This is a genomic window from Pseudomonas lundensis, assembly GCF_002269125.1.
In the GTDB taxonomy this organism is placed as follows: Bacteria; Pseudomonadota; Gammaproteobacteria; order Pseudomonadales; family Pseudomonadaceae; genus Aquipseudomonas; species Aquipseudomonas lundensis_A.
The window spans coordinates 1-57671 of the sequence record NZ_NQKI01000002.1; the positions used below are offsets into that span (position 1 = coordinate 1).

Sequence of the window (57671 nt, forward strand, 5' to 3'; positions counted from 1 at the left end):
TCATCATCTCGTGATCAATGCGGCGGGCATTTTTTGCAGCACACCGATCCAGTTGGGGGGCGTGCCGATACCGGGCACGCCAGCCCTGCCGCTAGCGCCGGGCGAGGTAAAGGGCTTGCAAAGTGTTGAGCTGGACCCGGCGACTCAGTTGCAAGCGTTGTACCTCAAGGCACCTGCGTGCCCGCAATGCGAAATTTTTAAAAAACCCCTTTCAGTGGGAGGTGCGCATGCTGACGCCTGACACATTGCCTCGCGACCTGCCCTGGCAAGGCAATGCCTACTTGTTGCTGGATGGCATCAGTGTGCAAAACCTGCGAGTCCGCTTGCACGAGTGGTTTGGTGCCCCGGATTTCCAACTGCTGTATGCCAGCACACCGCTGGCGTCCTGCAACCTTGTGTCTCCTTGCCTGATCACGCTGGATGGGCCGCAAATGCCCGGTTTGCGTCCTTATTTTTCGCACATTGCTGAAGAGTGGGGCTATCTGATTTTCAGCCGTGCCAGCGCATTCGAGGTCATCTGTCATTTGCGTGCGCTGCTGAATGCGCAATACCCGCACGGGCCGAACGTCTGGTTGCGGGTGGCCGATCCCGCCGTCATGCATGCCTTGCTCACCCATGCTGCCGCTACGCAGTGCACGCACGTGTTCGGGCCTATGGAGCAGGTGGTGCTGCCGGATGCGATCAGTAATAAGTGGCACCACCACGTGCGCAGCGGTGACACACCGCAGCCCTTGACGGCGCAACCTTATGCCTTGTGTGAGCGCCAGGTGGCTTTGCTCGATGAGGTGCGTCTGCGGGCTACATGGAGAAGCCTGCATGAACATGTGCAGGAAGAATTCCCGAACCTGCCAATCGGCCAAGACGCGCAAACACGCTGGGAGTGGATTCGCCAGGTGACCGAGGACGCTTATGCATTGGGGTTCAACAGCGAACACGACATCTGCCTGTACGCCAATGTGCAGGTGTTATTGGGTGATGACGCGCTGGAGTCCCATCCCGACATCGCCGGGCTGCTGACCCGACCGTCCTCACTCACGCCGACCCAACGTATTACCCAGGCCGCCGAACAGGCGCTAGCCCGCAGCGGCTACGTTGAGGAGCCCAAGGCATGAGCGCACCGCGTCCAAATTCCACTCATAGGGATATGAGGCCTGAGTTCCCGTCACCGGGTTCGGACTCAACAGCCGAGTCCTCCTAATGAGTGGGATTTGTCCTGCATAAATTTCGGAGCGGGACGATTCTTCGGGGTTGCTGAACGGCGCAATGTCGCCGCTTTCCATTTGTCAGGATCCCCTCATGACTCACGACACAGCACTCGCTGGCACCAAACCCGCTGCGTTTTATGTGGTTTCGATCAAAAAGTTCCTCTTTATGTGCGTCATCACCATGGGTGGTATTTGGTGGCGTGGTCCTATCTGCAGTGGACGCACTACAAGCGTTCGACCGGGGCAAATATTTGGCCTGCCTTTAGAAGCATTGTGGGTCTGTTGTATGTTTTTTCACTCTTCAGCAACGTTCAACGCGCACTCGTTGAGTCCGGTCGCGATTATGAGTGGCATCCGATAAGCCGCTGCATCGTGCTCTATACCGCTTGGATCGTTTCGAGCTTCACCCTGCTGGTGGAGCCTGAACTTATCCTCGTTGCGCTCAACGCTGTGTTATTGGTGGCCAGTTGCTGGGCGCTGGTAGGGGCTCAAAAGGCCATCAACTTTCTCCACAACGACCTTCAGGGCAAAAAGAACCATGCACTGAGCTTTGTCGAGGGTCTCTGTGCAGTGGGCGGAGGCGTAGTCTGGGTGCTGTTGATCTTGATAGCGTCACTTGCGGTTTACATGCCCGTTGAATAGAAGCGTTCGTTGGCCTGACTGATTGTTCACGGGCAATAAAAAACCGGGCACCTTCACAGGTGCCCGGTTTTTCAAGTTTCGGTTAATGCATCAACCGATGGTCATCAAGCTTGCGTTACCCCCCGCCGCAGCGGTGTTGACGCTCAATGCACGCTCAATCACCAAGCGTTCCAGTGCGATGTTGGTTTCGCCCTGGGACAGACCTTGCACGCCGACGATAGCGCCCGCACGTTTGGCCACTTGCTGGCACACATCGCGCAGTTGGTCACAGTCGCCATGGTGCAGCACAGCGTCGAAGATCACATCGTCCTTGGTCCAGTCAGCGACCAGTTTGACGCGTGCCTGTACTTCTTTTGGCAAACGGGCCAACAAGGTTTTGGCCAATTCGCTTTGCGGGATAACCGCCGAACTACCCACCGCCAGAACGGCTGCCAGTTGAGTCAGCAGGTCGCTTTCAGTGTCGGCCAGGCACAGCACGTGTTCACGCGGCAGGATGGCGTAGCTGTTGCGTTCGCCCGTCGGGCCATTCAACAGGCGGGTAATACCGCTTTGCGAATGGGTGCCGAATTCGCTGCACAATTCGGCCAGTGTTGCCTGCTGATTGCTTTCTGCCCAGGCTTGCAGGGCTTTGAGCGGTTTGCTCAAGGCGTCGCGGGCCTGGGTGTCTGGCGCGCTGATGGCGTCGACTTTTGCGAACGATTGCTCAATGGCATTGCCCGGACGCGTCGACAGCAGGCGGAACAGGTACAGCGGACCACCGGCTTTCGGGCCAGTGCCTGACAAACCTTCACCGCCAAACGGTTGCACACCGACCACCGCGCCGACGATGTTGCGGTTCACGTAGACGTTCCCCGCATGGACACTGTTGACCACTTTGGCGATGGTCTCGTCGATACGTGTGTGCACGCCCAGCGTGAGGCCGTAGCCCGACGCGTTGATTTGCGCGATCAACTGGTCAAGGTCTTTGCGCTTGTAACGAACCACGTGCAGCACCGGGCCGAAAATTTCGCGTTCCAGCTCGTCAAAGCTTTCCAGCTCAATCAGGGTCGGCATGACGAAGGTGCCGCGCTTGCATTCTTCGATGTCGGCAATTGCCATCTGGTACACGTTGCGACCTTTGTCGCGCATGCCCTGAATGTGTTTTTCGATACCGGCTTTGGCTTCGGCGTCGATCACCGGGCCAATGTCCACGCACAGGCGCTCAGGGTTGCCCATGCGCGATTCGGCCATGGCACCTTTGAGCATTTCGATGACACGGTCAGCCGAATCTTCCTGCAAGCACAGGACACGCAGAGCCGAACAACGCTGACCGGCGCTGTCAAAGGCCGAGGACACCACGTCGATGACCACTTGTTCGGTCAGCGCTGAAGAGTCGACGATCATGGCATTTTGGCCACCGGTTTCGGCGATCAGCGGGATTGGACGGCCCTGAGCATCCAGGCGGCCCGCGATGTTGCGTTGCAGCAGACGGGCGACTTCGGTGGAACCGGTGAACATCACGCCTTTGACGCGATCGTCACCCACCAGGCGGGCACCGACGGTTTCGCCACGGCCCGGCAGCAGTTGCAATACGCCTTCAGGGATACCGGCTTCCAGCAGGATGCGCACAGCTTGTGCCGCCACCAGCGGAGTTTGCTCGGCAGGTTTGGCGAGTACCGGGTTACCGGCGGCCAGAGCGGCAGCCACCTGACCGCTGAAAATGGCCAGCGGGAAGTTCCACGGGCTGATGCACACCACTGGGCCCAGAGGGCGGTGGGCATCGTTGGTGAGGTCGTTGCGTGCCTGTACCGCGTAGTAGCGCAAGAAGTCGACGGCTTCTCGGACTTCAGCGATGGCGTTGGCGTAGGTCTTGCCCGCCTCACGCGCCAGCAGGCCCATGAGTGGCTGGATCTCGGCTTCCATCAAGTCGGCAGCACGCTCCAGAATGGCAGCGCGTTCGGCGGGCGGGGTAGCCTGCCAGATCGGCGCGACGTTCAGGGCGCACTGGATTGCGTTGTCGGCATCTTCAACGGTGGCTTCTTGCACGTGGCCAACCACGTCACGCAGATCGGACGGGTTGAGCACAGGGGCCGGGGTTTCAGTGCTGGACGCGCAGCCGAGCATCGGCGCGGCTTTCCAGTCGTTGTGGGCCGTGGCTAGCAAGGCGCAGGACAACGAGGCCAGGCGGTGTTCGTTGGCCATGTCGATGCCGCTGGAGTTGGCGCGCTCGCTGCCATAGAGATCACGCGGCAACGGGATGCGCGGGTGAGGCAAGCCGAAGCCGCCTTCTTGCGCAGCCATTTGCTCGATCTGCGCGATCGGGTCGGCCACCAGTTCCTGAATCGAAATGCTGTGGTCGGCAATGCGGTTAACGAACGACGTGTTGGCGCCGTTTTCCAGCAGACGACGTACCAGATACGCCAGCAATGTTTCGTGCGTACCGACCGGTGCGTACACGCGGCAAGGACGGTTCAGCTTGCCTTCGGACACTTTGCCGACCACTTGCTCGTACAGTGGCTCACCCATGCCGTGCAGGCATTGGAATTCGTACTGGCCAGGGTAATAGTTCTGACCGGCGATGTGGTAAATAGCCGAAAGTGTCTGGGCGTTGTGGGTCGCAAATTGGGGGTAGATGGCTTCTGGTACGGCCAGCAGTTTTTTCGCGCAGGCAAGGTAGGACACGTCGGTGTACACCTTGCGGGTGTAGACCGGATAGCCTTCCAGGCCTTCAACTTGGGCGCGTTTGATTTCGCTGTCCCAGTACGCGCCTTTTACCAGGCGGATCATCAAGCGGTGACGGCTGCGGCGTGCCAGATCGATCACATAGTCGATCACGTACGGGCAACGCTTCTGGTAAGCCTGAATCACAAAGCCAATGCCGTTCCAGCCAGCCAGCTGTGGTTCGAAGCACAGGCGCTCCAGCAGGTCGAGCGACAGCTCAAGGCGATCAGCCTCTTCGGCGTCGATGTTCAAGCCGATGTCATATTGCTTGGCCAACAAGGTCAGCGACAGCAGGCGCGGGTACAACTCGTCCATCACGCGCTCGTACTGGGCACGGCTGTAACGCGGGTGCAGGGCCGACAGCTTGATCGAGATGCCAGGGCCTTCATAAATGCCGCGACCGTTCGAAGCCTTGCCGATCGAATGGATCGCCTGCTCGTAGGACGCGAGGTATTTTTGCGCGTCAAGCTCGGTGAGTGCAGCTTCACCCAGCATGTCGTAGGAGTAACGGAAGCCTTTAGCTTCGAAACGCGTGGCGTTGGCCAGCGCTTCAGCGATGGTTTCGCCGGTTACAAACTGTTCGCCCATCAGGCGCATGGCCATGTCGACGCCCTTGCGGATCATCGGCTCGCCGCTTTTACCGATGATGCGGCTCAGGGAGGAGGTCAGGCCTGCTTCGTTGTGAGTCGATACCAGCTTGCCGGTCAGCAACAGGCCCCAGGTCGCGGCGTTGACGAACAGCGACGGGCTGTTGCCCAGGTGCGGGTGCCAGTTGCCCGTGCTGATCTTGTCGCGAATCAAGGCGTCACGGGTGCCTTTGTCCGGGATGCGCAGCAGTGCTTCGGCCAGGCACATCAGGGCCACGCCTTCCTGGGACGACAGGGAGAATTCTTGCAGCAGGCCCTGAACGATACCTGCACGGCCACCGGCGCTCTTCTGGTTGCGCAGTTTTTCGGCAATCGACGCAGCCAGGGTTTGCGTAGCCTCGGACATCGGCGCAGGCAGACGGGCCTGCTCGATCAGCATCGGAACCACTTCAGGTTCCGGGCGACGGTAGGCAGAAGTAATGGCGGCGCGCAGTACGGACTGCGGCAGGATGCTTTCTGCGAACTCCAGGAAGCACTGGTGCGCGTGATCGGCTTGCACGTCGTCGGCGTCATCGCTGGCCGCGCCAGGGATACCGCTCAACTCGGTCAGGGTTGCACCACCCTCGAGTTTTTCCAGGTAATTGAAGATTGCCTGCTTGATCAGCCAGTGTGGCGTGCGATCAATCGAAGTCGCGGCGGCCTTCAGGCGCTCGCGGGTCGGGTCATCAAGTTTGACCCCAAGGGTGGTGGTAGCCATATTTTTATCCTCATGGGTGCCGCATTTGCGCGGCAGCAGCTGGCGGCAAGATTAGCTCTGCGCACATCGAGGTGCAACCTAGTGCAACCCGTTTTTTTGAGGATTGTTCGACAGTTCGTCAGGTATTTTCATGCCCCGTATTTTTTTGCACAGGGTTGGTGCTTTTTCTTTGCTTAAGTGCGGTTCTTGCTCCGAAAAGGAGCAAAAAAACCGAATTGAGACGAAAAGGCGACAAGGTGCAACTTGTCAGACAAAAACTGGTTGCACCTGATTTGCTTTGTTGCATAGCATTCGCCGCTAAGGTGCAACCTCTTCACTGTTGGGTTCATCGGCTGATGATTTTCCTGGGGAAACGTCAGTTATAAATGCGCGGCTATGTTCTTCGTCTCAAACAGGACGTTTGTGAGCGTCCCACCAGACCGCTGCTAAACATAAAAACAATGCCAGGGCTTAATTCAATGAGTGTTAGTAACCCAACCCTGATCACGTTCGTGATCTATATCGTGGCAATGGTGCTGATTGGCTTCATGGCCTATCGCTCCACCAACAACCTGTCTGATTACATTCTCGGCGGCCGTAGCTTGGGCAGCGTTGTGACGGCTTTGTCCGCTGGCGCCTCGGACATGAGCGGCTGGTTGTTGATGGGTTTGCCGGGTGCGATTTATGTTTCCGGCCTGTCGGAAAGCTGGATTGCCATCGGTCTGGTGACCGGTGCCTACCTGAACTGGCTGTTTGTGGCGGGTCGCCTGCGGGTTCAGACCGAGCACAACGGCGATGCACTGACCCTTCCGGATTACTTCGCCAGCCGTTTTGAAGACAAAAGCGGCCTGCTGCGGATTATTTCTGCCATCGTGATTCTGGTGTTCTTCACCATCTACTGCGCTTCCGGCATTGTGGCCGGTGCCCGTCTGTTTGAAAGCACCTTCGGCATGCCGTACGAAACCGCACTGTGGGCAGGCGCAGCAGCGACTATCGCTTACACCTTCGTCGGCGGTTTCCTGGCTGTAAGCTGGACGGATACCGTTCAGGCCACCCTGATGATCTTCGCGTTGATCCTGACGCCAATCATCGTGCTGTTGGCGACCGGCGGCGTGGACACCACCTTTTTGGCAATCGAAGCCCAAGACCCAAGCAACTTCGACATGCTTAAAGGCACGACCTTCATCGGCATCATCTCGCTGATGGGCTGGGGGTTGGGTTACTTCGGCCAGCCGCACATTCTGGCGCGCTTCATGGCCGCAGACTCCGTGAAGTCGATCGCCAAAGCGCGTCGTATCTCCATGGCGTGGATGATCCTGTGCCTGGCCGGTACGGTTGCCGTGGGCTTCTTCGGTATCGCTTACTTTTCGGCGCACCCGGAAGTGGCCGGTCCCGTGACTGAAAACCCTGAGCGTGTGTTCATTGAACTGGCCAAGTTGCTGTTCAATCCGTGGATTGCCGGTGTGTTGCTGTCGGCTATTCTGGCTGCCGTGATGAGCACCTTGAGCTGCCAGTTGCTGGTGTGTTCCAGCGCCCTGACCGAAGACTTCTACAAAGCCTTCCTGCGCAAAAATGCGTCGCAGAAAGAACTGGTATGGGTCGGTCGCGCCATGGTCCTGGTGGTGGCATTGATCGCCATCGCGCTGGCTGCCAACCCTGATAACCGCGTTCTTGGCTTGGTGAGCTACGCATGGGCAGGCTTCGGCGCCGCGTTCGGCCCTGTGGTTCTGATCTCCGTGCTGTGGAAAGGCATGACCCGTAACGGTGCGCTGGCCGGTATCGTGGTGGGCGCCATTACGGTCATCGTGTGGAAGCACTTCGAGCTGCTGGGTCTGTACGAAATCATCCCGGGTTTCATCTTCGCCAGCATCGCTATTCTGGCGGTCAGCGTCATGGGCAAAGGCCCTAGCACGAAGATGGTCGAGCGCTTCGACGCTGCCGAGAAAGACTTCAAGCTAAACCGTTAAGTGCATTGAGCTTCGGCTCGCGGCACTGTTCCTGAAAACGGCCCGTCTCTTTTGGAGGCGGGCCGTTTTTTTATGCGAGTGATTCTTTGGCAGGAAATTGAAGAAGGCATTCTGTAAGAGGATTCCTGGTGGTGACGAGGAAACGTCTGAGCCTGTTTTAACGCTTCATTCCACGTCTAGCCTTGTCTCAACGCTCGCTTATGAGCGTCAACTCAAGGAGTGTGTTGATGGGCCGGAAAGTCATTCGCGGTGATATCTCGCTGCATAAAATACCGTTTCAGTTCCAGAGCCAGTATGTATGGACGATTCAGCTGTTTATCGTTTTACCCAACGGTATTCGCAAGCAACTCGGCATGATCAGTGAACCCACATCAATCAGAGAGCCCTGGAATTTTGCATTCAATTTCGATGATGAACATACCCCTGACGGTGTAGGGCACTATGGGATTCGGGTTGAGGTACTGGACGGAACCGTCGTGGTTGCGGATGCCGATCAAAGCTTTTCAATTGCCTGGCATAACGATGCGCCAAGCTTTCAGCAACTGGTGCTTGAACCCCAAGCCATTTGACCGGTAACACCGTCGGGCGCGGGGGGTGGCATAACGCCTGACGACATGGGCTGCACAGGGTAAACTTCGCCCCCTGCGCAGGAGCAACCATGAACTATCGTCACGCCTTCCACGCCGGCAACCATGCCGACGTCCTTAAACATATTGTTTTGACCCGTCTCATCGCCTTGATGTCGCGTAAAGAGCAGCCCTTTGCCTATCTGGACACCCATGCGGGCATTGGCTTGTACGATCTTCAAGGGGATCAGGCCAATCGCACCGGTGAGTATCTGGAGGGCATTGCACGTTTGTGGGGGCAAAAAGACTTGCCCGCCGTGACGGCGGACTACATGCAAGTGCTGCACGCGATGAACCCGGACGGTGAGTTGCGTTACTACCCTGGTTCACCTGAGTTGGCACGACGTTTGACCCGGTCCCAGGACCGCGTGTTGTTGAACGAGAAACACCCGGAAGATGGCGTGTTGCTCAAAGACAACATGAAGGGTGATCGTCGGGTCGCCGTGCATCTGGGGGAAGGATGGCACGTCCCGCGTGCGCTGCTGCCAGTGGCCGAAAAACGCGGGTTGATGCTGATTGACCCGCCGTTTGAAAAGCTTGATGAAATGAAACGCTGCGCCGAGTCGTTGAAAGATGCGATCAGCCGGATGCGTCAGACGGTTGTGGCCATCTGGTACCCGATCAAGGACAAACGCCAGCTGCGTCGTTTTTATCAGGATCTGGCAGGTTCAGGCGCGCCGAAACTTTTGCAGGTGGAGTTGTTTGTACATCCCCTCGACACGCCAAACAGCCTGAATGGTTCGGGTTTGGCGATTGCCAACCCGCCTTGGGGCCTGGAAGAGGAACTGCGTGAACTGTTGCCATGGTTGGCCAAAAAGCTGGGGCAAACCCAGGGTGGCTGGCAGATGGAATGGTTGATCGCAGAATAAGTCATCGCCCGCCCGCACTGACGGGGAGGGCGGTGCGTTGTGGCTGGAGCAGCCAGCGGCGGTGGAGCGAATCGCCGCTTCACGCAGCTCGGCAACGGCTACAGATCATGCGTTTCTGTAGCCGCTGACGAGCTGAGCCATGCGGCGTCGGGAGCGGGGCTTCAAATTGGGCAAGTCACGCCTGTGCCGCCAATCCCGCAATAGCCATCAGGGTTTTTGGCCAAGTATTGCTGGTGATAAGCCTCGGCAAAGTACACCGTCGGAGCCTCATCAATTTCAGTGGTGATGGTGCCTTTACCTGCTTTGTCCAGTTCGGCCTGATAGGCCTTTTTGCTGGCCTCGGCGGCTGCGAGTTGTTCAGGCGTGGTGCAATAGATCACCGAACGGTATTGGGTGCCGATGTCGTTGCCCTGGCGCATGCCCTGAGTCGGGTCGTGCAGTTCCCAGAACATTTTCAGCAGTGCGTCGTACTTGACCTTGTCCTGGTCGTAGACCACCAGCACGACTTCTGTGTGGCCAGTCAGGCCCGAGCACACTTCTTCGTATGTCGGGTTAGGGGTGGAGCCGCCCGCATAGCCCACGACGGTGCTGACCACGCCATCTTTCTGCCAGAACTTGCGTTCCGCGCCCCAGAAACAACCCAGGCCGAAAATGGCAAAGCCGACATTGCCAATAAAAAAAGGGCCCAGCAGCGGGGTGTCTTTGAACACGAAATGCTTTTCGGGCAGCACCATAGGCGTTTCACGGCCCGGCAGGGCTTGTTCAGGGGTAGGTAGCACGTTTTTATTCACCAGGATTTCCGAGCGCAAGACCATGTTTCAAGCCCTCTCAGTCAGTTTGTAAAAATGTAGACCGCCAGTGTGCCCGAGTGTTGCGGCGCTGTCAGTCCAGAGGGCCACGCGGGTAGCGTTTGAGTTTTTCCACGAGTTCGCTGCCAGGAATCGGCCGGTCAAACAGGTAGCCCTGGCCCACATCGCAGCGATGGCGGCGCAAGAAGGCCAGTTGCTCGGCGGTTTCAATGCCCTCGGCCACGACTTTGAGCTTGAGGTTGTGCGCCATGGCGATCACGGCGGAGGTGATTTCCATGTCGTCCTGGTTGTCGGGGATCTCATTAATGAAACTGCGATCGATTTTGATGATGTCGATCGGGAATTTCTTCAGGTAGCTGAGCGATGAGTAGCCCGTACCGAAATCGTCCATGGCCAGGGTCAGGCCCAGTTTTTTCAGTTGGTCGAGCTGCAGGTGAGTGTCTTCGGTGGCTTCGAGCAGCAGGCCTTCGGTCAGTTCCAGCTCCAGCAAATTGGCGGGCAGTTGTTCTTCCTTGAGGATGCTGGCAATCGAGGCAACCAGGTCGGGGTCGGAAAACTGCTTGGGCGACAGGTTAATGGCGACTTGCAGGTTGCCCAGGCCTTCGGCGCTCAACTGCTTGCTCATGCGGCAGGCCTGACGTGCAATCCATTTGCCGATAGGGATGATCAGGCCGGTTTCTTCGGCCACGCTGATGAACTGGTCCGGGCGGATCATGCCGCGCTCCGGGTGGTTCCAGCGAAGCAACGCTTCCATCCCCAGTAACCGGCCCGTGCGCAGGCACAGTTTGGGCTGGTAAAAGACGTCAAGCTCGTTTTGGGTCAGGGCGCGGCGCAGGTTGTTTTCGACGAACAGCTTGTAGCTGGCTTCGGCGTTCAGCGCTTCGGTAAACACCTGAACCTGATGTTTGCCATTGGCTTTGGCTTTGTGCAGGGCAAGGCCTGCGTTACGCATCAAGGTTTGCGGGTCGCGGCCGTGCAGCGGTGCGCTGGCCACGCCTACCGAGCCGGTCACGCTGATTAACTGGTTGTCGACGAACATGGGTTTGTCGAGTGTCATCAACAACTGGCTGGCAATCTGCTGGCCGGTTTCAAGGTCGGTGTCGTCGAGCAGCACCGCGAACTCATTACTGGCAAACCGCGCCAGGCTTCCGCTGGGGCTCAGGCTGTTACGCAGGCGGCGTGCGAGGCTGATTAGCAATTTATCGCCGGTCTGGTGACCGAGGCTGTCATTGATGCGTTTGAAATTGTCGATGTCCACCAACAGCAGGCAAAGGGGGGCATCGTGGTTGCGATTGAAGCGTTCATCCAGATTGCGAATGAAAGCGGGGCGATTGCCCAAATTCGTCAGGTTGTCGGTGTAAGCCAGTCGCTCGATGCGCTGTTGAGCGAGCTTGGACTCCGTAATGTCTTCGTAAATGCCGATGTAATGCGTCAACTCGCGGTTGTCGCTATAAACCTTGGAAATCGACAGTTGTCCCCAGTAGGGCTCCAGGTTTTTACGGCGGCTCTTGAATTCGCCTTGCCAGCTGTTGCTTTTGCTCAGGCTTGACCGCGCGTCGAACAACAGTTCGCTGAGGTTTTCCAGGGCGGGCAATTCGGAGAGTTTGTGCCCTTGAACTTCTTCAGTGCTGTACTGGGTGATGGCCGTAAAACTGGGGTTCACGTACTCCACTACGCCATCACAATTGACCAGTAAAAAAGCGTTGGCGCTTTGCTCCACGGCGCGCTGAAACAGATGCAGCGCATTGGTGGCTGCTCGCCGGTTATGGTTGTTGATCACTTGCGCAAACTGGTCGGCCAGCTCACCGGCAAAGGCAATTTCATCGGATTGCCACAGGCGGGTGTTGCCGATTTGTTCAAGGCACAGCACGCCAACCACCTGACCATCAATCCGGATGCTGGCGTCAAGCATGGCGCTAGCTTCGCCCCTGCTGAGGCTGGCAACCAATTCTCGCGTGCGCGGGTCGCGGTTAGCGTTTTGCGCATCAATCGAACGGCTGGTGTGCAGCGCCTCAAGGTAATCCGGGAAGTCGCTGGCGTCGAAAATCTCGTGAGCGACGTAGGCATTGCTGTTGCGCTCGTAAGCGGAGATAGGCAGCAGACGGTTGCCTTCGAGGTTCCACAGGCTGGCGCCGTCGATCTGATAGATGTCGCAGGCGCTGCGGGTGATCAGCTCTGCGGCTTCTTGCAGGGAATTGTTCTGGCTATAACGATGGCGGGCCAGGCGCAGGATCAAATCTTGCTGAGCGCGCACACGCTCCAGATGTTGAAGCTGTTCTTGCTGGGCGCGCTGGTTGAGCTCAAGGGCAATCTGCAAGCGGGAATTCTGGGTTTCGAGATCATCCAGCGGCACCGGCGCTGCGCTATTGATGGCCGACTCAACCACCAGCAGGTAACCCCGCAGCAAGTGGCGATTATGTTGTTTATAGGCCTCGCCCAGTTCCATCAGGCTCAGCGCGCCCAGAGAGGTGTGCAAGGTGTAATGCACCACGTAATACGGGTTGACCCCAAGCTGGAGCTGGATTGCATCGTGCAGCCGATAACGCGCTTGCGGTGCCATCAGGCTCGCATATGGCGACCCCAGCAGCGAACAAAGCTCGACGGCTGGCAAGCCGAATTGGCGCTCGCAATTAGGGTCCAGGTAAAGCAGTGCCCAACTGGCGTCATTAAGCCGCTCGAAACGCAGCATCCCGAGCCTGGAAGGCACAGGTAACTGGGTGACGACCTCGGCTGCCGCTCGCGGGACAGCATCGGGTTGGCTTTTCATTGGGAAACTCGCTTCACAAATGCTGTTTATGCACGGGCTGGCGCCTGTTACTGCGGTTCGGGCAAGGTTGCATCATGCTCACTGTGCTGACAAGTGAGTATGCAGGCTAAGTGCTATATAGGGTTATCGGCAGGCAGGCACATTTCTGCATGCCGACTGTCGTACGTTTCAGGCGTAGACGTGTCAGCGCAGGGCGATGGTCACGGACTCGATCTTTCTGCCTTTCTTATCGTGAAAGTCCACGTTTAACTGATCCGCTTGCAGTGTCAGGCAAGCAAAATTGTCTTCGCTGATCATGCGGCTAATCATCGAGGCTTTGTAGGTGCCCGCTGTGTTGGTGGCCAAAGGCTCGTCGAGAATGAGGTTGTCTGCCTTGGCGTAGGGCAGCATTTTCGAATTGCACAATGGCGATGACACGATGCTGTGCACGACGAAGTCAGGGTCTTGGCTATGCCGCAACTGGCTGGTCAACGAGCCATGAATATCCCCGGATACAAACATGACGTTCTTGATCTTGTTCGAACGAATGGTCTCAAGGATGCGTGTGCGCTGCGTCGAATAGGCCTTCCAGCCATCTTCGCCATGGTTCTTCAGGTCCGGGAACGCCAGCACACTGCTGACAATAAATTTCACTTTGGCCGGGCTCTGGATTAGCCATTTCAGCAGGGCGTTTTCTTGTTCAACACCCAGCATGCGTTTGTCGCTGCCCGACAAAATGCGTTGCGTGCGGCAGTCCGTGACAAACCAGTCGCTATCACCGTCGGCAAACGAGTACCAGTAGCGCGAGACCTTGCGGTTGATTTTTCCGTCGGGGAGCCGTTCAAGCGCCGGGCCATGGCTGCATTGATAGATTTCATAAGCGCGTAGAGCGTTTTGATAGAGCGCTTTGTCAGCGCTGCTTTGATTGGCGGGCCAGTTATCTTCGATTTCGTGGTCGTCGAGAATCATATAAGTCGGTGTGCCCGACATTAAGTTGCGAATGTGCGGCTGCGAAAATGCGCTGCGGTATTTATGGGCGATGGCCGGGTAATCCCGGTCGGGCGCCACGATGTTCAAATCGTCGACGTAGACCTGATCGCCAACCATCAGCAACCCGTCCAGGGGCTGGCGGGCAGCCAGGGACTGAATGGCGCTGAAAATGGCATCCCCGAGTTCTGGCGCAGAGGGCACACCCAAGGTGAGCCTCAGGTAGCGACAAGACCCCACGACATAGCGGCGTACCCGGTTGCGTTCAGTGCTCGCGGTCTTGAAGGTGTAAACGGTTTCTGGCCATTCCAGCGCGATCTTGGCGACGGTTTCGGGAGTGTGGTCGGGGTGCGTGGTGTTGAACCAGCCCGCTTGGTATTCGTAAGGGCTGTCGGCATCAAGGTTGTCCAGCACCAGGGTGTCGGACATGTCGTATTCGCCATTGAGCTTTGAGTAAACACCCGCAGACCACAGCTGCTCGCCGCGTTTGCGGTGCCGAATCCCTGCAAAAACCGGGTAATCCGTGCTGGTGGCGCCGCGCAGGAAAATACGTGCATGGTGGGGCGTGGTGTAGCCCAGAATCGGGCCGACGGTAGGTCGATTCACATCGAAATCCTTTCTGATGTTTAAAAAAATCCTTTTTTAAACATAGAAGTGGGCCCCATGGATGACCTGTCCGTGAGTTCGACATGGGCCGTAGGGCGAAGCGATTAGCGCCTGTGTGATCCGGCCGATGTGAATACCGCGAAACACAGCCTCCAGCCCGGTGACTGGCGCAACCGGGCTGCTGCCGAGGGATTACACAATGGAGTCGATGTCCAGGTAATACGGTTTCCCGGCTGAGGCGACCTCCATGTCATACGCAGTGGGCTGAGGGATCATCGCGATTTGCACCTGCACCTGGTTCTCGCGCTGGGCCATCCAGCGATCCAGCGTGGCTTGCAACTGCTCAGACTGCGCAGCGGTGCCGTAGACATCCTTGAGGGTCAGGTAACGGTTGTTCTGGGTCTTCAGGCGTTGCAGGGCCGTGCCGAGCTTGCCGTACTCGCCTGAGTAGTCATTGACGGTCTGGATGTAGTCGGGTTCGTTATTGGCATAACCCTTGGTGTCGGTGGCTTCTCTGCCCTTTTTCCAGACCTGTTCGCGCATGGTTTGCAGTGCTTTACCTACCAGCCTGTATTCACGGTTGGTCACCACCGTCTGACTGTCTTGCTGGGTTTGCTGCCAGCGCCGCAAAGTGGCCCATGAGAACGGGATATAAGCGCCCGACAAACTGTGATCACCGAAGCTCATGAATTGTTTGATCACCCCACCGCGCAAAGGAAGGTCTCCGTCCTTGGCCAGGGCGCGGGTGCAGGCGGCCTCTTCGATGGAGGCGCAACCGGGGTTCCAGAGAATTGAGGATTTTTCCTCGGTGCCGAAACGCACGGGCATGAAGTGGTGCAACGTGCCGTGATGCTCATACGGTTTGCCGCCGACCCGCACCAGGCCTCCGACAAAAATAAGAATGGCCATCACCGGGTTGATCACAAACAGCGAAGCCAGCCCCGGAAGCCAGATGGTACGCCGGGCATTCATCCAGGGCGCGGGCACGCTGGGCACCATGTCGTCGTTGTTGACCATACGATGGTGAACCAGCGGCTTGGCGGCCTCGACGAAAGCGGCATCACCTGCACGCGGTGCGCCGTAGGTGTAGAGAAGGATGTCGTACTGTTGCTCTTTATCGTTGCGCAAGGCCTCAGCGAGGATCAGTGCAATTGCCCCGCCCAAACTATGACCGGTAATAACGATTTTTTGACCTGTATAGAATTGGGAAAGATATTTTTTTATGAAGTCTTTCAGGGCTTTGTAGGCATCGTAAAAGCCATGGTGAACATGACCAGCGCCCTCTTCAAAAGGCACTTGTTCAGCATCGGCATCACGCCACCAGTCTGACTTTTCAAGCGTGCCACGTATGCCGATCAGGATGATTTCATCGTGGTGCGTGATATAGGCCTGGGTGCTTTTACCGCTCAACAAGTACTCATCGTGATCGGTAAAAAAATGAAGATTGGCCGGGTGCTCTTGCTCTTCTTCTTTCTCCGGCAAATTACTTTCATAAAGCGTAGGGTCGAAGGGCAGGATTTCGAAGCGTTTGGAGTAGGGCACCTCTTCATAAAGGGGGTAATAGCGGGTGACCGAAGACTGGTCTTTGTCGACCCTCCAGCTTTGGCGGAAGTTTGCCAGGGCATCCCCGAAAAAGTTGCCGACACTGGGGTCAAATTTGAATTCCACAGTCTGGGTAGGCCTGAGGGGAGGCTCTTGGCCGAAATCCGAATAACTCAACCCGGCCATGATGGAGAGCTGATACAAATTCAAGGCGCTGAAGTCATTACTGGTTGAAAGCAGAGGGCGGAATGCACGCAAAGGGCGAACTTCCAGCACGGTATGGCGATTAGGCATTAACCCGACGCCGTACAGGTCGGACGCGTCCTGCCCCGGCGATAACTTGGCCACTGCGTCAATCAGTGCTTTTTTGGGCGGGTAGTGACGGTCGACTACCGGCGGTAAATGCGCGCCGTTTTTAACCAGGTCGCGTACTTCCACCTGAATGAAATTGCCGTCGTTCTTATTGGCAGGGTTGTGTTCGGTGCGGAAGCCGTCTTCGTGGAAGAACTGGGTTTTTTCTGCTCGTACTTGGAGTTCGGTAATAGGGAGGGGGTAATGAGGTCGTACCATCAAAAAACAATAGGTGTCATCTGAACCTACGTACTGATTATTAAATTTCAAGATGGCTGGGCCGCGATAGCAATCATGGATCTTGGCGGATCCTTGCTCATCTAATACCCCCAGATAAAGCTGCTCTGCACTGTCTTGAAGGCTATACCCAAGACCCGCGTAAGGTTGGCCATTACCGTTTTCGTCCACTAACTGAAAGCTTATCCATTGCTCTTTTAATGGGCAGGAAAGTTTTCTTGAATTAAAAATACTTTTTTCTTGGTTCGCTATGGATTTGTATGAACTCATTGCACAACCTCCTTACTCAGTGCACTTGGAGTAAACAGTGCAATCGCGACCGTCTGGCATTTTGAAAGTTTTGAAATCTTTAGTGTTTCCTCGGCAAAAGCCATAGCGGTCATCCAGGCCTTTGCCCATGCAACGCTTCCAACCCGCCGGAAACTTAATCCAGTTATCTCCAATTGCTGGTTCTTCTTCCTTCGCCACAGACAACACCAGCTTGACCGTCGAGTCCGCCAACTGATCACGATGCAACAAGCTGCCACCGATCATGCGTTTTTCCATGTCGCCGTTTGCATTCAAGGCTCTGCACTTAGGGATTTTCACGATGTAGCGATACGGGCCCATAGTTCTGAACAACCACTGGCATTGCCCTTCAAACACTTGAGAAATGGAAGTTTGTTGCGAGGTGTCATCTGAAATTGAGAAGTAGGCAAATTCATGTGAAGTATGCTCTCTGCCTGGGCCCCAGCGACCCTCAATTGTCAGCCTCAGACTGTGCAGCACCGCCGAGCAACCGAGTTTGTTCTCGGTCAATGGCACTTTAAATTCAACTTGATGGGCCGTTTTAGGTTGTTCCGGCTTGAAGTGCAGACGACCGACGCGGAACGGTTTTCCGGATCGCCCAGTGCAGGTCTCACCGGGCGCGGGTTTATAGTTGGCGGTGCCCGTCACCGTGAAGTTTTCAGGCACGTCAGCCTGAAAGGTGAAGGTTTTGGGTGGGGTAACGGAGCAGCCCGACATCACCAAAGCAAAAGCGCCCAGGCACAAAGCCTGCCCCCAGTTGATGGTGGGTATAAGCGACTTATACTTTTCCGTGTTTACATATGTTTTCATTTTTTAATGTCCTTATTCAGTGCAGTTCGGATAAACGGTGCACTCTCGACCGCCCGGCATTTTGAAAGACTCAAGGAATTTATACGGCTTGGTGCAAGGCTCCTCATTTTGAGTGCCCCAAACACCTGTACAGGCTTTCCATCCTTTTGGAGTTTCAATCCACCAGCCTTTGTAGTAAGGCTTTTCACTGTTGGCCACACTCAGCACCAATCTGACTGTCGAATCCGCCATCTGATCGCGATGCAAGCTGCCACCGATCATGCGTTTCTCCATGTCGCCGTTTGCACCAAGGGCCCTGCATTGCAGTATTTTTTTGATAAATCGCTTAGGGCCGGCTGTTCGAAAAAACCACTGACATTGCCTCTTAAAGACTCGGACCGGTGGTGTCGAATTGGCGGGCAAATTTGCTGAGGGCTCATCACTGATAGAAAAACCGGTAGACGCCAAACTCATGTCCAGTTCACGCTTGCCCCACTGTCCTTCAATCTTCAGCTTCAGCCCTCGCAGTACCATCGAGCAGCCATGGTCGTTGTCGGTCAGTGGCACTTTGAACTCAACCTGATGGGCTGTTTTGGGTTGTTCCGGCTTGAAGAACAGGCTGCCTGTAGTGAACGCTTCGCCGGAGGGGGCGATGCAGGTCTCACCGGGGGCAGGTTTGTAGTTGGCAGTGCCGGTCACCGTGAAGTTTTCAGGCACGTCAGCCTGAAAAGTGAAGGTTTTGGGTGGCGTCAGCGAGCAGCCAGTAAGGAAGCACAGACTTGCACTCAAAAGCCATTCGCGCAGGTTGAGCTTCATACGGGGGTTGCTCCCGCCCAGAACTGCACTTCGCTCAACAGTCGCTCAAAGTGAGTCTGTGGCGTCTCGTGCTCGCGGGGTGACCAGTTTTTTATCACTGGTCGCTCCAGGGTTTCTAAACGATGCAGCACTAAAAAGTGCAGTTGTTCGGGCGTGTTCCAGTTCCAGTGCCGCGCTTGGGTCAGTTGCTCAGCCAGCCACTCGTCCGGGTCTCGTTGCTGGCTGAGTGCGAGCATGCCATCGCTGCGTTCGGCCCACAGGTAGCGGTAGATATTGGTGTGCAGGATGTCGATGGCCAGCAACGGCGGGGCCGGGACGTTGAGCCAGGCCGGTTGGTCGGGCACGGGGTGTTCACCGGGCACGGGGTTGTGGGTGACGTCCCAGCGCGATTCGGCCCAGTAACACACGCTGGTGACAGGCCCCAGGTAGCCGGGCAGCGCCTCCTCGGTCATGAACGCCAAGGCCCGGGCGAGCACCCGGTTGTCATGGAACCGATACAGCGCCTGATTCGGGCGGGTGCCGGTGATGATGCGTTCGCGCCAGTGCCGGGTCAGGGCGGGCAGTTGCTGTTGGGGCAAGCTTGCCAGCCAGCCCCAGTGGCGCTGCGGCTCGGCCAGTAGCGTGTCCAGAACTGCGTATTCCCGGGGCTCGATGATGAAGATATAGGGCCCGGCATCGGCCAGTTCGCTGACCGGGGTCTGGTGATAGACCCCGCAGTAGCGTTCGTAATCGCAGCTTCGCAACAACTGTTGACGGGGCTCGCGCTCGTCTTCGGAGTCCAGCACCAGGGCAATTGCCTGGCCGAGCTGGCGTTGTTCGCTCATCCATTGGACGACGGTGGTGAGGCTCATGAGGTGGCTCCTTGTGGCAGGCAGACGCCGTCTTTGCACGCCTCGCAGAGGGGGCAGAAGTCAGCTCCCTTGGCTTTACTGGCCTTCATCAGGGCCGCCAGTGTGGGCGCAATCAGAGGTTTGGCAGCGATGGCTTGTGCCTGGGCTGCCTGTAATGGTGCGACGCCGGGCACTGGCGCACCGCCGACCACAATCGGCACGCTGCTGAAAATGCCCCCGCCATTGATCACGATGTGTTGGCCGCCCGCGCTCAGGGTCAAGCTGGCGCCGGCGTTGATTACCACGTGGGTGGCGGTGACGTGGGTGTGGGTTCCTCCTTGCATCACCAACGTTCCGTCGACTTGGGTACTGCTGTTGCCGGTGACCGAGAGTTGTTCGTTGCCTTCGATGACGGTGTCGCGCAGCCCTTGGGTGGTGTGCTGTTCGTTGCCTTTAATGAGGCTGGTGCTGTTGCCGCCAACCTGCTCGAAACGGTTGTTTTCGATCAGGCTGCGGCTGTCGCGGGTGATTTGCTCGGCACGGTCGCGGCCGATTTTTGTGTCACTGTCGTTCAGCACGATGTGTTCGATATCGCGCTGTGCGCGCAGAAAGATTTTCTCCTGCCCGGCACGGTCTTCAATTGACAGTTCGCTGTAACCGCCGGTGTGCGGCGAGCTGTGGCTGCGCATCACCGTTTTGGTTTTATTGGCCGGCAGCGGGTAGGGCACAGGCGTTGATGTGTTAGGCACGCAGCCGGTGATCAGCGGCTTGTCGGGGTCACCTTCGACATAGGTGACCACCACTTCCATGCCGACGCGGGGGATGGTACTGGCACCGAAATGCTCGCCCGCCCAGCTTGATGACACGCGCACCCAGCAACTGCTTTTGTCGCTGTCCAGTTCGGCCCGGTCCCAGGGCAGCTCGATCCGTACGCGTCCCAGCTCGTCGCAAAAAATCTCTTGGCCCTCCGGGCCGGTCACGCGGGCTGTCTGGGTCACGAGCGGAGGGCGCGGGGGTGTCAGGGGGGGCGATAGAAAACGTCCCACGGGATGGCGCTGAACTGGTTGCGGTACCCCTGAGTGAAGCCGTCTGCGGGCTGCACATCGCTGCTGACAGACTCTTCCAGTGCCTGCGGCTGTTTGCCTTCGTGATGGACGCTGAGCAGCAGCCACAAGTCGTTACAGGCTTTGCGCGGGTGTTCGGTCAGGGTGAAGAAGTGGCCGCTGCGCAAGATTGGCTGATCGCTGTGGCCTTCAGCCAGGCGATAGTCGCTGCGATGGCGCTCCAGGGCTTGCTGGCCCAGTTGCCTGCCGCGCTTCTCGGTGTCGATCAGCGCCGGGTAGTGATAGTCCTCGAGCGCGGGGGCAAAGTCCGCCGTGAACGCGCTTTGCAGCAGCAGGCTGGGGCGCTTGAGGTCGTAGTCGCGACGCGTAACGGTGCTGGTCCGGGTGCTCAGGCGCTGGGAGAACTGCTGAATCACAGGGTGGTCGGCCACGGTGCCAGTGCCTGGTTGGTAAGGCGTTTCTCCCAAAAGAGGAAAGTAGGTCTGGGTGTCTGTGAATACCAGCAAGTGGCTGTCTTTACTGTGCTGGTGATGCCAGGCGATGCCCTCTTCGGCGCACAGGCGCTGCAGGAACTCAAAATCAGTCTCGGCGTATTGCGTGCAGTATTCACGCACTGGGCTGTGGAGGACGTTGAAGGCATACGCATCTGCCTGGATACCATGGCCCTCAAGCACCTTGGCCAGCACTTGCGGCACACTCAGGTGCTGGAAAATGCGCGGGTTCTGGCTGAACTGCAAATAGTGCAGGGCGGGTACAAGGCTGACGATATAACGCGTCAGGCGCTTGCCGGATTCCCCGACGTATACATCTTCGATATGGCCGTGGAGCCCTTCGCCTTTAAAGCCGAACTGTAGAAAAGCGGGCTGGCACAATAACGATTCAAGATCGATATTCGAATGTTCGCTGACTAGCTCGATGCGAATGGCGTACAGCTCGCTGATCGCTTCTTTGCCGTTAAATGCCAAGACTTTGAAGTCGTTGCGCACGTTCGGGATGAGCAAGGAAAAGTGAGCTGCATTGGCCTGCGCGAACATGTTTTTTACCCATGAAAAGAGTGAATTCAGCCCCGCAGGCCTGAATGGGAGCTAAGTGGGTAATCAACTTTCATGCCACTGTTTTTTAAAGCCTTGTTTACACGGGAATTATTTTTTTTGGATTTTTAGAGGGGGTATTTGCCCGTAAAAAGTTGGGGAAAGTTCGAAAAAGTGCGCAAGAAGTTGCGCAGTACTGTGCAACTTCTTGCGCACTTGCTTGTGCGTATTAAACAGTAAGGGTTTCAGCGATGTATCCACACACTTGTCCACAACGAGGTGTGCAAGAAGTTGCGCATAATGGCTTTGAGCTATTATGTTTTTGAGGGTGTTCTTAGAGCAAAAAAAGCCCCGCCAATTGGGCGGGGTTGAGGTACGAGCGTGGCGCTCGGAAAACAGTGCGCGGCCCCGGCCTTCGGTGAAGAAGACCGGGGTCTGGCTTACAGCAAGATGGTGCGGATATCGGCCAGCAACTGGCTCAGGCGCTGGGTGAAACGTGCAGCTGCAGCGCCGTTGATCACGCGGTGATCGTAGGACAGCGACAGGGGCAGCATCAGCTTGGGCTGGAAGGCTTTGCCGTCCCAGACAGGCTGAATGGTTGCCTTGGAGACACCCAGGATCGCCACTTCCGGCGCGTTGACGATCGGCGTGAAGCCTGTGCCGCCAATGTGGCCGAGGCTGGAAATGGTGAAGCAGGCGCCTTGCATGTCGTCAGCGGTAAGTTTCTTGTCGCGGGCTTTGGCAGCCAGCGCAGCGGCTTCGGCAGCCAATTGCAGCAGGCTCTTCTGATCAACGTTCTTGATCACAGGAACCAGCAAGCCGTCCGGTGTGTCCACGGCGAAACCGATGTGCACGTATTTCTTGCGGATGATGGCTTTGCCGCTTGGCGCCAGCGAGCTGTTGAAGTCGGGCATTTCCTTGAGCAGGTGGGCGCACGACTTGAGCAGCAGGGGCAGTACGGTCAGTTTCACGCCAGCCTTTTCAGCAACGGCTTTTTGCGCGACGCGGAAAGCTTCCAGCTCAGTGATGTCAGCCTGATCGAACTGCGTCACGTGCGGGATGTTCAGCCAGCTGCGGTGCAGGCTCGACGCGCCGATTTGCATCAGGCGGGTCATGGCCACTTCTTCGACTTCACCGAAACGGCTGAAATCGACAGCCGGAATCGGCGGAATGCCAGCACCACCGGTTGCACCGGCGGCCGGAGCGTCCTTGGCCTTCTGCATCATGGCCTTGACGTAGGCCTGCACGTCTTCTTTCAACACGCGACCGTGCGGGCCGCTCGGGCTCACTGCGTTCAGCTCGACGCCGAACTCGCGGGCCAGTTGACGGACAGCAGGGCCTGCGTGAACTTTCGCGCCTTTTGGCGCAGGCGCGGCGGCCGGGGCAGGGGCTGCCTCGGCTTTGGCGGCTGGCGCAGGGGCTGCAGCGGCAGGCGCTTCAGCTTTGGCCGGAGCCGGGGCTGCTGGCGCAGGTGCGGCAGGTGCCGCAGCGCCTTGAACCTTGAGCTTGAGGATGAAATCGCCAGTGCCGACTTCGTCATCGAGCTTGACCGAAATGCTTTCCACCACACCGGCAGCTGGCGATGGAATTTCCATGCTGGCCTTGTCGGATTCGAGGGTGATCAGCGATTGATCGGCCTCAACGGTGTCGCCTGCCTTGACCAGAATCTCGATGATTTTGGCTTTGCCCGACGAGCCGATGTCCGGGACGTGAATGTCCTGCACGGTGGCTTCTGCCGGGGCCGCAGCTGCGGGTGCCTGGGCGGCTGGCGCTTCTGCGGCAGGGGCTTTGGCGGGTTCTTCAGCAGCGGCCGGAGCAGCGGCTTCAGGCGCCGCGCTGGCGCCCTCGACTTCCAGCTCCAGCAGTTCGTCGCCTTCTTTGAGGCGGTCGCCCAGGTTTACTTTCAGGCTCTTGACGATACCGGCCTTGGGCGCAGGGATTTCCATGCTCGCCTTGTCCGATTCCAGCGTCAGGATGCTCTGGTCGGCTTCAATGCGGTCGCCGACCTTTACAAACAGTTCGATGACTTCACCTTCACCGCTGCCGATGTCAGGTACTCGAATGAGTTCGCTCACAAATATTCTCCTCAGCAGTCCAGTGGGTTGCGTTTTTCCGGGTTGATGCCGAACTTGACGATGGCTTCTGCTACCACCTTCGGTTCGATATCGCCACGGTCAGCCAGTGCTTCAAGGGCTGCCAACACCACGAAGTGACGGTCTACTTCAAAGAAGTGACGCAGTTTTTTGCGGCTGTCGCTGCGGCCGAAACCGTCAGTGCCCAGCACTTTGAATTCCTTGACCGGTACCCACTGGCGAATCTGTTCGGCGAACAGCTTCATGTAGTCAGTCGAAGCGATGACCGGACCTTTACGGCCGCTCAGGCACTCTTCAACGTAGCTGACCTGTGGCTTCTGACCAGGGTGCAAACGGTTGGCACGTTCAACGGCCAGGCCGTCGCGACGCAGTTCGTTGAAGCTGGTAACGCTCCACACGTCCGCACCGATGTTGAACTCGTCACGCAGGATCTTCGCAGCTTCACGCACTTCACGCAGGATGGTGCCGGAGCCCATCAGTTGAACGTGGTGAGCGGCTTCCCGGGTGTCTTCTTCCAGCAGGTACATACCTTTGACGATACCTTCCTCGACACCGGCCGGCATGGCTGGCTGCTGGTAGGACTCGTTCATCACGGTGATGTAGTAGAAGACGTCCTGTTGCTCTTCGGTCATCTTCTTCATGCCGTCCTGAATGATCACCGCCAGCTCATAGCCGTAGGTCGGATCGTAGGTGCGGCAGTTCGGGATGGTGGCAGCCAGGATGTGGCTGTGACCGTCTTCGTGTTGCAGGCCTTCACCGTTGAGCGTGGTGCGCCCGGCGGTGCCGCCGATCAGGAAGCCACGGGTGCGGCTGTCGCCAGCGGCCCAGGCCAGGTCGCCAATACGCTGGAAGCCGAACATCGAGTAGAAGATGTAGAACGGCAGCATTGGCTGGTTGTGGTTGGAGTACGAAGTACCGGCGGCGATGAAGGAGCTCATGGCGCCTGCTTCGTTGATGCCTTCTTCGAGGATCTGACCTTTCTTGTCTTCGCGGTAGAACATCACCTGGTCTTTATCGACGGGCTCGTAGAGCTGGCCGGCGGACGAGTAGATGCCCAACTGACGGAACATGCCTTCCATACCGAAGGTACGGGCTTCGTCCGGGATGATCGGCACGATGCGCTGGCCGATGTCCTTGTCCTTGACCAGCTGCGCCAAGATACGCACGAAGGCCATGGTGGTGGAGATTTCGCGGTCGCCGGAGCCGTCAAGGATGGCCTTGAGGGTGTCCAGTGGCGGGGTCGGAATGCTCATGCTCTTGGCGCGACGCTGTGGCACGAAACCGCCCAGTGCCGTGCGACGCTCGCTCAGGTAGCGGGCTTCAGCGCTGCCTTCTTCTGGTTTGAAGAACGGCAGGTTTTCGATTTCTTCGTCTTTGACCGGGATGTCGAAACGGTCGCGGAACAACTTCAGGCTGTCGACGTCGACTTTCTTGGTGTTGTGCGCCGTGTTTTTCGCTTCGCCCGCACCGGTGCCATAACCCTTGATGGTCTTGGCCAGGATGACGGTTGGCTGGTCTTTGTGGTTGACCGCTTCGTGGTACGCCGCGTAGACCTTGTACGGGTCGTGGCCGCCACGGTTGAGCTTCCAGATTTCGTCGTCGGACAGGTCTGCAACCATCGCCTTGAGTTCAGGCGTGTTGAAGAAGTGTTCACGCACGAATGCGCCGTCTTTGGCTTTGTAGTTCTGGTACTCGCCGTCGATGACTTCGTCCATGCGGCGTTGCAGGATGCCGTCGACGTCTTTGGCCAGCAGCGGGTCCCAGAAACGGCCCCAGATGACTTTGGTTACGTTCCACTGAGCACCGCGGAACACGCCTTCGAGTTCCTGAATGATTTTGCCGTTGCCGCGAACCGGGCCGTCGAGGCGCTGCAGGTTGCAGTTGATAACAAAAATCAGGTTGTCGAGGTTTTCACGGCCTGCCAGCGAGATGGCGCCCAGGGATTCCGGCTCGTCACACTCGCCATCGCCCAGGAAACACCAGACTTTCTGCTTGCCGGCCGGGATGTACCCGCGCGCTTCCAGGTACTTCATGAAGCGCGCCTGGTAGATCGCCTGAATCGGACCCAGACCCATGGAAACGGTCGGGAACTGCCAGAAGTCAGGCATCAGCCATGGGTGCGGGTAGGACGAGAGGCCCTGACCGTCGACTTCCTGGCGGAAGTTGTTCATCTGGTCTTCAGTGATGCGGCCTTCCATGAAGGCACGCGCGTAAACGCCCGGGGAGGTATGGCCCTGGAAGTAGATCAGGTCGCCGCCGTGTTCTTCGGTCGGGGCCTGGAAGAAGTAGTTGAAGCCGATGTCATACAGGGTTGCGCTGGAGGCGAAGCTGGAGATGTGACCGCCCAGGTCAGAATCTTTCAAGTTCGTGCGCATTACCATTGCCATGGCGTTCCAGCGAACCAACGAGCGAATGCGGCGTTCCATGAACAGGTCGCCAGGCATGCGTGCTTCGTGGGTAACGGGAATGGTGTTGCGGTATGGCGTTGTGATGGCGTACGGCAGCTGCGAACCGGTGCGAGTAGCGAGCTCACCCATACGGGTCATCAGATAGTGAGCACGGTCTTCGCCTTCTTTGTCGAGAACCGATTCCAGGGCGTCCAGCCATTCCTGGGTTTCGACGGGATCGAGGTCTTGCATGGCTTGCTCCAGGGCGGAAAGGCTTCCAGAATCGGTTGCCTGAGTTTGCGACTGGCCTTGTGGGCAGACGACATAAATTCTTGGATAGCCGGAAGTAGATTCCGGGGTTGTGTAGTTTTACTACAAATCGTTGGCCATTTCAGCCTTTCAAATGGGTGAGTCAGTAGTAAAACTACAGGATAGGCTTCAACGGCCACCTGTTTGGTTGTGCGAAAAATCGATACTGTTGGTGCGAAATTTAGATTTTTGCCTTCTGTGTGAAGGTTCTGTGCCAAGAAAAAAGAATTGTCAGCTATTTATAACCTTTGTTCGACAGTCGGATTAAACCGCTGTTTCTTCCTGTCACCGTACCCGGCAATCCCTTAGCCGATCAAGGATAGACCATGAGCCTTCCGTCGCTTGCCCCCATTCCCCCTCTTTTATTGCCCGTTGCTAAGCGTGCTGAACAGTCGTGGCGCGCTGCAGTGGCCGGGCTTGACAGTGGGCCAGGGCTGGAAGATTGGTCTGACGCGCGATGGGCAGCATTCAGTCGCGTCAGTGCGGCCAGCGACTTCTTTATTGAGCAGGCATTGCGTGACCCTGTGATGTTGCTGGAATTGGCGAGCTTCGGCGAACTGGACCGCAACTTCGCTCCCGGTGAGCTGTGCGGGCAAATTGCTGCTGCCGTGCAGCAGGCGCAAACCGATGAGGAGTTGGGCCGCGTATTGCGTCGCCAGCGCACGCGTCACCAAGTCCGCATCATCTGGCGCGACCTGACTCGCCAGGCGGATTTGATCGAAACCTGCCGCGACCTGTCGGACATGGCCGATGCTTGCATCGATCAGGCCTACCGCTGGCTGTACGAGCGTCACTGCCAGCAGTTCGGCACGCCGATCGGGCAGCGCAGCGGCGAGCCGCAGCCGATGGTAATTCTGGGCATGGGCAAGCTCGGGGCTGTGGAGCTGAACCTCTCATCGGACATCGACCTGATCTTCGCCTATCCCGAAGGCGGTGAAACGGTCGGGGCCAAGCGCCCGCTGGATAATCAGGAGTTCTTCATTCGTTTGGGGCAGCGGCTGATCAAAGCGCTGGACCCGATGACCGTCGACGGCTTCGTGTTCCGCGTCGACATGCGCTTGCGCCCGTATGGGTCGTCGGGGGCGTTGGTGCTGAGCTTCAATGCGCTGGAGCAGTATTACCAGGATCAGGGCCGCGACTGGGAGCGTTACGCAATGATCAAGGCCCGCGTGGTGGCGGGCGATCAAGTCATGGGCGCGCAATTGCTCGATCTGTTGCGCCCGTTCGTGTACCGGCGCTACCTCGATTTTTCTGCGATTGAAGCGCTGCGCACCATGAAACAGCTGATTCAGCAGGAAGTACGACGCAAAGGCATGGCCGACAACATCAAGCTGGGGGCGGGCGGGATTCGCGAAGTTGAATTCATTGCCCAAGCCTTCCAGTTGATTCACGGGGGGCGCGACCTGAGTTTGCAACAACGCCCGCTGCTGAAAGTGTTGAGCATTCTGGAGGGGCAGGGCTATTTGCCACCTGCGGTGGTCAGTGAACTGCGCGAGGGCTATGAATTTCTGCGCTACACCGAACACGCGATTCAGGCGATTGCCGATCGTCAGACCCAGATGCTGCCCGACAGCGAGCTGGATCAGGCGCGCATTGCTTTCATGATGGGGTTTACCAATTGGGCCGCCTTCCACACGCAACTCATGGCGTGGCGAGGGCGAATTGACTGGCATTTCCGTCAGGTGATTGCCGACCCGGACGATGAAGAAGACATCGATGAGGGTGAGTTGATTGTCGGCGGGGAGTGGTTGCCGCTGTGGGAAGAAGTTCAGGACGACGCAGCGGCGTGCGTTCAACTGGAAGAGGCCGGGTTTGTCGATGCGCCGAAAGCGCTGAAACAACTGGCCAGCCTGCGTTCAAGCCCGCAACTGCGCGCGATGCAGCGCTTGGGGCGTGAGCGTCTCGACGCGTTTATCCCGCGCTTGCTGGCCCAGGCGGTTGAGCATGCCAACCCGGACTTGGTCCTGGAGCGGGTGTTGCCGCTGGTGGAAGCCGTGGCCCGACGCTCGGCGTATCTGGTGCTGTTGACCGAAAACCCCGACGCCCTGCGCCGTCTGTTGACCTTGTGCGCGGCGAGCCCGTGGATTGCCGAGCAAATCACGCGTTTCCCGCTGCTGCTTGATGAATTGCTCAATGAAGGCCGTCTGTTCAAGCCGCCCCTGGCGCCGGAGCTGGCAGCGGAGTTGCGTGAGCGCCTGACGCGCATTCCCGAGGACGACCTTGAACAACAGATGGAAGCACTGCGTAACTTCAAGCTTGCGCACCGCTTGCGCGTGGCTGCGTCGGAAATCGCGGGCAGCCTGCCGTTGATGAAGGTCAGCGACTACCTGACCTGGCTGGCCGAAGCCATTCTGGAGCAAGTGCTGGCGCTGGCCTGGCGGCAGACGGTTGCCAAATACGGCACCCCGCAGCGTACCGACGGCAGTCTGTGCGACCCGGGCTTTATTATTGTCGGCTACGGAAAAGTGGGTGGGATCGAGCTGGGACACGGTTCGGATCTGGACCTTGTATTCATCCACGACGGTGACCCGAATGCCGATACCGACGGACCTAAACCCATCGACAGCGCCCAATTCTTTACTCGCCTGGGGCAGCGAATCATTCACTTGCTCACCGCGCAAACGACCTCTGGCCAGTTGTATGACGTCGATATGCGCTTGCGTCCGTCGGGCGCTTCCGGGTTGCTGGTCAGTTCGCTCGGAGCCTTTGAGCGGTATCAGGAAAATGAAGCCTGGACCTGGGAGCATCAAGCATTGGTACGGGCCCGTGTGCTGGTGGGCTGCAAGCAAGTGGGCAGCGCATTTGAGAAGGTGCGCGCCGGTGTGCTGGGCCGCGAACGGGACTTGCCCACGTTGCGTCAGGAGGTCAGCGAGATGCGGGCCAAGATGCGCGACAACCTTGGCACCCGCATGACCGCCGCCGGCCTGGGTGAAAATGCCTTCGAGGCCACGGTGCCGTTCGACCTCAAGCAGGACGCCGGAGGTATCGTCGATATTGAATTTATGGTGCAATACGCGACCCTTGCATGGGCGCGGGAGTACCCGCAGTTGCTTCGTTTCACCGATAACATCCGCATTCTGGAAGGGCTGGAGGAGGCCGGGTTGATACCCGCTGCCGATGCCAGCCTGTTGCGTGAGGCGTACAAGGCCTTTCGCGCGGTTGCCCACCGCCAGGCTTTGCAGAAGGAAGCCGGGGTGGTCACGGGCGATCAGTTTGTCGTCGAACGTCAGAACGTACGGCGCATTTGGTCTGAGCTGGGCCTGGGCCCGGTCAGCCAGAACACAGAGTTAAAGCTGTAAAACGTATCCGGCGGGCCCATAAGGTCCGTCCAATTTGCCTGTCGTCTCAAGGCGCAGGTGCTGGATTCTTTGAGGAGCGTAATGATGTCGATGGCTGATCGTGATGGTGTGATCTGGTATGACGGCAAGCTGGTGCCGTGGCGTGACGCGACAACCCACGTGCTGACCCATACCCTGCACTACGGCATGGGCGTGTTTGAAGGTGTGCGTGCCTACGAAACCCCGCAGGGCGCGGCGATTTTCCGCCTGCAGGCGCACACTGACCGCCTGTTCGATTCGGCCCACATCATGGGCATGAAGATCCCATTCAGCAAAGACGAAATCAACGAAGCGACCCGCGTAGCGGTGCGTGAAAACAACCTCGACAGCGCCTATATTCGCCCGATGGTGTTCTACGGATCTGAAGCCATGGGCCTGCGTGCCACCGGGCTGAAAGTCCACGTAATTATCGCGCCGTGGAGCTGGGGTGCCTACATGGGCGCCGAAGCACTGGAAGTCGGGATCAAGGTGCGTACCAGCTCCTTCACCCGTCACCATGTGAACATTTCCATGACCCGTGCCAAGGCCAACGGTCACTACATCAACTCGATGCTGGCCCTGCAGGAAGCGATTTCCGGCGGTGCCGATGAAGCGCTGTTGCTGGACCCGGAAGGTTTCGTGGCCGAAGGCTCGGGCGAGAACGTGTTTCTGGTCAAGGATGGTGTGATCTACACCCCGGACGTGACGGCGTGCCTCAACGGCATCACCCGCAGCACGATCCTGACCCTGGCCACCGAGCTGGGTTACAAATTTGTTGAAAAACGCATCACCCGCGACGAGGTGTACATCGCCGACGAAGCGTTCTTCACCGGCACCGCCGCTGAGGTGACGCCGATTCGTGAAGTCGACGGGCGTCAAATCGGGATCGGCCGCCGTGGCCCGATCACCGAAAAACTGCAAAAGGCTTACTTTGATCTGGTCACCGGCAAAACGTCGGCCCACGCCGAGTGGCGTACACTGGTCAAATAAAGCGAAATGGCATCACAGCGGGGAGGCGAAAGCCTGAGTCCCGCCAGTTAAGAAAAGGCTGTCCCTGCACGAGTGAGTTCGCTCACTCCTGCGGTTGATTGCGCTTGACTGGCGAGCATCAGGCGAATGCCTCCCTTGCTTGTTTATGGAAACTTATGAAAATTTTGATCGTTGGGCCCAGCTGGGTCGGTGACATGGTGATGGCGCAGACACTGTTCCAGTGCCTGAAACAGCGTCACCCGGAGTGCGAAATCGATGTGCTGGCCCCCGAGTGGAGCCGGCCGATACTCGAACGCATGCCTGAAGTTCGCCAGGCCTTGAGCTTCCCGCTCGGCCACGGCGCACTGGAACTGGCCACGCGGCGCAAGATCGGCAAGTCCCTCAAGGGTCAGTACGATCAGGCCATCTTGCTGCCCAATTCGCTGAAATCGGCGCTGGTGCCGTTTTTTGCCGCAATTGCCAAACGTACAGGCTGGCGCGGCGAATTTCGCTACGGCCTGCTGAACGATGTGCGCACGCTCGACAAAGAGCGCTATCCGCTGATGATCGAGCGTTTCATGGCGCTGGCGTATGAACCGGGCGTCGAATTGCCCACGCCGTACCCGCGGCCCTCTTTGCAGATCGACCCGCAAAGCCGCGATGCCGCGTTGAACAAATTCGGTCTGACCCTTGATCGCCCGGTGCTGGCGCTGTGCCCGGGCGCCGAATTTGGTGAGTCCAAACGCTGGCCGTCCGAGCACTACGCCAAAGTTGCCGAGCAGAAAATCCGTGAAGGCTGGCAAGTGTGGTTGTTCGGTTCGAAAAACGATCACGCGGTGGGCGAAGACATCCGCGCGCGCTTGATCCCCGGCTTGCGTGAAGAGGCGGTCAACCTCAGCGGCGACACATCGTTGGCCGAGGCGATTGATCTGCTGTCCTGCGCAGATTCGGTCGTGTCCAACGACTCGGGCCTGATGCACGTGGCGGCTGCGCTGAACCGCCCGCTGGTGGCGGTGTACGGCTCAACCTCGCCAGGTTTCACGCCCCCGCTCGCGGACAAGGTCGAGATCGTGCGCCTGGGGCTCGAATGCAGCCCGTGTTTTGAGCGCACCTGCCGTTTCGGTCATTACAACTGCCTGCGCGAACTGCTGCCGCAACTCGTCGTAGATGCCTTGCAGCGTTTGCAGGGCTCACCGGTCGAGGTTCACTAGGTGCGTGTTCTGTTGGTGAAAACCTCATCCCTTGGGGATGTGATTCATGCCTTGCCTGCGCTGACCGACGCCGCGCGAGCGATTCCGGGCATCACGTTTGACTGGGTGGTGGAAGAAGGTTTTGCCGAGATCCCGACCTGGCACCCGTCAGTGGGCAAAGTGATACCCGTGGCAATTCGCCGCTGGCGCAAAAATATCTGGGAAACCTTCAAAAGCGGTGAATGGCGACGTTTCAAGCAAAGCCTGCGCGCTGAAAAATACGATCTTGTCATCGACGCGCAGGGCTTGCTCAAAAGTGCGTGGCTGACGCGCTACGTCAAAGCACCGGTCGCGGGGCTTGATAGTGACTCGGCCCGTGAGCCTCTGGCCAGCCGCTTTTACCAGCGCCGCCTGGCTGTGGCCCGCGGCCAGCACGCCGTCGAACGGTTGCGTCAGTTGTTTGCTGTTGCGCTGGGCTACGACTTGCCCAAAGGCTTGGGCGATTACGGGCTGGATGTCGACCGGTTGGTCGAGTTGCCGCGTCAAAAGCCGTTTGTCCTGTTTCTGCACGGCACTACGTGGGACACCAAGCACTGGCCCGAAGTGTACTGGCGTGACCTGGCCATTCGCATGGGGCACTTGGGCGTTCAGGTGCGCTTGCCTTGGGGCAATCCGGTCGAGAAGGCCCGTGCGCAACGTATCGCCAGTGAGTTGCCCCACGTCGTCGTGCTGCCCAAGTTGAATCTGGCGGGCGTTGCCAAAGTGCTGGCCAGCGCCAGTGCCTGTGTGGCAGTGGACACGGGCCTCGGGCACCTGGCGGCGGCACTGGATGTGCCGACCATTTCCCTGTTCGGCCCGACAAATCCCGGTCTGACAGGCGCCTACGGCAAGGTGCAAATCCACCTCGCCAGCGATTTTCCGTGCGCCCCGTGCCTGCAGAAAAAATGCACGTACCAGCCGACTGCACAGGACCAGCAGCGGTTTGACCTGAAAGCCGAGTGGCCCTTGTGCTTCACTCGTTTGAACCCCGAGCGTGTTGCAAGTCGATTAAGCACGTTGTTACTGGCTGAGGAACTGCGCTGATGCAACTGGCTTTTGTCCTGTACAAATACTTTCCGTTTGGCGGTCTGCAGCGGGACTTTATGCGCATTGCGCTGGAGTGCCAGAAGCGCGGGCACCAGATCCGCGTCTACACCATGATCTGGGAAGGTGATATCCCGCCGGGTTTTGAAGTGCTGGTGGCGCCGGTCAAGGCGTTCTTCAATCACACGCGCAATGAAAAAATGCTCGCCTGGATGCAGGCCGATCTGGCCAAACGCCCGGTGGATCGTCTGATTGGCTTCAACAAAATGCCGGGGCTGGACGTGTATTACGCTGCCGACGGCTGTTTTGAAGACAAGGCGCAAAACCTGCGGCACTCGATGTACCGCTATTTCAAGCGCTACAGGCACTTTGCCGAGTACGAGCGTGCGGTGTTCGACAAGCAGGCCAAAACCGAAATCCTGATGATTTCCGAAGTCCAGCAACCCTTGTTCATCAAGCACTATGGCACCCCGATCGAGCGTTTCCATTTGCTGCCGCCGGGCATTGCGCTGGATCGCCGTGCGCCGCCGAATGCGGCCGACATTCGCGCGGATTTCCGGCGTGAATTCAAACTCGCGGACGATGATTTGCTGCTGGTGCAGATCGGCTCAGGCTTCAAGACCAAAGGCGTGGATCGCAGCCTTAAAGCGCTGGCAGCATTGCCCGCCGAGCTTAAAAAACGTACCCGATTGTTTGTAATCGGTCAGGACGACCCCAAAGTCTTTCAATTGCAAAGCGCCACATTGGGGCTGGGCGAGCATGTGCAGTTCATGAAAGGGCGCAGCGACATCCCGCGCTTTTTGTTGGGCGCGGACGTGCTGATTCACCCGGCCTACAACGAAAACACTGGCACCGTACTGCTTGAAGCGCTGGTGGCCGGCTTGCCGGTGCTGGTCAGCGCGGTATGCGGTTATGCCCACTACATTGCCGAAGCAGATGCCGGGCGTGTGCTGGACGAGCCGTTTGAGCAGGCGCAACTCAATGAGTACCTGACCCACATGTTGTCCGATGATGCTGCGCGCGCGGCCTGGAGCCAAAACGGCCTGGCCTTCGCGCAGACGGCCGACCTCTATAGCATGCCGCAGCACGCTGCGGATGTGATTCTGGCGGAGCAACACTGATGAAACTGATACTTGCCGAACCGTTCAAGCGCTTGTGGGCCGGACGCGATGCGTTCACCGAAGTCGAGCGTCTGGAAGGCGAGGTTTACCGCGAGCTGGAAGGCCGACGTACGTTGCGTACTGAGGTCGAAGGGCGTGGTTTCTTTGTAAAAATCCACCGTGGCATTGGCTGGGGCGAAGTGTTCAAAAATCTGCTGACCGCCAAGTTGCCAGTGCTCGGCGCAGGTCAGGAGTGGCGTGCCATCAGCCGTCTGCACGAGGTTGGCGTCCCCACCATGACTGCTGTGGCCTACGGCGAGAAAGGCAGTAACCCGGCCGCACAGCACTCGTTCATCATCACCGAAGAGCTGGCACCGACCGTCAGCCTCGAAGATTTCAGCCTCAACTGGGTCAAGCAACCGCCGCAGCCCTCGCTCAAACATGCGCTGATCGCTGAAGTGGCACGCATGACCGGCATGATGCATCGCGCTGGCGTTAACCACCGCGACTGTTATATCTGCCACTTTTTGCTGCACACCGATAAGCCGGTGACGGCGGATAATTTCCGTTTGTCGATCATCGACCTGCACCGTGCCCAAACCCGCCCGGTCATCAGCCGCCGCTGGCGTAACAAGGATCTGGCCGCCCTGTATTTCTCGGCGCTGGACATCGGTTTGACCCGGCGCGACAAATTGCGTTTTTTGCGCGGTTACTTCCAGATGCCATTGCGTCAGATTTTGCGTGATGAAGCTCGCCTGCTGGCCTGGCTGGAAGGCAAGGCAAAAAAACTCTACGAACGCAAAGTGCGTTATGGGGATGCACTCTAATGGCGGGCTGGAATCTGGACCCCGCTTACAGCGCGCTGGCCCGCGACTTCGGCACGCTGGACGCCGTGTTCGCCCTCAAGGGCGAGCACCTGACCCGCGACCCGCTGTCCGAGGTCATCCGTGTTCAACGTGAGGGCGTCAATTACTACGTCAAACGCTACACCGGTGCTGGCAAAGGGCTGCGTCGCTATTTGGGCCGCCCACGCGTGAAGTCCGAATGGCAAAACCTCAAGCGGTTTGCCAAGTGGGGCATTCCGACGGCTGACGTGGTGGCCTGGGGTCTTGAGCGTAAAGGCCTGGCTTACGACCGCGGCGCCATGATCACCCGCGAATTGCCCAACACCCGCGACTTGTCCGAGCTGGCAGACAACAACGATCCGCTGCTCAAAGATCGCGCGTGGGTAGACGGTGTCAGCCGCCAATTGGCGCGCTACACCAAAACCATGCACGACCACCGCTTTACCCATAACGATTTGAAATGGCGCAACTTGCTGATCGACGATCAGGCGCAGTTGTATTTGATCGACTGCCCCAACGGCGACTTCTGGCGCGGTTTCTGGCTCAAGTACCGCATCACTAAAGACTTGGCGTGCCTCGACAAAGTGGCCAAATACCACCTTTCGGCCACCCAGCGCCTGCGTTTTTATTTCCAATACACCGGACGCACGCGACTTACTGGGGCGGACAAGGAACGCGTCCGTCATATCGTGCGTTTTTTTGAGGGCCGGGAATGACTGATTTTGTGGCAGACGCTGATCGCGCACTGTTGGAGCGCCAGGGTCTGGCTGACTTCGACGCGTTATGGAACCTGCAACTCGAGGCCGTTGACGAGCCCAATACCAGCCGCGGCGGCTGGAGCAGCGTGTTTCGCATGGACCTCGACGGTCAGGGTTTTTACCTCAAGCGTCAGAGCAATTACCTGACCCGGACGTTGCATAGCCCGTTGGGTGAACCGAGTTTTGCCCGTGAATTTCGCAATATTCAACGCTATCAGCAGCTGGGTATTCCGGCGCTGGAAGCGGTGTTTTTTGGTGAGCGCAAAGTCGGCGGCGAGCGTCGGGCAATTCTGATGACCCGTGCGCTGGATGGTTGGAACGACCTCGACTCGCTGCTGGAGCAATGGACGCAACTGACGGCCGAACAGCGCCAGGCCATCTTGCAGGCGTGTGGTCAGTTGGCGCAGCGTCTGCATGCGGTGCGTCAGGTGCATGGTTGTTTTTATCCCAAGCACATCTTCTTGCAGCCCGATGGCCAGGCGTATCGCGCTCAGTTGATCGACCTGGAGAAAACCCGGCCTTTGCTGCTGGGCCAACGTGATCGGGTTAAAGACCTTGAGCCGTTATTACGCCGCGCTCAGGTCTGGACCGAGGCCGACGTGCGCGCGATGCTGGCGGCCTACCTCGACCAACCGCTGGACAGCGGTCTGGTCGACGCGTGGTATCAACGTCTGAATGTGCGCCGTCATCTAAAGGAGAACCGCTGATGCGTCTATCCGAACTGCAAAAAGCCGGGCGCGCCCCGGGTTTGCCGTTGAGTATTGAGCTGGCGGATGCGGCCGGGCCTGCGCAGTTGCAATTGCTCACGTTGTTGCGCGTTTTGCCGGGCCAGCGTTATGTCGGTGCAGGCGTATGGCGAGGTCGTACGGTGCTGGCCAAATTGATGGTAGGCAGCAAGGCTGCTCGCAACTTTGAGCGGGAGCTGGCGGGCGTCCGTGTGCTGGCCGAGCAAGGGCTGACGACGCCGTTGTTATTGGCAGACGGTTTGCAGGAAGGTGAGGGCGGCTGGCTGCTGTTTGAGTTTCTGGAGCACGCCGAGAGCCTGGGCGCTGCCTGGCGTGCCGTGCAGGACTTACCGGTGCTGGCGGACGAGCAACAAACCGTATTGGCACAAGCCCTTGAGGTCATTGGCCAGATGCACCTCAAAGGGGTCTGGCAGGAAGATCTTCATCTTGACAACCTGCTGCGTCAGAACGGCAAGCTGTATGTGATCGACGGTGGTGGCATTTGCGTCGAGACGGCGGGCAAGCCGCTGTCGCGGCAAAAAGTGCTGGAAAACCTCGGGGTGTTCTTTGCCCAGTTGCCCAAAAGCCTTGAGCCTTATATCGAGGAGTTGCTGGTGCATTACCTGCTCAGCAACGGTGAGCACGCCCTGCCGCTCGAAGCGTTACTCAAACAGGTCGAGAAAGTGCGCGCCTGGCGCCTGAATGACTTCCTCAACAAAGTGGGGCGCGATTGTTCGTTGTTCAACGTTCAGCGTGGGGCGATGGCCTTGCGCGCCGTACGACGTGGAGAAGAGTCCGCCATGCTGCCGGTGCTGGCCAGGGCGGATGCGTTGCTCGATCAGGGCCATCTTTACAAAACCGGCGGCGCAGCCAGTGTCGGCAAGGTCGAGGTGGACGGTCGCACGCTGGTGATCAAGCGTTACAACATCAAAGGCTTTGCCCATTGGCTCAAGCGTTTCTGGCGGCCGAGTCGTGCCTGGCACTCCTGGCGTGAAGGCAACCGGCTGGCATTCCTCGGGATCGCAACGCCCAAGCCGCTGGCGTTATTGGAAACCCGCTTTTTGTGGCTGCGTGGTAAGGCGTATCTGGTGACCGACTTCTTGCCCGGCCCTGACATCATTGAGCGTTTTGAGCCTTACGTCGACAGCGGCGACGCGCCAGAAGCCGAACTGCAGGCGCTGGATCACCTGTTCGCGGACTTGATCCGCGAGCGTATCAGCCACGGTGATTTGAAGGGTCACAATGTGTTTTGGCAAACAGAGCCGGCTCCCGGTCGTTGGGCGCTTATTGATCTCGACTCAATGTGCCAGCACCGTAGCGATGCCAGCTTTGCGCCGGCCTACGCCCGTGATCGGGCGCGGTTTATGCGCAACTGGCCAGCAGACAGCGCGCTGTATCAGGTAATCGACGGTCGCCTGCCCAAGAAACCGGGTGTCGAGTCATAACGCCCGGCCCTCGTATCGTCGTTGCCGAGGGGCGGGGAAGTGTGCGCTCTTTTGGCAGACGCTTCACAGACCTCGCCCTCGTCAATGAGGTCAGGCCGCAGCTGTGCAGACGGCGAGCGGGGTTCAGTGAACCAGCCGCACGCCTATCCTGTGCAGATCATGTTTAAGGTCGACGAGAAAGTCGTAGCGTTTTTGGTGAATGCTGCCCCAGCCGGGCCGGTCAATATAAAACTGCCCGTCATCCTGAGTGCGGATGGGCGTACGGATAATCTCGTTAGATGTGGATCGGTGAATGATTTGCCCCCCGTCCGGCGCGTTATCAAATAGAAATAGACCGGGCTGGTGCAGTTTTGCTTCGATGTGCTCAGGCGTCAGGCCCAGTTTTATTGGCTCCGCGCCGCTGATTTTGACTTCAAGCCAGTAATCGTTTTTCAGGAAGTTATGCCCGAGGATGCCGCTTTTAGGCACTATTTGGCTAATGTTTTGCCGCAGTTGATATTTGCTACCCGAAGCCGAGTCTGAAACGCGAACGCCGATCACGCCTTCCAGTTCTGCGAGTCCGGGCACGCCCTTGAACCGGTTCGCATGGGTATTTCCCGTCAAAGCAATCCACTTTTGGCCGCCGTTTTTTGCCTGATGGGTTCGGATAACCTGTGAGGCGAAGTAGCTGAACATGGCATGGCGTTGAATATTGGGGCCATCCGTGCTCATGCCTTGCGGGTTATAGCTGGCCATGCAATCGAGTGCGACGATCTCCAGGCCGTGGCGCCTTGCCTCTCGTACCAACTGGCTATACGTGTGATCGCTGGAAGCCGGAAGTTGGTGCCCTCTGTCCTGATCTTTAAGGAACGACTTTAAGGCCGGGGGCATTTTTCCGGTTTTGGCATAGTCATCCAGCATCGATTGATGCAGATCGGTTTGAAGGTGCTCCAGGTAAATCACCTTCACATCATGGGCGGCCAATTCCCCCATGTGTTTGATAAGCACTTTCTTGGCACTCAGGTCGGAATGACTTTCCCCGATGACAATGCCTCGGGACTCTTCAAACAACGATCTGAACAGATCGTCGGGCGTTGTTTTTACCGGCAGTGCAGGGCGCGTGGGTCGAGGTTTTACAGGCTCTTTGGCGAAAAATGTCTGGGCGTCGGCAAACAGCTTAAGGCGCAGTTGAGTGAAAAAATTCGCCGTGCGCGCATGCTCGGGATTGATGGAGAAATAGTGAGCGTCAAGCAGGCGGGGGTGGTGAGCGATCAGGTTTTGCACCTGGGCATGAATATGTGCAGGCACATCGTACTCGCTCAGCAGGCTGGCCGGTGCCTCGACGGGCACATCAAGATGATGGAGTGTCAACGGTTCCCAACGCTTTTGAGCGCCGGATCCCGATTTGATTTCCCAGCGCCTTGACTCCAGGCGCACCTTGAATGGGCCTGTCACAGTGGCGGTGCCCAGGGGTGTCTTCAGGTACCAATGGCGGCCCATCCAGCCTTTGTAAACTTCAAATACCAGGCCACTTTGTTCGATGTAGTGTTTGTCGCTCACCTGATAAATGCCATGGGCGTCTGCGCTGTGTGCGCTGAGGTCAATATCGCTCACCCGCGCATGTTTGATTAGCCGTGTAATGCCGCTGTTCTGTGTCAGCAAGGGGGATTGATCGTCCACGTCCCAGCGCCCTGCTGACAGTTCCCGCACGGGTGTTTGATGGCGTGCGCCAGGATGGCGTTCGTCAATGATGCGCCACGTGGTATCCAGGCTGTCGTAGCGGGCGCGATACCGATGACCCTTGGCATCTTCCACATAGTGCAGGGCCGTGCCCGAGGTGCCTGAGGTCGATTCGTACACGCCTGCGCCATATTCTGCGCCCGTGCGCAAAGTCAGGCCTGTCGAGTCACCTTGACTGGCGGCCCCGGCGTTGAGCCGTGGCGCGGGTGATTTGACGCGCTGGCGTATGGCGCGTGCGAAAACCGCCGAGCCTGCAAAGTCCGATACGCCATCGGTTACGTGGGAAATAGCCCCCATGAAGTGCAGAAAGGCTTCGTGTTCTTCGTCGCGCTTCAGTGCGTCAACGCCTTGTGCGACTTGAAACACAAAGCGTGCCGCGACCAGAGGGAGTAGGAACTTGGTGGGCAGCACGAAGGAAACAACGTCAACAATTGCCAGTGCAGCCTCCTTGGCGGTGTTGACATTGCTTTCATACGTGGAGGTGGTTTGTTCATCCGCATCCCTGAAGGCGTAGGACACTTCGTTGTTATAAGACGCCTCGAATACGTTCTCCGGGATGATCGGCAACTGGACCGTGGCTGTGTCCAGTCCTGTTTTCAGCAGGGGCTTGAGATAAGGCCAACTGGCAGAGGTCACGCGCTGTTGCAGGTAGTTGTGCAGCGTGGGTCGCGACAGCATCTGGCCCAACTCACTGCGCGAGTGTGCAACCACAAACCAGGTCTTGTCGGGCGCATCGGGCAAGTAGCAGAGCAGGTCTGTTGAGTCGGTCGAGCTGAACACCAGCACGCCGGGCAGCAGGTTTTTATTCACCTGTAGCAGGTGCGCCCTGAACGGTGCCCGCAATGGGGTGCCGGGTTGATCGAGGACGGCCTGAATCCGGGCTGCCTGATCCGGACTCAGGGTGCCTGCCAGCCGGGCTTCAAGCATATCCAGCTGTAGCTGCGCCCGCCTGAGCGCCACATAGCGCTCTTTGCGCCAGCCCGCCTGAGCCGAGTTGACCAGCATCTCGTTGAGGTGAGCCTTATAGCGCTCGCCCACATCGACCGTACGCACCAGCCCTTTGACGTAATGTTTGGTCAGTCGCGCGTGTGGTGCGCCGTTGACGTCGATGACCTGAGCCGTGAGGGCAAACGTTACGTCCCACACGCCGACATTGGACAGCGCTAATTGGGTAAGGCTGAGTCGTGTGGTCTTGTAGCTGATGGAGGGGCCTGTCCTGCCAATACTGTTCCCCGCCGTGTAGGCCGAGCCAAAAATAGGGTAGATAACAGGGCCTGTCTGGATGGCCTCTGTGGTCAGGACGTAAACGGCATCTGGATTAATCTCAATGCCAAGGTCAATGTTGACCTGCTGTTTGAGTTGAGCCTTGGCGTACTCCAGCAGGGTTTGTTTTTTACCGCTGTGGGCGATGGGCTGCGCGTGCAGGGATTCTGAGGCTTCTTGTGCTTGAATCAGTTGATTTGTGGCCAGGCACCACTGTGCCTTTTCATCGTCCGTGGCGGTTTTGAGCCACTGCGGCAACTGTTGTTCAAACAGGCGGGCATATCGCGCGCGCAGGATGGCTGCGGGGTTTACGAACCAGCCAGCAGTCAGGGCCTGTTCGATCTGCTCAAACAGCGTGTCGGGGCTAACGGCTGCAAGCCCTGCCGTCTGGCCGCGTCGGGCGAGGGCGCAGGCATGCATCACGTCATGCGCGAGTTTGTCGATTAAATGCCCGGTATAGAGCTCCGGGGCGTTCCGGTCAGTTGCAACCAGCGTGACATGCTCCAGCGCGTGAACCTGTGTCTGCTCCTTGGCCAGAACCCCTCTGAGCAACGCCGCTCGTTGGTAAGGGTCCTTGAGCCTTGCGTGGAGTTCGTGCGTGAACTGCTGAAGTGAATCGAATGCCTCAATACCGTTATCCGGCGTATAGAGCACCATCTGACTCGATGCATTGGCCGTCTTTTGGTCCAGGGTTTTATCGGCAATGACGAAGGTGCCTGCCAGCTTGATATCGAGCATGGGTCTTTCAGCTTTCAGGAACACTTCATACACAGTCAGTTGGGCTTGCGACTGGGGAACAGGTGCCTGAGTGCCGAAAAAGTGCTGAATGGCCTCGACCGCTGTACGGCTGAGGGTCTGGTCCGCAAGGCGCACCGCCGCTTCGTCCAGCACGAGATCTGTCAGGCACTGTGTCAGCCATTGTTGAGGCGCCAGAGACGCGTAAGCGGCATGCGGTGTTTGCCAAAATTCAGCCAGGGCATCGCGTGCGCAAAAGTCATAATTGCGAATGACATATTCAAGGTAGCTTTCGAGGTCGGCAGGGGGCAGGCCCGCGAGGCGTTGCTGCTCGATTAATGAGTAAGCGTGGCTGTAAACGTGGGTTGAGCCTTGTACGAAGGTAGGAGTGCGTTGAGTCGAAAAGCATTCCTCAATATGAGAGCTGATGGTTCTGCTGATGAGCGCCGGTGATTGCCCGGGCTCGGGTGGCGCAGGATGGTTGATGTGCAAGTCCTGCGTGCGGCTGTCGCGGGGTATCCGCGGGAAGCGTGCGCGCAGCCGATGATTAAACGCGTCTTCAAGCGTAGGCAAATGCCCGCGCAGGGTGTGCAGTTTCAGCGCGGCACTTTTGAGGCGGTTCAGGTGAAGGGTCATGAGGCATCCCTGTCAATGCCCGCGCGGGAATCGCGCGGGTCTGTGCTGACAGGGGATCTCAGAACATTCAGCTCATGGCATTAGATAGATAGCGCGCGATGGCGCGCCCTCATCCCGCTTTAAAAGCTGTATTGCGCACCGGCTCCCGCATACCACGAGCGGCCGGGGGCGGCCTCGTAGAAGCGTTCGTTACCGTCGGCCACAATCACCGAGCCCACGTACTGGCGGTCCAGCAGGTTGTCCAGGCGCAGGGTCTGGTGGAAGGTCCAGTGTTCGACCTTCTGCTCAAAGCGTGCCCGCCAGTTGAAGACGCTGTACGCCGGTGCCGCTTTTTTGCTGTTGGTGTCCTCGACGTACACCTTGCTGCGGTACATGCCTTCGACGGCAGTGCTGACCCAGTCAGCGGGCTTCCAGTTCACCTCGGCAAACAGCGTGGTTTGAGGTACGCCGGGCAGGTAATTGCCTTTGTTTACCGGGCCTTTGGTGCTGGCGAAATCACTGTCGTAGGTCGCTTGCAGGCGGGTGTAGGCGAGGGAGGTGGTCCAGTGTTCGCTGAGCTGACTTTCGACGCCCAGCTCGAAGCCGCGACGCAGGGTGCGACCGGCGTTTTGGTAGATAGCACGGCCTTGATCATTTTCTAAGACGGATATTTCATCTTCAGTAGTGATTTGAAAAATGGCGGCGTTAATGCGTGTGTTGTTGAGCTGTGCTTTGAGGCCCACTTCGTACTGCGTGCTTTCAGAAGGTTTCAGGCCGAAGTTGAAGCCCTGATTATTTGGCGAGTAGGCCAATTCCGCCTGTGTCGGCGTTTCAAAGCCTTTACCCGCACTGACATAACCATGCAATTGAGGGGTGAAGGCATACATCACGCTCATCGACGGCGTTGCTTTTTCATAACGCTTGGTGCCGCTGTCGTCGCCATTGGTTACGGTAATAAATTGATCATGAACGTCCATTTCCATGGTGCTGTAGCGCAGCCCGGCTTGTACGGTCCAGTTGTCGATGGCCCAGTTGGCTTGCACGTAGGGATCGAGGCTGCGGGCGGTATCCACTTCATCGCGAACCAGTGCGCCTTTTACGCCCAATTGGTTGCCGATGTAGTTGTTATAGCCATGACGGCTGTCTTGGCTTTGGTCGTAATCAAGCCCGGCAATCAACGTTAAATCGCCCGGAACGCTGTCTACCGGTTGTAACCAGCGCAAGCTGCCGCCGTAGAACTTGCGATCAAACTGAACCACGCCGCCACCCTGCTCGTTGCCGGGCGTACCTTTCGGAATTGCCAAATACTGAATCACGCTGCGCGTGCCGGTGTACGCATTGACCTGCAAGGTCGCGTCGCCGAAGTAGCGCTCGTAGTTCATGCCCAGTTGCTGATGATCGATGCTTTTGCGCGTGTTGTACTTGATTGCATTGGGCGTGACCGAGCGCGGGTCTGCCTTGTAGACCTCCCAGCTTTGGCCCAGTGGATCCTGTGTGCCGTTTTGCTCAAGGCTGCTGTAGATCAGCGCCAGTTTGCTGTCGTCATCGGGCTTGAGGTTGAGCTTGGCGAACGTCTGATCGCGGCGCGCGGCGCTGTGGTCGCGGTAGCCGTCGGTGTCCATGCGCGAAGCATCGAGCACAAAGCCAACGCCCTCAGCGGCGCCTTCGGCCGTCAGGTGGTTTTTGCTCAGCCCGTCGCTGCCCACCAGGGTTTCAGCGCCGATGCGGGGCGGGCCTTCGCCATCGCGGGAAAACATCTGGATCACGCCACCGGCATTGCTGCCGTACAGCGTGGCTGCCGGGCCTCGAAGGACTTCGATGCGCTCGGCTGTGTCGAGGTTAAATGTTGCGGCCTGACCCTGACCGTCCGGGGTGCTGGCGGGAATACCGTCTGCAATCAGTTTGATGCCGCGCACGCCAAATGCGGAGCGTGCACCAAATCCGCGGGACGAAATTTGCAGGTCCTGCGCATAGTTCTGCCGGTTTTGCACCACCAGCCCCGGCACGCGGGACAGCACTTCCGAGGCGTTGATGCCCAATTGGCCATCGCTGATTTGCTGTTGGTTGATGCTATCGACCGAATAAGGCAAGTCAAAACTCGGGCTGACACTGCGTGATCCGGTGATGACGCTGGGGTCGAGTTCAAGTGTTTCAGCGAAGCTGGGCTGCACAAGGCAAAGGCCCGGCAGTAAAAGGGCAAAGCGGGCGGGTACAAAGCATTTCATGGGGGATATCGGGGTTCCGTGTGACGCGACCCGGCAGGGCGACGGGTTTCAGGCTAGCAGAGGGCGCGCAGTTTAGCGGGCGTAAGAGGCATCAGACGAGAACTTCAGAACGCATGACCTGCGATTCTGTCGGTTCCGGCGCGCAGGCGCGGCAAATAGCGCTGGGTCATTACCGCGCTCTTTACGCTATAATCCCGCCCTTTAGTTGTTTCCTGCGGTGCGGGGAGCACTTCATTTTTTCAGGCGCCCGCCGCCTGCCTGCATTCAAAAGAGGCACAACCTGTGGCATTGACGATTCTTGGCCTGTCCGGCGCCCTGAGCCATGACCCCTCAGCGGCCCTCTATATCGACGGCAAGCTGGTAGCAGCGGCCGAAGAAGAGCGCTTTGTCCGCGACAAGCATGCAAAGCACCGCATGCCTTACGAGTCCGCAAAATTCTGCCTTGAACAAGCGGGTATCAAGCCATCCGACGTTGACGTGGTCGCGATTCCTTTCGCCCCGATCAGCTTGTTCGGTGAGGCGCGCTGGCACTATGCCAAGCGTTACTGGTACGCCCCGGACCGTGCGCTCGACGCGATCCTGATGGGCAATCGTCGCTACAAACGCTACCGCAACAAAATTGTCTGGTGCCTTGAGCAACTGGGTTTCGACCCGAAAAAAATCAAGATCGAACCGGTTGAACACCACCTGGCGCACGCGTCCAGTGCTTACCACTGCTCCGGTTTCAAAGAGAAAACCGCGATTCTGGGCATCGACGGCAAGGGTGAATACGCCACCACCTTCTTCGGCTATGGCGAAAACGGCAAGATCACCAAGATCAAAGAATTCTACGACCCGGACTCCCTCGGCGGCCTGTATGGCGCGATCACCGAGTTCCTCGGGTTCGAGATGCTCGACGGCGAGTTCAAGGTCATGGGCATGGCGCCGTATGGCGATGCCAGCAAATATGATTTTTCGCGTCTGGCCTCGTTCGAAAACGGCGAGCTGGTGATCAACACCGAATACGCCAACGTGATCGGCCTGCGTCGTTACAAAGAGAAAGGCAAGGGGTTCTACTTCTCGCCAAAACTGATCGAGTGGCTGGGGCCAAAGCGTGAAGGCGACATCGCCGATGAACCTTACATCCACTACGCGGCCAGCATGCAGGCGCTGTTCGAAAAACTCTCACTGCAGATGATCGACTATTACCTGGGTGACATCCTCAAGGAAAGCGGCAAGCTGGCATTCGCTGGCGGTTGTGCGCTGAACGTGAAACTGAACCAGAAGATCATTGCCCGTCCTGACGTCAAGGAGCTGTTTGTACAACCTGCCTCCGGCGACGCAGGCACGGCAGTGGGGGCGGCGGCCTATGTGTCTGAAGCCCGTGGCGTGCCGGTCGAGAAGATGGAGCACGTGTACCTTGGCCCCGCGTACAGCAACGAAGACGTGATTGCCGCGTGTGCCCGCCACCCGGGCAAACCGGCGTACCGCAAGATCAACAACACGCCTGAGAACATCGCCAAAATCATGGTGGATGGCAATCCGGTAGCCTGGTTCCAGGGCCGTATGGAGTTCGGTCCGCGTGCATTGGGCGGCCGTTCGATCATCGGTTGCCCGAGCAGCGAAGGCGTAGCTGACCGCATCAACGAGCAAATCAAGTTCCGTGAGCGCTGGAGGCCTTTCTGCCCGTCAATGCTCGATACCGTGGCCCCGCAGATGATCAAGGTCGATCACCCGGCACCGTTCATGACCTTCACGTTTGAAGTGGCAGAAGAGTGGAAAACCCGCGTGCCAGAAGTTGTGCACGAAGACGGCACCTCGCGTGCGCAAGTGCTCAAGCGTGAATACAACCCGCGCTACTACGACATGATGAAAGCCCTTGAAGTACTGACCGGCAACGGCGTGTCGCTAAATACCTCGCTGAACCGCCGTGGCGAGCCGATGGTGTGCTCGCCCACTGACGCACTGAACATGTTCTTTGGCTCTGATCTGCAGTACTTGATCATGGAAGACATTCTGGTAGTCAAAGACGGCGCGGATGCTTATGACTCGCTCGACTGAGCGTCATGTGTTGCAGTTCTGCCACGGCTATGACGGGCCGTTTCTGGACTGTGCCCGTCAATACGCCAGCCTGTTCGCGGGCACCGGGTATAAGGTCACCACGGTCTTTCTGACCGGGGCGGCCGATCCCGAAGTGGCGGCGGGCTGCGAGTCGGACGAAGTGCTGTTCATGGAATTCAGCTCCAGCGCCATTCGTGGTCTGAAGCTGGGGGCCATTCGCGCGTTGCGCAAAATCGCCGCCTCGCGCTCGTTCAGTTTTTGCATCGCCCACCGCTTCAAGCCGATTTATATCGCTTTGTTGGCCACCGACTTGCCGGTGATCGGCGTGCATCACGCCTTTGGTGACTACCAGCGCCGCAGTCGCAAGCTGTTTGCGCACCTGTTCCGTAAGCGTCTGAGCCTGCTGGGCGTCTCGGATGCTGTGCGCGATGACATGCGCAAGTGCCTGCCCAAGTGGCCGACCGGGCGTATTCGTACGCTCTACAACCGTCTCGACATCCAGGCAGTTCAAGCCAGCCAGTTGCCACGTGCCGAAGCCCGTGCCGACCTGGGTTTGCCTGCTCAAGCCTTCATCGTGGGCAACGTCGGCCGTCTGCATCCGGACAAGGACCAGGCCACCCTGATTCAGGGTTTTGCCAAGGCATTGCCGCAACTGCCTGCTGGCAGTCAGTTGGTGATTATGGGCAAGGGCCGTCTGGAGCATGACCTCAAGGCGCAGGCCAACGAACTCGGGATCGCCGCTCAGGTGAATTTTCTCGGGCAAGTCCCCGACGCGCGACGCTTTTTCCGCGCATTCGACGTGTTTGCTCTGAGTTCGGACCACGAGCCCTTTGGCATGGTGCTGCTTGAGGCCATGGCGGCAGGTGTTCCCCTGCTGGCCACGGCGTGTGGCGGTGCCAAGGAAGTGGTCGAAGGCGTGGGGATTTTATTCCCGTTGGGCGATGCTGACCATTTGGCTCAAGGTTTACAGCATTTGGCGCAACTCGATGACGCTCAGCGTCAAGCATGTGCTGAACTGATGCTGGCGCGCCTGCACGAGCGTTTTTCCGATCAGGCTGTACGCGACACGTTCTGGCAGTTGCCGCAAGTCACCGACCTGACTGCGGAGTCCTGATGCTTAATCGATTTCAGGGCTGGCGCGAGCGCGGCTGGCGCGCAGTTGACGCTCACACCTATGCCGCTGCCTGGCAGCGTTTTGGTGGCAGCGTCGCGACCCACCCGCAGGTGGTAGAACGTCTGGCAGACCTGGCCGGCATCCCGGTGCGTTACTTGGCCTGGGAGCACAACGGCGAGTTGAAAGCTGCAATCCCCACTTGGGGGCGCGATCTGGCGTTATCCAAAGATGTGCTCAAGCGTCACGGCAAAAAAGGGCTGTTCGATCTGGGCAATGCCGAGTTGATCCTGCCTGCTGCCGAAGACGCGCAAGCGCCGTTGCGCCATCGTGGGCGTTACTTGTCGCAACTTAATGAGGGGCGTTTCAGCACCTTGCAGCCGCAAGCCGAACAATTGGCCATGGCGCGTACCCCGGAAGAACTCTCGAAAAAATTCCGCTACAACCAGCGCCGCGAACTGCGTTTGCTGGAGGAGGCGGGCGGCGTGATACGTCCGGTTTCGACGTTTTCCAGCGTCGAACTGGCGGCAATTTATTGCGATTTGTTTCTGCGCCGTTGGGGGTTTGTCGCCACGGGGGCCGAGCGCATGGCTGAAGTGATTGAGTTGCTGCGTGAGTTTTTGATCGGCTCGGTGATCTTCCTCGACGATGCCCCGATTGCAATCCAGCTGGTGTATCGGGTTGAATCGCCGCAATGGATCAGCGTCGAATACGTCAATGGCGGCGTCGACCCCGAAACCCGCGCGTTCAGTCCCGGCAGTGTGCTGAGTTTTCTCAATACGCAGTCGGCCTGGGAACAGGCCCGTAGCGTCGAAAAGCCTCTGCGATTCTCGTTCGGCCGCGCCGACCGCGAATACAAAGAGCGCTGGTGCAATCCGGTGCCTGTCTTCAAGGTGTGATTGAGGCAGGCGCGCTTCGCGATGCAACGTACACGGTGTTTAGACCGGGTTGATGCCATCGCGGGGTGAGCGCGCTCCTACAGGCAAACCGCTAGCAAACAAGAGCCCAGTGATGACTCGCAAACAACACCTCTTAAAGCGCCATCGACGCAACAAGCGCATCAGTTTGCTGGTCGGTCTGGTGATATTGATTGCCAGCGGTGTGCTGGTGGTCTGGTGGCTGCCGCTTGCGCTGGCTGTATTGGCCTGGGTTGCCCACGAAGCGTGGTTTGCCGACCACTTGTTTTACTCCCCCAAAGACGACTATCAATACCGTTTTGCAGCCGACAGTGAGTGCCCGGCGGTTCGCCTTGAAGGCAGTCACTTGCGCCTGGACGCCCCCATTGACCTTTGCGGCAACGAAACCTTGATCCTCGCGCTTAAGGTCAAAAGTGGTTGGTTGGGGCGTTTTATTGACCCGTTTGTAATGTTTTCCGACGACCGACAAACCTTCGAGCGGGGCGTTAATGGCCTGCGCTACGTGAATCTCACTGGCAATGCCGACGCATTGATCGTAGGTCAATTGAGTATTCGTGGTCGTTATTGCCGGATCATGGGCCAGCCTCAACTGTGGGTCATGCGCCAGCCTGACTACCGTGAGCAGCGGGTCATGGTGATTGCACCTCACGCCGACGATGCCGAGCTGGCAGCTTTTGGTTTGTACAGCCAGGCCAAAGAAGCATGGATCGTGACCCTGACGGCAGGTGAAATCGAGGCCGAGCACTATCAACAGATGGGCCTTGGGCGCGCCGAAGCGGCTCGGCTCAAGGGCCGTTTGCGGGCCTGGGACAGTTTGGCAGTGCCACGCTGGGCCGGGGTGCCAGAAGCGCATTGCGCGCAGCTCGGCTATTTCTGCCTGCAACTGCCTGCCATGCAGGCGGCTCCTGACCAGCCGGTGCCTTCACGCGAGGCCGACCTGACCGATACTCGCCTGTTTCGCCAGTTGAATACCTTCCCACTGCCGGGCGATCTGGACGGTGCGCCGACCTGGAACAACTTGCTGGCGGACCTGCGCGCGTTAATTCTGCGGGCCCGCCCTGAAGTGCTGGTGTTGCCGCATCCCGCCATCGACCCGCACCCCGACCATATTTGCTCCCATGCAGCCGTGATCGAGGCGCTTGACGGGCTTGAGTGGCAGCCGCAAACGGTATTGGGTTATGCCAATCACTTGCATGACAATGACCGCTGGCCAATGGGTAACAGTGGTGATGGCATCGCGCTGCCGCCGGTGTTCGACACCACACTGACGTTGCGGCCCCACTGCCTGTTGCTGAGTTCAGCACAGCAGCGTGACAAGGCGATGGCCTTGGGCATGATGCATGACCTGCAACCTCGTGCTGCGCTCAAGCGCCGCGTTCGTCGGTCGATACAGAAGCTCTTGGCTGGCCGAAAGCCATCACCTTGGGGTGAAAACGAGTTTTTCCGAAAAGCGGTTCGCCGCCATGAGCTGTTTTGGCGGCTCAACTAATAAGAAACACCGTAAACAGGGGCATAGCGTTGTCCTCTATCTCGACCTTTACATTGAGTTCCCCGTGATAAAACCATCGCCGCGTATTGTGTTTGTCATTCCATACTTCGGCCAGTGGCCGTTCTGGATGCCCTTTTTTCTGGAAAGTTGCCGGCGCAACCCTGACATTGACTGGCTGCTGTTCAGCGATTGTGGTGTGCCTGACAACCTGCCGCCTAACGTAAACATCCAGAGCATCAGTTTTGGCGATTATTGCCGTACCGTGTCAGCGCGTCTGAATATCAACTTCGCGCCCAAAGCCGCTTACAAGTTATGCGACATCAAACCCGCGCTGGGTTACATCCATGAGGACAGCCTGCAGGGTTACGATTTTTGGGCGTTTGGCGACATTGATCTGGTGTACGGCAACTTGCGCAGTTATTTCACGGCTGAGCGTCTGTCGCGCTATGACCTGTTTTCGACCCATGAACGCCGCGTGGCGGGTCATCTGTGCCTGATGCGCAATACCCGTTGCAAGCGCGAGTTGTTCATGAAAATCGAAAACTGGCAGCAGCGTTTTACCGATGATCAACATCATGCACTGGATGAAGGCGCATTCAGCCGCATCTTCTTGTGGCGCAAGAATTTTCCGAAGCCTTTGTTTGATCTTGTAGGCAAGTTCAACCCATTGCGCCGTACCAGCGACTTCACCGAGGCGTTCAGTACGCCGGGTGGCTGCATCAAATGGCATGACGGCACAGAAAATTTCCCGGGCCAATGGTTCTGGAAGAACGGTCAATTAACGAATGATCGTGACGGCGACCACACCTTTCCGTACTTTCACTTCGTCTGCTGGAAGCGCAATGAATGGGCGGCCTTGCCCATACCTGATCCCGTCACTGTCCAGCGATTGGCCGCTGAGCCATCCTGGATTATTGATGCCACCGGATTTCACCGGGGAGAGCTATGAAACGTTCCAAGGTTCTGCAGTTGCAGCCTGATTACAACGTCAAATCCCACGACTTTGCCGACCTCGCCGAGCAGATCGTGCGTGCCCTGCCCAGTGAGCGTTATGAGATTACCGCTGCTTTTTTGCGCGGACGTCCCGGTCCGGGCGAGCCGGTGAGCAAAGCGGATCACTCCGTGTACTTCGAATTCAGCGACAAGGCGCTCAAAGGCATGCGCATTCGCGCGATGTGGGCGCTGTATAAGTTCTGCCGCAAAGAGCAATTCGACGTCGTGATCTGCAACCGTTTCAAGCCAGTCAACATGATGTTGCAGCTCAATCGCTGGTTGAAAATCCCATTGTGCGTGGGGATTTCTCACGGTTTCGGTGAATACGATCGCGTCTATCGCCGCAGCCAGGCCAAGCGCCTGATCGATAAGGCATGGCGTTTTGTTGGTGTATCGCCTGCGGTCAAGCAATACCTGCTGGACTGCAAGTGCGGCTTTACTGACCAAAATACCTACGCGATTACCAATGCCATCGACATTGAGCAGGCCGAAGCCTTGCAATTGCCACGTGTTCAGGCCCGCGAAAAACTTGGGCTGGATCAAAATGCCCGCATGGTGGGGGCTTTAGGGCGACTGGTGCCTATCAAGGGGCATCGCTTCCTGTTACAGGCTTTTGCCGCGTTGAAAGACAAATACCCGAATGCGCAATTGGCGATCATTGGCGCCGGGCGAGAAGAGTCGCGCTTGCGTGAGCAAATTCAGCAGTTGGGCCTCAATGGTCGAGCGCATCTGCTGGGTTTTCAGGAAAACGCCTTGCAGTACGTGCGCGCTTTCGACATCTGGACCATGCCTTCACTGGCTGAAGGCCTGGGGCTGGCGTTGCTGGAGGGCATGAGCGGCCACTTGCCAGTGATTGCTACCGATGTGCCAGCAATGTTGCCGCTGATTCAGGGTGCTGGCGGGCTGGCCGTCAAACCCAGTGATGTCGCCACCCTGACCGCAGCGCTCGATCAATACCTATCGCTGCCGGACGAAGCCCTGCGCGCCAAGGGCGAACAGGCTTACCGTTATTTGCAGGAGCACCATGACATCGAGGTGTTCCGCCAAGCGTATTTGGATTTGATCGACTCAGGCTTGAGTCAAGCTCGCAAGGAACGCTCATGACATACGCTCAACCCTTGGTGACGGTGATCATCGCCTCATACAACCACGGCCCTTATATCGAACAGAGCATTCAAAGCGTTCTGGATCAGACGTATTCGAACATCGAATTGCTGGTGGTCGATGACGGCTCTACCGACGATAGCGTGGAACGTATACAGCGTTTGCAGGCGGCCCATGGTTTTGATTTTCGCGTGCAACAGAACCAGGGCCTGACCAACACCCTTAATGGCGCCATTGCGCGAGCCAAGGGTTCATTGATCGTACCGTTCGGCTCCGACGACATCATGAAGCCGGACCGCATTGCGGTTCAGGTTGAGTACATGGACGGCAAGCCCGAGGTGGGCATTTGCGCGGGTAACATCGAACTAATCGATGCCCAGGGCAATTTGTATCCCGAGAAGCGCCAGCGTCGTGATGTGCCGTTTCGACGGCTGGACTTTGACGACATGTTCCTGGAACGCAAGCCATACCCGCCTGCCACCACCCTGATGATACGCCGCGAAGCGCTGGACAAAGTGGGGGGCTTCGACTCGAGCATCCGTCTGGAAGATTTGTACATCGAGCTGAAAATCACACACGCCGGGTACTTCATCGACGGCCTGAACGTGGTGATGGCGCAATACCGCAAACACGCGACCAACTCGTACAAAAACCACCGTTTCATGATCGATAGCATTCTGCGCATCTACGCCTTGTTCAGCGATCACCCGCTCTACGACGAAGTGCGGTACAAGTTTCTCAACTCCATGTTCCTGAAAACAGCTAACCGTGACCGGGCGCTGGCCCGCGAGCTGCTCAAGCAGATCCCGTTCAAACACTGGACCGGCAAAACCTGGCGCGGCCTGGGTCGTTTGTATTTTTCGCCGTTGGAAAAAAGCTGAGGCTCAGGCTTCATCCTTCAAAGGTGCGGCAGCTTTGAATGCAAGACGCTTGCGCAACCAGTGTGTGACGTTCTTGCCTGCTTGCATGCCTGGCTTCTCGATGAATGAGAACGTCAGGCTGCTGATAATTATCAGCAACACGCTACCCACTGCACCCAGTGCAAGAAAGGTCAGCGGTTGTTTGGTATCCCACAGCATCACCAGCGGCATGCGGTTCATCAAAAGCCAGATGATCAACCCATGCAACAGGTAAGTGCTGTAGCTGATTTCTCCCATCCAGCGAATGCTGCGCAGCTTCAAGGCACCGAACAGGGTATTGCCCGATGCGACGATGCAAAAGAAGCCTGTTAACAGCAGCAGTGGTGCAACTGCAAAGCTTTTGCGGAACATGAACAGCAGCACGACGATCAACAGCAGGGCAATACAGGTAGCGGTGCGGGATTGGCCCCATGCAACCCATTTGGGCTGACGCACCCAGTACGCCGCTGCAATGCCGCCAAGGAAACTCATCAGGATGTGTTTTTTTAGCGAGTGCTCCCAGCCGACAATCTGATAAAGCGCATAAATGCCCAGCAGGCAGAGCACAGTGTGTTTCCAGCTTTTGCGGTAGAGGAACACCATCCCGAACAGTGGCAATGCCATGTAGAAAAACATTTCATAGCTGAGCGTCCAAGTGACATTGGAAATCAGCATGCCAGTTTGGGGGTACTGATTGATGTCGGGCCGATCGAATACAAGCCAAGCCAGAATCTGCTTGGCCACCACCAGTGGTTCATCCTTGAAGCTCCAGCCTTGCAGGTAAAACACGCAAAGAATAACGACCAGCAACAGCGGCAAATAGAGCGGATAAAGACGAAATACGCGCGACACGGCAAAGGCTAGCCAGTCATGTTCACGGCCATGCTTGATCAGTCGGCTCCAGAACAGGAACCCGGTGATCATGAAAAACAGCGCAACACTGGCCAGCCCGATTTGTGCGTAAAAGTAGTTTTCCGGCACGTTAAACACACCGGTATGCAGGTATATCCAGGTAATGGCGCTGTGATGGATAAATACCCCGAACGCCAAATACCCGCGCAATCCGTCCACACTTGAAAAACGGTTTTCTCCGGTATGTTCAAGGCTCTGCCGAATTCGCGGGAAATAACGGAGCAACAACGCTGAAGTCGTAATAGCCAGCGCGTAAGCAATCACCGCCCATAACGGGTTGTTGCTCCCCAGGCTCAACTGACGTTGCTCCCACTTTGGCCCAGTTGTTCAATCTGCTGCTTCAAACGTCTCACGGCAATATCCGGCGCAAGGCTGGCGTAACCGTCGAGCAAGGCTTGCAGCTGCTCTTCGAACAGCCAGCGGCGGTCTTCAGGGTAGCGTTGCATGTGGCGCAGGTTGCGTTGGCGTAATGCAAGCCTTAGTGGCGACGGGTAAAGGTGCAGATCGGCAATGTCGATCAGGCCAAACTCACCGTCGTCCATTAGCAAGACGTTGCCCAAATGCAGCGAGCGGAAGTAAACGCCTTGTTCATGAAGTCGTGCCAGAAACTTGCCGAAACGTTCTACCAACGCCTCCCGCATCGCGCCCGACCCCATTGACTGCATCACTTGACGCAGCGTTTGCCCCGGCAATGGCTGATACAGCACGCCGCTGCTGCCATCGGCAAACTGATACAGATCGAGGATGGTCGGGGTGGTAATGCCCAGTGCTTGCAAGCGTTCGCTGTTGACCGCAAAGCGCTGCGAATAAGGATTGAAACTGCCAGAGGTATAGCAGCGTCGCTCGCGAAAGAGTTTGAGGAAGCTGCCGTTTTCCAGTCGAAGCACTTTTGGCCCCAGACCGTCCTCTTCAATGACGTTGGCATTGACCTGAAGGGCGTTGAAATCAGCCTTGTTCACGCATTTGACGGGGCGATCGAGGATGGCCTTGAGCCGCTGGCCGACACTCAATGCCGCGATCAACGCCAGGGGAATCCATAGCAAATACCAGTGTTCTTTAGGGCGTGGCAGGATCCCGCCGCCCTCGGTCAGGGCAGCGCCAATGCCGTACACCAGCCATGCGGAAGCCATGATGAACAATGGATTTGCCCGATGGCGCCAGCTGTTATACAGGCCCCATAGCTGCATAAACGCCCAGGGGATCAGGCCGACGATGCCCACGTAGTAGAGAACGCCCAAGGCAAAGTTATGCGGCTCGCTGAAGAAAGAATCGGAATTTTCAAGCCTCAGTGCCAGCGGCGCCTCATAACCATGACCAAAGAATGGATGTTGGCCGATGAGTTCAAGTGCCATGCCCCATAATTCAAAACGGAATGAGCTGCCACGGCTGAAAATCATTTCGGAGAACAGTGCAAAAACCACGACAGCGCCAGCGATGAGCATGCCCACCAACGCTAATGAACGACGATTCCAGCAAATAAAACTGAGCCAGATCATGCTCAATACAAGGGCGACCAGAGGCGTTCTTGATCCTGTGGCAAGCAGCGCTGCAAACATAATCAGAAAAGCCGGGGCCGCTGCCATGACGGTGGCCAAGCGCTTGCTTGTCATCCCCAACGTCAGCCAATAAATGCAAAAGAACCCGAATGCATGGGAGCTGAGAAGCGGGTTGTCGAAGGCGCCGGTCCCGACCATGCGCACATCGGGCGAGTAGATGCCGACGAACACATACAAGTTGTAAACCGTGATCCCAAGCACAACGACAGCGGCGCTGAAAAACACGGGCTGAAGGCTTTCGCTGCGGTATTTGACCAGCAGGGAGCAGCCCAAAAACAGCATCAAGATGTGCAGTGGTGGTTTTAACAGACCGAGCGGATGGTTGTCAGTCGGGCTCCATATCAGGGTGATCATTGCCCAGGCGATAAACGCCAACAGGCCCAGGATCAACGGCTCCTGAAGCAATGTCTTCATCTCGCGCGGTCGCAATAGAACTGCGATCAGTGTCGGGATGCTGAAGAATCCGTAATACAGTTTGTGGTGGATACTGCGGTCAGGCACAAAATACAAATCAGATAGAAGCAAAAAAAGCCCGACAGGCAACAGCCACAGGCAAATGAAATCGAACATCCGATGTTTTGAGTAGCTCAAGTAACTGAATTGCATGCTGAAAGGTTCATTCCAGGTTTTGGATGACCATACTAACGTAATGGCCATTTAATGTCGTTTTAGGCGTCCTGTGAGACCTTGTCCCAACCGGCTGGCAGTACACCAGAGAAGCTGTGATAAAGTCAGCAACCTTTTTTCACAACTGTCGCGTGATATGACCGAATCCAACCCCAGCTCAAGCGAATCGAGCTTGAAGATCTATCTGCGCCTCCTCAGTTATGTCCGGCCTTATATCGGTCTGTTTCTGCTGAGTATTGTCGGCTTCCTCATTTTTGCGTCCACCCAGCCGATGCTGGGCTACATCCTCAAATACTTCGTTGACGGCTTGTCCAACCCGGATGCGGTGTTGTTCCCGTCGGTTCCTTACTTGCGTGATTTGCGCCTGCTGCAGGCGGTTCCGCTGCTGATCGTGCTGATTGCGGCGTGGCAAGGTTTCGGCTCGTTCCTGGGTAACTACTTCCTGGCCAAAGTCTCCTTGGGCCTGGTCCATGACCTGCGGGTTCAGTTGTTCAACAACTTGCTGGTATTGCCCAACCGTTATTTCGACAAGCACAACTCGGGGCACCTGATCTCCCGCATCACCTTCAACGTGACCATGGTCACCGGTGCGGCCACGGATGCGATCAAAGTGGTCATCCGTGAAGGCATGACCGTGGTATTCCTGTTTGCGTCGCTGCTGTGGATGAACTGGCGTCTGACGCTGGTAATGATCGCCATCCTGCCGCTGATCGCAGTGATGGTCAGCACAGCCAGCAAAAAATTCCGCAAACAAAGCAAGAAGATTCAAGTAGCAATGGGCGACGTGACGCACGTGGCGTCCGAAACCATTCAGGGTTACCGGGTGGTGCGCAGCTTCGGCGGTGAGAAGTACGAGCAACAACGCTTCCTCAAAGCCAGTCAGAGCAACACTGACAAGCAACTGCGCATGACCCGCACCGGGGCCATCTACACGCCGATGCTGCAATTGGTGATCTACGTGGCCATGGGCATCCTGATGTTTCTGGTGCTGTACATGCGCGGCGACGCTTCGGCGGGCGACATGATTGCCTACATCACCCTGGCGGGCCTGTTGCCCAAGCCGATTCGCCAACTGTCCGAAGTCAGCTCCACCATCCAGAAAGGTGTGGCCGGTGCTGAAAGCATCTTTGAGCAACTGGACGAAAAACCGGAAGTGGACACCGGTACGGTAGAGCGTGACCACGTCAACGGTCGCCTCGAAGTCCGTCACTTGAACTTCACCTACCCGGACACGGATCGTCAGGTGCTCAAGGACGTGACGTTCACGGCCGAGCCGGGCCAAATGGTAGCGTTGGTCGGGCGTTCGGGCAGCGGCAAGTCGACGCTGGCCAACCTGATTCCGCGTTTCTATCATCACAACTCGGGTGACATCCTGCTCGACGGCATTGATATCGAGCAGTACCGCCTGCTGAACCTGCGCCGCCATATTGCGCAGGTGACTCAGCATGTAACCCTGTTCAGTGACACGGTCGCCAACAACATTGCTTATGGCGACCTGGCGGGGGCGCCGCGGGCCGATATCGAAAAAGCCGCGCGCGATGCTTACGCGATGGACTTTATCGAGCAACTGCCCCAAGGCCTTGATACTCAGGTCGGTGAAAATGGCGTGCTGCTCTCAGGTGGTCAGCGCCAGCGCCTGGCAATCGCGCGGGCCTTGTTGAAAAACGCCCCGCTGCTGATTCTGGATGAAGCGACCTCGGCCCTGGACACAGAGTCCGAGCGTCATATTCAGGCCGCACTGGATCACGTCATGGAAGGGCGCACGACATTAGTGATCGCGCACCGTCTTTCGACCATCGAGAAGGCTGACCTGATTC

At 57.7% G+C, this 57671-nt stretch carries 36 protein-coding genes and 2 pseudogenes (1 of these 38 running past the window's edge); 23 read left to right on the top strand and 15 right to left on the bottom strand.

The window, feature by feature from the left end; genetic code table 11:
• The 3 genes and pseudogenes from CJF39_RS22940 to CJF39_RS22730 form a co-directional block, all read left to right on the top strand.
• A pseudogene (locus CJF39_RS22940) lies at positions 1-241 on the top strand (type VI secretion system tip protein VgrG); the annotation flags it as partial.
• Complete coding sequence (locus tag CJF39_RS01780; RefSeq protein ID WP_094991889.1) at positions 228-1112, top strand: DUF4123 domain-containing protein; 885 nt, start codon at positions 228-230, stop codon at positions 1110-1112. The pseudogene CJF39_RS22940 and the gene CJF39_RS01780, both read left to right, overlap by 14 nt.
• Before the next feature lie 96 nt (positions 1113-1208).
• The gene (locus CJF39_RS22730) at positions 1209-1847 is read left to right on the top strand and encodes a hypothetical protein (protein ID WP_141232159.1); all 639 of its coding nucleotides are present in this window, start codon (positions 1209-1211) and stop codon (positions 1845-1847) included.
• A 90-nt stretch (positions 1848-1937) separates the two neighbouring features.
• Here CJF39_RS22730 and putA read toward each other — a convergent pair whose 3' ends face one another.
• The gene (putA, locus tag CJF39_RS01790) at positions 1938-5891 is read right to left on the bottom strand and encodes a trifunctional transcriptional regulator/proline dehydrogenase/L-glutamate gamma-semialdehyde dehydrogenase (RefSeq protein ID WP_094991891.1); all 3954 of its coding nucleotides are present in this window, start codon (positions 5889-5891) and stop codon (positions 1938-1940) included.
• Between the two features lie 458 nt (positions 5892-6349).
• On the opposite strand from putA, the gene putP reads away from it, so the two are divergent.
• The 3 genes from putP to CJF39_RS01805 all read left to right on the top strand — a co-directional run bounded on the left by putP (position 6350) and on the right by CJF39_RS01805 (position 9332).
• A complete protein-coding gene (gene putP / locus CJF39_RS01795) occupies positions 6350-7837 on the top strand; it encodes a sodium/proline symporter PutP (protein ID WP_094991892.1) in 1488 nt (495 codons plus the stop codon).
• A 227-nt stretch (positions 7838-8064) separates the two neighbouring features.
• Complete coding sequence (locus tag CJF39_RS01800; protein WP_094991893.1) at positions 8065-8406, top strand: hypothetical protein; 342 nt, start codon at positions 8065-8067, stop codon at positions 8404-8406.
• Between the two features lie 89 nt (positions 8407-8495).
• Complete coding sequence (locus CJF39_RS01805; protein WP_094991894.1) at positions 8496-9332, top strand: 23S rRNA (adenine(2030)-N(6))-methyltransferase RlmJ; 837 nt, start codon at positions 8496-8498, stop codon at positions 9330-9332.
• 161 nt (positions 9333-9493) lie between these two features.
• On the opposite strand, the gene msrA is transcribed toward CJF39_RS01805, so the two are convergent.
• The 10 genes and pseudogenes from msrA to aceE form a co-directional block, all read right to left on the bottom strand.
• Complete coding sequence (gene msrA / locus CJF39_RS01810; protein WP_094991895.1) at positions 9494-10147, bottom strand: peptide-methionine (S)-S-oxide reductase MsrA; 654 nt, start codon at positions 10145-10147, stop codon at positions 9494-9496.
• A gap of 67 nt (positions 10148-10214) precedes the next feature.
• A complete protein-coding gene (locus CJF39_RS01815) occupies positions 10215-12908 on the bottom strand; it encodes a putative bifunctional diguanylate cyclase/phosphodiesterase (RefSeq protein WP_094991896.1) in 2694 nt (897 codons plus the stop codon).
• Positions 12909-13091: 183 nt separating this feature from the next.
• Entirely contained in the window at positions 13092-14480 is a 1389-nt protein-coding gene (locus CJF39_RS01820) for an alkaline phosphatase D family protein (protein ID WP_094991897.1), read from the bottom strand.
• 192 nt (positions 14481-14672) lie between these two features.
• Complete coding sequence (locus CJF39_RS01825) at positions 14673-16592, bottom strand: lipase family protein (RefSeq protein ID WP_249275308.1); 1920 nt, start codon at positions 16590-16592, stop codon at positions 14673-14675.
• 300 nt (positions 16593-16892) lie between these two features.
• Positions 16893-17708 (bottom strand): hypothetical protein, encoded by an 816-nt coding sequence (locus CJF39_RS01830; RefSeq protein ID WP_249275309.1) that lies wholly within the window; start codon positions 17706-17708, stop codon positions 16893-16895.
• A 12-nt stretch (positions 17709-17720) separates the two neighbouring features.
• A complete protein-coding gene (locus tag CJF39_RS01835; RefSeq protein WP_094991899.1) occupies positions 17721-18503 on the bottom strand; it encodes a hypothetical protein in 783 nt (260 codons plus the stop codon).
• The gene (locus tag CJF39_RS01840) at positions 18500-19354 is read right to left on the bottom strand and encodes a DUF4123 domain-containing protein (protein WP_094991900.1); all 855 of its coding nucleotides are present in this window, start codon (positions 19352-19354) and stop codon (positions 18500-18502) included. The genes CJF39_RS01835 and CJF39_RS01840 overlap by 4 nt, the downstream gene beginning before the upstream one ends.
• Positions 19351-21431, bottom strand: a pseudogene (gene tssI, locus CJF39_RS01845) (type VI secretion system tip protein TssI/VgrG). Before tssI ends, CJF39_RS01840 begins: the two are co-directional and overlap by 4 nt.
• A gap of 437 nt (positions 21432-21868) precedes the next feature.
• Positions 21869-23503: a dihydrolipoyllysine-residue acetyltransferase gene (aceF, locus tag CJF39_RS01850; RefSeq protein WP_094991901.1), complete on the bottom strand. Its 1635-nt coding sequence runs from the start codon at positions 23501-23503 to the stop codon at positions 21869-21871.
• Between the two features lie 11 nt (positions 23504-23514).
• A complete protein-coding gene (gene aceE / locus CJF39_RS01855; RefSeq protein ID WP_094991902.1) occupies positions 23515-26160 on the bottom strand; it encodes a pyruvate dehydrogenase (acetyl-transferring), homodimeric type in 2646 nt (881 codons plus the stop codon).
• Between the two features lie 383 nt (positions 26161-26543).
• On the opposite strand from aceE, the gene glnE reads away from it, so the two are divergent.
• The 9 genes from glnE to CJF39_RS01900 all read left to right on the top strand — a co-directional run bounded on the left by glnE (position 26544) and on the right by CJF39_RS01900 (position 37649).
• Positions 26544-29516, top strand: coding sequence for a bifunctional [glutamate--ammonia ligase]-adenylyl-L-tyrosine phosphorylase/[glutamate--ammonia-ligase] adenylyltransferase (gene glnE / locus CJF39_RS01860; RefSeq protein ID WP_094991903.1), 2973 nt, complete (start codon positions 26544-26546; stop codon positions 29514-29516).
• Positions 29517-29600: 84 nt separating this feature from the next.
• Entirely contained in the window at positions 29601-30524 is a 924-nt protein-coding gene (locus tag CJF39_RS01865; protein ID WP_047273066.1) for a branched-chain amino acid transaminase, read from the top strand.
• A 155-nt stretch (positions 30525-30679) separates the two neighbouring features.
• Positions 30680-31714: a lipopolysaccharide heptosyltransferase II gene (waaF, locus tag CJF39_RS01870; RefSeq protein WP_094991904.1), complete on the top strand. Its 1035-nt coding sequence runs from the start codon at positions 30680-30682 to the stop codon at positions 31712-31714.
• Positions 31715-32776: a lipopolysaccharide heptosyltransferase I gene (waaC, locus tag CJF39_RS01875; protein WP_094991905.1), complete on the top strand. Its 1062-nt coding sequence runs from the start codon at positions 31715-31717 to the stop codon at positions 32774-32776.
• Positions 32776-33897: a glycosyltransferase family 4 protein gene (locus CJF39_RS01880; protein WP_094991906.1), complete on the top strand. Its 1122-nt coding sequence runs from the start codon at positions 32776-32778 to the stop codon at positions 33895-33897. Before waaC ends, CJF39_RS01880 begins: the two co-directional genes overlap by 1 nt.
• Positions 33897-34703, top strand: a complete 807-nt coding sequence (gene rfaP / locus CJF39_RS01885) for a lipopolysaccharide core heptose(I) kinase RfaP (RefSeq protein WP_094991907.1) — start codon at positions 33897-33899, stop codon at positions 34701-34703. Before CJF39_RS01880 ends, rfaP begins: the two co-directional genes overlap by 1 nt.
• Positions 34703-35437 (top strand): lipopolysaccharide kinase InaA family protein, encoded by a 735-nt coding sequence (locus CJF39_RS01890; RefSeq protein ID WP_094991908.1) that lies wholly within the window; start codon positions 34703-34705, stop codon positions 35435-35437. The genes rfaP and CJF39_RS01890 overlap by 1 nt, the downstream gene beginning before the upstream one ends.
• Positions 35434-36186, top strand: coding sequence for a lipopolysaccharide kinase InaA family protein (locus tag CJF39_RS01895; protein WP_094991909.1), 753 nt, complete (start codon positions 35434-35436; stop codon positions 36184-36186). Before CJF39_RS01890 ends, CJF39_RS01895 begins: the two co-directional genes overlap by 4 nt.
• A complete protein-coding gene (locus CJF39_RS01900) occupies positions 36186-37649 on the top strand; it encodes a lipopolysaccharide kinase InaA family protein (protein WP_094991910.1) in 1464 nt (487 codons plus the stop codon). Before CJF39_RS01895 ends, CJF39_RS01900 begins: the two co-directional genes overlap by 1 nt.
• Positions 37650-37772: 123 nt before the next feature.
• On the opposite strand, the gene CJF39_RS01905 is transcribed toward CJF39_RS01900, so the two are convergent.
• Positions 37773-42002 (bottom strand): membrane-targeted effector domain-containing toxin, encoded by a 4230-nt coding sequence (locus CJF39_RS01905; protein WP_094991911.1) that lies wholly within the window; start codon positions 42000-42002, stop codon positions 37773-37775.
• Positions 42003-42121: 119 nt separating this feature from the next.
• Complete coding sequence (locus CJF39_RS01910; RefSeq protein ID WP_094991912.1) at positions 42122-44206, bottom strand: TonB-dependent receptor family protein; 2085 nt, start codon at positions 44204-44206, stop codon at positions 42122-42124.
• A gap of 282 nt (positions 44207-44488) precedes the next feature.
• Between CJF39_RS01910 and CJF39_RS01915 the strand changes: the two genes are divergently transcribed.
• The 7 genes from CJF39_RS01915 to CJF39_RS01945 all read left to right on the top strand — a co-directional run bounded on the left by CJF39_RS01915 (position 44489) and on the right by CJF39_RS01945 (position 52741).
• On the top strand, positions 44489-46246 hold the full coding sequence (locus tag CJF39_RS01915; RefSeq protein ID WP_094991913.1) for a carbamoyltransferase family protein: 1758 nt from the start codon (positions 44489-44491) through the stop codon (positions 46244-46246).
• Positions 46230-47360 (top strand): glycosyltransferase, encoded by a 1131-nt coding sequence (locus CJF39_RS01920; RefSeq protein ID WP_094991914.1) that lies wholly within the window; start codon positions 46230-46232, stop codon positions 47358-47360. The genes CJF39_RS01915 and CJF39_RS01920 overlap by 17 nt, the downstream gene beginning before the upstream one ends.
• Positions 47360-48256: an antimicrobial resistance protein Mig-14 gene (locus CJF39_RS01925; protein WP_094991915.1), complete on the top strand. Its 897-nt coding sequence runs from the start codon at positions 47360-47362 to the stop codon at positions 48254-48256. Before CJF39_RS01920 ends, CJF39_RS01925 begins: the two co-directional genes overlap by 1 nt.
• A gap of 112 nt (positions 48257-48368) precedes the next feature.
• On the top strand, positions 48369-49763 hold the full coding sequence (locus CJF39_RS01930; RefSeq protein ID WP_094991916.1) for a PIG-L deacetylase family protein: 1395 nt from the start codon (positions 48369-48371) through the stop codon (positions 49761-49763).
• Positions 49764-49827: 64 nt separating this feature from the next.
• The gene (locus tag CJF39_RS01935; RefSeq protein WP_169963683.1) at positions 49828-50712 is read left to right on the top strand and encodes a DUF6625 family protein; all 885 of its coding nucleotides are present in this window, start codon (positions 49828-49830) and stop codon (positions 50710-50712) included.
• Positions 50709-51860, top strand: a complete 1152-nt coding sequence (locus CJF39_RS01940) for a glycosyltransferase family 4 protein (protein ID WP_094991917.1) — start codon at positions 50709-50711, stop codon at positions 51858-51860. Before CJF39_RS01935 ends, CJF39_RS01940 begins: the two co-directional genes overlap by 4 nt.
• The gene (locus tag CJF39_RS01945) at positions 51857-52741 is read left to right on the top strand and encodes a glycosyltransferase (protein WP_094991918.1); all 885 of its coding nucleotides are present in this window, start codon (positions 51857-51859) and stop codon (positions 52739-52741) included. The genes CJF39_RS01940 and CJF39_RS01945 overlap by 4 nt, the downstream gene beginning before the upstream one ends.
• Before the next feature lie 3 nt (positions 52742-52744).
• On the opposite strand, the gene CJF39_RS01950 is transcribed toward CJF39_RS01945, so the two are convergent.
• A complete protein-coding gene (locus CJF39_RS01950; protein WP_170942635.1) occupies positions 52745-53962 on the bottom strand; it encodes an acyltransferase family protein in 1218 nt (405 codons plus the stop codon).
• Positions 53963-53964: 2 nt separating this feature from the next.
• On the bottom strand, positions 53965-55833 hold the full coding sequence (locus CJF39_RS01955) for a bifunctional O-antigen ligase/aminoglycoside phosphotransferase family protein (protein WP_170942633.1): 1869 nt from the start codon (positions 55831-55833) through the stop codon (positions 53965-53967).
• 157 nt (positions 55834-55990) lie between these two features.
• Here CJF39_RS01955 and msbA point away from each other — a divergent pair, with 157 nt between their 5' ends.
• Positions 55991-57671, top strand: partial view of a lipid A export permease/ATP-binding protein MsbA gene (gene msbA, locus CJF39_RS01960; protein ID WP_094991921.1) — the 5' portion only. Its footprint extends 128 nt past the window's final position; 1681 of the gene's 1809 nt are visible here — the first part of the coding sequence; it begins with the start codon at positions 55991-55993; its stop codon lies off the right edge, out of view.

What these genes read in the sequence shown, in the direction of transcription:
- putA (WP_094991891.1), bottom strand. Translation starts at nt 5,891, where the DNA reads ATGGCTACCACCACCCTTGGGGTCAAACTTGATGACCCGACCCGCGAG.
- CJF39_RS01805 (WP_094991894.1), top strand. Translation starts at nt 8,496, where the DNA reads ATGAACTATCGTCACGCCTTCCACGCCGGCAACCATGCCGACGTCCTT.
- rfaP (WP_094991907.1), top strand. Translation starts at nt 33,897, where the DNA reads ATGAAACTGATACTTGCCGAACCGTTCAAGCGCTTGTGGGCCGGACGC.
- msrA (WP_094991895.1), bottom strand. Translation starts at nt 10,147, where the DNA reads ATGGTCTTGCGCTCGGAAATCCTGGTGAATAAAAACGTGCTACCTACC.
- CJF39_RS01890 (WP_094991908.1), top strand. Translation starts at nt 34,703, where the DNA reads ATGGCGGGCTGGAATCTGGACCCCGCTTACAGCGCGCTGGCCCGCGAC.
- aceE (WP_094991902.1), bottom strand. Translation starts at nt 26,160, where the DNA reads ATGCAAGACCTCGATCCCGTCGAAACCCAGGAATGGCTGGACGCCCTG.
- CJF39_RS01880 (WP_094991906.1), top strand. Translation starts at nt 32,776, where the DNA reads ATGCAACTGGCTTTTGTCCTGTACAAATACTTTCCGTTTGGCGGTCTG.
- CJF39_RS01825 (WP_249275308.1), bottom strand. Translation starts at nt 16,592, where the DNA reads ATGGTACGACCTCATTACCCCCTCCCTATTACCGAACTCCAAGTACGA.
- CJF39_RS01840 (WP_094991900.1), bottom strand. Translation starts at nt 19,354, where the DNA reads ATGAGCCTCACCACCGTCGTCCAATGGATGAGCGAACAACGCCAGCTC.
- putP (WP_094991892.1), top strand. Translation starts at nt 6,350, where the DNA reads ATGAGTGTTAGTAACCCAACCCTGATCACGTTCGTGATCTATATCGTG.
- CJF39_RS01900 (WP_094991910.1), top strand. Translation starts at nt 36,186, where the DNA reads ATGCGTCTATCCGAACTGCAAAAAGCCGGGCGCGCCCCGGGTTTGCCG.
- CJF39_RS01910 (WP_094991912.1), bottom strand. Translation starts at nt 44,206, where the DNA reads ATGAAATGCTTTGTACCCGCCCGCTTTGCCCTTTTACTGCCGGGCCTT.
- CJF39_RS01800 (WP_094991893.1), top strand. Translation starts at nt 8,065, where the DNA reads ATGGGCCGGAAAGTCATTCGCGGTGATATCTCGCTGCATAAAATACCG.
- CJF39_RS01955 (WP_170942633.1), bottom strand. Translation starts at nt 55,833, where the DNA reads ATGCAATTCAGTTACTTGAGCTACTCAAAACATCGGATGTTCGATTTC.
- CJF39_RS01865 (WP_047273066.1), top strand. Translation starts at nt 29,601, where the DNA reads ATGTCGATGGCTGATCGTGATGGTGTGATCTGGTATGACGGCAAGCTG.
- CJF39_RS01895 (WP_094991909.1), top strand. Translation starts at nt 35,434, where the DNA reads ATGACTGATTTTGTGGCAGACGCTGATCGCGCACTGTTGGAGCGCCAG.
- glnE (WP_094991903.1), top strand. Translation starts at nt 26,544, where the DNA reads ATGAGCCTTCCGTCGCTTGCCCCCATTCCCCCTCTTTTATTGCCCGTT.
- CJF39_RS01815 (WP_094991896.1), bottom strand. Translation starts at nt 12,908, where the DNA reads ATGAAAAGCCAACCCGATGCTGTCCCGCGAGCGGCAGCCGAGGTCGTC.
- CJF39_RS01925 (WP_094991915.1), top strand. Translation starts at nt 47,360, where the DNA reads ATGCTTAATCGATTTCAGGGCTGGCGCGAGCGCGGCTGGCGCGCAGTT.
- CJF39_RS01945 (WP_094991918.1), top strand. Translation starts at nt 51,857, where the DNA reads ATGACATACGCTCAACCCTTGGTGACGGTGATCATCGCCTCATACAAC.
- CJF39_RS01940 (WP_094991917.1), top strand. Translation starts at nt 50,709, where the DNA reads ATGAAACGTTCCAAGGTTCTGCAGTTGCAGCCTGATTACAACGTCAAA.
- waaF (WP_094991904.1), top strand. Translation starts at nt 30,680, where the DNA reads ATGAAAATTTTGATCGTTGGGCCCAGCTGGGTCGGTGACATGGTGATG.
- CJF39_RS01780 (WP_094991889.1), top strand. Translation starts at nt 228, where the DNA reads ATGCTGACGCCTGACACATTGCCTCGCGACCTGCCCTGGCAAGGCAAT.
- CJF39_RS01930 (WP_094991916.1), top strand. Translation starts at nt 48,369, where the DNA reads ATGACTCGCAAACAACACCTCTTAAAGCGCCATCGACGCAACAAGCGC.
- CJF39_RS01905 (WP_094991911.1), bottom strand. Translation starts at nt 42,002, where the DNA reads ATGACCCTTCACCTGAACCGCCTCAAAAGTGCCGCGCTGAAACTGCAC.
- CJF39_RS01830 (WP_249275309.1), bottom strand. Translation starts at nt 17,708, where the DNA reads ATGAAAACATATGTAAACACGGAAAAGTATAAGTCGCTTATACCCACC.
- CJF39_RS01920 (WP_094991914.1), top strand. Translation starts at nt 46,230, where the DNA reads ATGACTCGCTCGACTGAGCGTCATGTGTTGCAGTTCTGCCACGGCTAT.
- CJF39_RS01835 (WP_094991899.1), bottom strand. Translation starts at nt 18,503, where the DNA reads ATGAAGCTCAACCTGCGCGAATGGCTTTTGAGTGCAAGTCTGTGCTTC.